53 protein-coding genes (2 of these 53 cut by a window edge) are annotated in these 57,671 nt (G+C 41.5%); 23 read left to right on the top strand and 30 right to left on the bottom strand.

From position 1 onward, the window contains the following. From DZC72_RS15690 to tamL, 11 genes are all read right to left on the bottom strand, one after another. Positions 1 to 364, bottom strand: partial view of a VPS10 domain-containing protein gene (locus tag DZC72_RS15690; protein WP_125223872.1) — the 5' end (the start) only. It extends 2,741 nt beyond the left edge of the window; only the first 364 of its 3,105 coding nucleotides appear in the window; its start codon is at positions 362 to 364; the stop codon falls past the left edge of the window. A 90-nt stretch (positions 365 to 454) separates the two neighbouring features. Further along, a complete protein-coding gene (locus DZC72_RS15685; protein ID WP_125223871.1) occupies positions 455 to 3,097 on the bottom strand; it encodes a c-type cytochrome in 2,643 nt (880 codons plus the stop codon). Positions 3,098 to 3,153: 56 nt separating this feature from the next. Next, positions 3,154 to 3,606, bottom strand: a complete 453-nt coding sequence (locus DZC72_RS15680; protein WP_125223870.1) for a tRNA (cytidine(34)-2'-O)-methyltransferase — start codon at positions 3,604 to 3,606, stop codon at positions 3,154 to 3,156. 2 nt (positions 3,607 to 3,608) lie between these two features. Beyond that, on the bottom strand, positions 3,609 to 3,821 hold the full coding sequence (locus tag DZC72_RS15675) for a VF530 family protein (RefSeq protein WP_125223869.1): 213 nt from the start codon (positions 3,819 to 3,821) through the stop codon (positions 3,609 to 3,611). Positions 3,822 to 3,826: 5 nt separating this feature from the next. After that, entirely contained in the window at positions 3,827 to 5,809 is a 1,983-nt protein-coding gene (pulA, locus tag DZC72_RS15670; protein WP_125223868.1) for a type I pullulanase, read from the bottom strand. A gap of 234 nt (positions 5,810 to 6,043) precedes the next feature. After that, positions 6,044 to 6,907: a sigma-70 family RNA polymerase sigma factor gene (locus DZC72_RS15665; RefSeq protein ID WP_073180565.1), complete on the bottom strand. Its 864-nt coding sequence runs from the start codon at positions 6,905 to 6,907 to the stop codon at positions 6,044 to 6,046. Between the two features lie 162 nt (positions 6,908 to 7,069). Next, a complete protein-coding gene (locus tag DZC72_RS15660; RefSeq protein ID WP_125223867.1) occupies positions 7,070 to 9,301 on the bottom strand; it encodes a polyribonucleotide nucleotidyltransferase in 2,232 nt (743 codons plus the stop codon). 197 nt (positions 9,302 to 9,498) lie between these two features. Further along, complete coding sequence (rpsO, locus tag DZC72_RS15655) at positions 9,499 to 9,768, bottom strand: 30S ribosomal protein S15 (RefSeq protein WP_094997796.1); 270 nt, start codon at positions 9,766 to 9,768, stop codon at positions 9,499 to 9,501. A gap of 100 nt (positions 9,769 to 9,868) precedes the next feature. Then, positions 9,869 to 10,738 carry an acetyl-CoA carboxylase, carboxyltransferase subunit beta gene (gene accD / locus DZC72_RS15650; RefSeq protein WP_125223866.1) on the bottom strand — a complete coding sequence of 290 codons (870 nt, stop codon included), beginning with the start codon at positions 10,736 to 10,738 and terminating at the stop codon, positions 9,869 to 9,871. 32 nt (positions 10,739 to 10,770) lie between these two features. Continuing rightward, on the bottom strand, positions 10,771 to 11,838 hold the full coding sequence (gene fbaA, locus DZC72_RS15645) for a class II fructose-bisphosphate aldolase (RefSeq protein WP_125223865.1): 1,068 nt from the start codon (positions 11,836 to 11,838) through the stop codon (positions 10,771 to 10,773). Positions 11,839 to 11,899: 61 nt separating this feature from the next. After that, positions 11,900 to 14,500, bottom strand: coding sequence for a translocation and assembly module lipoprotein TamL (tamL, locus tag DZC72_RS15640; protein WP_317127165.1), 2,601 nt, complete (start codon positions 14,498 to 14,500; stop codon positions 11,900 to 11,902). Positions 14,501 to 14,575: 75 nt separating this feature from the next. Here tamL and DZC72_RS15635 point away from each other — a divergent pair, with 75 nt between their 5' ends. Then, positions 14,576 to 15,301 carry a TrmH family RNA methyltransferase gene (locus tag DZC72_RS15635; RefSeq protein ID WP_125223863.1) on the top strand — a complete coding sequence of 242 codons (726 nt, stop codon included), beginning with the start codon at positions 14,576 to 14,578 and terminating at the stop codon, positions 15,299 to 15,301. Positions 15,302 to 15,313: 12 nt separating this feature from the next. Here the strand turns inward: DZC72_RS15635 and porT are convergent, their stop codons facing one another. Together porT and ubiE are read right to left on the bottom strand one after the other, a co-directional pair. Then, entirely contained in the window at positions 15,314 to 16,042 is a 729-nt protein-coding gene (gene porT, locus DZC72_RS15630) for a type IX secretion/gliding motility protein PorT/SprT (protein WP_125223862.1), read from the bottom strand. 23 nt (positions 16,043 to 16,065) lie between these two features. Further along, on the bottom strand, positions 16,066 to 16,800 hold the full coding sequence (gene ubiE / locus DZC72_RS15625; RefSeq protein ID WP_125223861.1) for a bifunctional demethylmenaquinone methyltransferase/2-methoxy-6-polyprenyl-1,4-benzoquinol methylase UbiE: 735 nt from the start codon (positions 16,798 to 16,800) through the stop codon (positions 16,066 to 16,068). 231 nt (positions 16,801 to 17,031) lie between these two features. Here ubiE and trkA point away from each other — a divergent pair, with 231 nt between their 5' ends. After that, entirely contained in the window at positions 17,032 to 18,381 is a 1,350-nt protein-coding gene (trkA, locus tag DZC72_RS15620; RefSeq protein WP_125223860.1) for a Trk system potassium transporter TrkA, read from the top strand. Between the two features lies 1 nt (position 18,382). Next, a complete protein-coding gene (locus DZC72_RS15615) occupies positions 18,383 to 19,876 on the top strand; it encodes a TrkH family potassium uptake protein (protein ID WP_125223859.1) in 1,494 nt (497 codons plus the stop codon). A 77-nt stretch (positions 19,877 to 19,953) separates the two neighbouring features. Here DZC72_RS15615 and DZC72_RS15610 read toward each other — a convergent pair whose 3' ends face one another. Both DZC72_RS15610 and DZC72_RS15605 read right to left on the bottom strand, forming a co-directional pair. Then, positions 19,954 to 21,144, bottom strand: coding sequence for a pyridoxal phosphate-dependent aminotransferase (locus tag DZC72_RS15610; protein WP_125223858.1), 1,191 nt, complete (start codon positions 21,142 to 21,144; stop codon positions 19,954 to 19,956). Between the two features lie 13 nt (positions 21,145 to 21,157). Further along, positions 21,158 to 22,258, bottom strand: a complete 1,101-nt coding sequence (locus DZC72_RS15605; protein WP_125223857.1) for a fatty acid desaturase family protein — start codon at positions 22,256 to 22,258, stop codon at positions 21,158 to 21,160. A 120-nt stretch (positions 22,259 to 22,378) separates the two neighbouring features. On the opposite strand from DZC72_RS15605, the gene rsmG reads away from it, so the two are divergent. Continuing rightward, positions 22,379 to 23,014: a 16S rRNA (guanine(527)-N(7))-methyltransferase RsmG gene (gene rsmG / locus DZC72_RS15600; RefSeq protein ID WP_125223856.1), complete on the top strand. Its 636-nt coding sequence runs from the start codon at positions 22,379 to 22,381 to the stop codon at positions 23,012 to 23,014. 275 nt (positions 23,015 to 23,289) lie between these two features. Here rsmG and DZC72_RS15595 read toward each other — a convergent pair whose 3' ends face one another. The 5 genes from DZC72_RS15595 to DZC72_RS15575 form a co-directional block, all read right to left on the bottom strand. Continuing rightward, complete coding sequence (locus DZC72_RS15595; protein WP_125223855.1) at positions 23,290 to 23,805, bottom strand: DinB family protein; 516 nt, start codon at positions 23,803 to 23,805, stop codon at positions 23,290 to 23,292. A 107-nt stretch (positions 23,806 to 23,912) separates the two neighbouring features. Beyond that, positions 23,913 to 25,541, bottom strand: coding sequence for an L-glutamate gamma-semialdehyde dehydrogenase (gene pruA, locus DZC72_RS15590; protein WP_125223854.1), 1,629 nt, complete (start codon positions 25,539 to 25,541; stop codon positions 23,913 to 23,915). Positions 25,542 to 25,627: 86 nt separating this feature from the next. Beyond that, positions 25,628 to 26,014, bottom strand: coding sequence for a Co2+/Mg2+ efflux protein ApaG (apaG, locus tag DZC72_RS15585; protein ID WP_125223853.1), 387 nt, complete (start codon positions 26,012 to 26,014; stop codon positions 25,628 to 25,630). 5 nt (positions 26,015 to 26,019) lie between these two features. After that, positions 26,020 to 27,150: a DUF3667 domain-containing protein gene (locus tag DZC72_RS15580; RefSeq protein ID WP_125223852.1), complete on the bottom strand. Its 1,131-nt coding sequence runs from the start codon at positions 27,148 to 27,150 to the stop codon at positions 26,020 to 26,022. Positions 27,151 to 27,180: 30 nt separating this feature from the next. Then, positions 27,181 to 28,428: a type IX secretion system plug protein gene (locus DZC72_RS15575; protein ID WP_125223851.1), complete on the bottom strand. Its 1,248-nt coding sequence runs from the start codon at positions 28,426 to 28,428 to the stop codon at positions 27,181 to 27,183. A gap of 151 nt (positions 28,429 to 28,579) precedes the next feature. Between DZC72_RS15575 and DZC72_RS15570 the strand changes: the two genes are divergently transcribed. From DZC72_RS15570 to DZC72_RS15535, 8 genes are all read left to right on the top strand, one after another. Continuing rightward, complete coding sequence (locus DZC72_RS15570) at positions 28,580 to 29,932, top strand: Na(+)-translocating NADH-quinone reductase subunit A (RefSeq protein WP_125223850.1); 1,353 nt, start codon at positions 28,580 to 28,582, stop codon at positions 29,930 to 29,932. A 3-nt stretch (positions 29,933 to 29,935) separates the two neighbouring features. Continuing rightward, positions 29,936 to 31,198 carry an NADH:ubiquinone reductase (Na(+)-transporting) subunit B gene (locus DZC72_RS15565; RefSeq protein ID WP_125223849.1) on the top strand — a complete coding sequence of 421 codons (1,263 nt, stop codon included), beginning with the start codon at positions 29,936 to 29,938 and terminating at the stop codon, positions 31,196 to 31,198. A 2-nt stretch (positions 31,199 to 31,200) separates the two neighbouring features. After that, positions 31,201 to 31,950 (top strand): Na(+)-translocating NADH-quinone reductase subunit C, encoded by a 750-nt coding sequence (locus DZC72_RS15560; protein ID WP_099545712.1) that lies wholly within the window; start codon positions 31,201 to 31,203, stop codon positions 31,948 to 31,950. Position 31,951: 1 nt separating this feature from the next. Continuing rightward, on the top strand, positions 31,952 to 32,599 hold the full coding sequence (locus DZC72_RS15555; protein ID WP_125223848.1) for an NADH:ubiquinone reductase (Na(+)-transporting) subunit D: 648 nt from the start codon (positions 31,952 to 31,954) through the stop codon (positions 32,597 to 32,599). Between the two features lie 21 nt (positions 32,600 to 32,620). Next, positions 32,621 to 33,382 carry an NADH:ubiquinone reductase (Na(+)-transporting) subunit E gene (nqrE, locus tag DZC72_RS15550; protein WP_125223847.1) on the top strand — a complete coding sequence of 254 codons (762 nt, stop codon included), beginning with the start codon at positions 32,621 to 32,623 and terminating at the stop codon, positions 33,380 to 33,382. Positions 33,383 to 33,387: 5 nt separating this feature from the next. Beyond that, entirely contained in the window at positions 33,388 to 34,695 is a 1,308-nt protein-coding gene (gene nqrF / locus DZC72_RS15545) for an NADH:ubiquinone reductase (Na(+)-transporting) subunit F (RefSeq protein ID WP_125223846.1), read from the top strand. A gap of 134 nt (positions 34,696 to 34,829) precedes the next feature. Further along, positions 34,830 to 35,195: a Na(+)-translocating NADH-quinone reductase subunit F gene (locus DZC72_RS15540; RefSeq protein WP_125223845.1), complete on the top strand. Its 366-nt coding sequence runs from the start codon at positions 34,830 to 34,832 to the stop codon at positions 35,193 to 35,195. Continuing rightward, the gene (locus tag DZC72_RS15535; RefSeq protein ID WP_125223844.1) at positions 35,195 to 36,193 is read left to right on the top strand and encodes an FAD:protein FMN transferase; all 999 of its coding nucleotides are present in this window, start codon (positions 35,195 to 35,197) and stop codon (positions 36,191 to 36,193) included. The genes DZC72_RS15540 and DZC72_RS15535 overlap by 1 nt, the downstream gene beginning before the upstream one ends. Here DZC72_RS15535 and DZC72_RS15530 read toward each other — a convergent pair whose 3' ends face one another. The 3 genes from DZC72_RS15530 to gpmI form a co-directional block, all read right to left on the bottom strand. After that, positions 36,194 to 36,958 (bottom strand): class I SAM-dependent methyltransferase, encoded by a 765-nt coding sequence (locus DZC72_RS15530; protein ID WP_125223843.1) that lies wholly within the window; start codon positions 36,956 to 36,958, stop codon positions 36,194 to 36,196. Positions 36,959 to 37,029: 71 nt separating this feature from the next. Continuing rightward, on the bottom strand, positions 37,030 to 37,848 hold the full coding sequence (map, locus tag DZC72_RS15525) for a type I methionyl aminopeptidase (protein ID WP_125223842.1): 819 nt from the start codon (positions 37,846 to 37,848) through the stop codon (positions 37,030 to 37,032). Positions 37,849 to 37,879: 31 nt separating this feature from the next. Then, positions 37,880 to 39,400, bottom strand: coding sequence for a 2,3-bisphosphoglycerate-independent phosphoglycerate mutase (gene gpmI / locus DZC72_RS15520; RefSeq protein WP_125223841.1), 1,521 nt, complete (start codon positions 39,398 to 39,400; stop codon positions 37,880 to 37,882). A 228-nt stretch (positions 39,401 to 39,628) separates the two neighbouring features. Here gpmI and DZC72_RS15515 point away from each other — a divergent pair, with 228 nt between their 5' ends. Together DZC72_RS15515 and DZC72_RS15510 are read left to right on the top strand one after the other, a co-directional pair. After that, on the top strand, positions 39,629 to 40,021 hold the full coding sequence (locus DZC72_RS15515; protein ID WP_125223840.1) for an ankyrin repeat domain-containing protein: 393 nt from the start codon (positions 39,629 to 39,631) through the stop codon (positions 40,019 to 40,021). A gap of 292 nt (positions 40,022 to 40,313) precedes the next feature. Further along, on the top strand, positions 40,314 to 40,700 hold the full coding sequence (locus DZC72_RS15510) for an ankyrin repeat domain-containing protein (RefSeq protein WP_125223839.1): 387 nt from the start codon (positions 40,314 to 40,316) through the stop codon (positions 40,698 to 40,700). A 103-nt stretch (positions 40,701 to 40,803) separates the two neighbouring features. Here DZC72_RS15510 and DZC72_RS17850 read toward each other — a convergent pair whose 3' ends face one another. The 5 genes from DZC72_RS17850 to DZC72_RS15490 form a co-directional block, all read right to left on the bottom strand. Beyond that, the gene (locus DZC72_RS17850) at positions 40,804 to 40,971 is read right to left on the bottom strand and encodes a DUF6747 family protein (protein WP_165776593.1); all 168 of its coding nucleotides are present in this window, start codon (positions 40,969 to 40,971) and stop codon (positions 40,804 to 40,806) included. A gap of 160 nt (positions 40,972 to 41,131) precedes the next feature. After that, positions 41,132 to 41,899 (bottom strand): M48 family metalloprotease, encoded by a 768-nt coding sequence (locus tag DZC72_RS15505; protein ID WP_125223838.1) that lies wholly within the window; start codon positions 41,897 to 41,899, stop codon positions 41,132 to 41,134. A gap of 40 nt (positions 41,900 to 41,939) precedes the next feature. Continuing rightward, positions 41,940 to 42,668, bottom strand: coding sequence for a M15 family metallopeptidase (locus tag DZC72_RS15500; RefSeq protein WP_125223837.1), 729 nt, complete (start codon positions 42,666 to 42,668; stop codon positions 41,940 to 41,942). Positions 42,669 to 42,831: 163 nt separating this feature from the next. Beyond that, a complete protein-coding gene (locus tag DZC72_RS15495) occupies positions 42,832 to 43,992 on the bottom strand; it encodes a gliding motility-associated C-terminal domain-containing protein (RefSeq protein ID WP_125223836.1) in 1,161 nt (386 codons plus the stop codon). 3 nt (positions 43,993 to 43,995) lie between these two features. Continuing rightward, complete coding sequence (locus tag DZC72_RS15490; protein ID WP_125223835.1) at positions 43,996 to 48,042, bottom strand: bZIP transcription factor; 4,047 nt, start codon at positions 48,040 to 48,042, stop codon at positions 43,996 to 43,998. Between the two features lie 291 nt (positions 48,043 to 48,333). Between DZC72_RS15490 and DZC72_RS15485 the strand changes: the two genes are divergently transcribed. From DZC72_RS15485 to DZC72_RS15460, 6 genes are all read left to right on the top strand, one after another. After that, positions 48,334 to 49,077 (top strand): carboxypeptidase-like regulatory domain-containing protein, encoded by a 744-nt coding sequence (locus tag DZC72_RS15485; protein WP_125223834.1) that lies wholly within the window; start codon positions 48,334 to 48,336, stop codon positions 49,075 to 49,077. Further along, complete coding sequence (locus tag DZC72_RS15480) at positions 49,067 to 49,840, top strand: hypothetical protein (RefSeq protein ID WP_125223833.1); 774 nt, start codon at positions 49,067 to 49,069, stop codon at positions 49,838 to 49,840. The genes DZC72_RS15485 and DZC72_RS15480 overlap by 11 nt, the downstream gene beginning before the upstream one ends. Before the next feature lie 47 nt (positions 49,841 to 49,887). Next, positions 49,888 to 50,394, top strand: coding sequence for a DUF6702 family protein (locus DZC72_RS15475; RefSeq protein ID WP_125223832.1), 507 nt, complete (start codon positions 49,888 to 49,890; stop codon positions 50,392 to 50,394). 60 nt (positions 50,395 to 50,454) lie between these two features. Next, positions 50,455 to 52,764: a M1 family metallopeptidase gene (locus tag DZC72_RS15470; RefSeq protein WP_125223831.1), complete on the top strand. Its 2,310-nt coding sequence runs from the start codon at positions 50,455 to 50,457 to the stop codon at positions 52,762 to 52,764. 78 nt (positions 52,765 to 52,842) lie between these two features. After that, positions 52,843 to 53,181: a Sec-independent protein translocase subunit TatA/TatB gene (locus DZC72_RS15465; protein WP_125223830.1), complete on the top strand. Its 339-nt coding sequence runs from the start codon at positions 52,843 to 52,845 to the stop codon at positions 53,179 to 53,181. Between the two features lie 12 nt (positions 53,182 to 53,193). Then, positions 53,194 to 53,766: a phosphatase PAP2 family protein gene (locus DZC72_RS15460; protein ID WP_125223829.1), complete on the top strand. Its 573-nt coding sequence runs from the start codon at positions 53,194 to 53,196 to the stop codon at positions 53,764 to 53,766. Here the strand turns inward: DZC72_RS15460 and DZC72_RS15455 are convergent. Beyond that, positions 53,732 to 54,373 (bottom strand): O-methyltransferase, encoded by a 642-nt coding sequence (locus tag DZC72_RS15455; RefSeq protein WP_125223828.1) that lies wholly within the window; start codon positions 54,371 to 54,373, stop codon positions 53,732 to 53,734. The genes DZC72_RS15460 and DZC72_RS15455 overlap by 35 nt on opposite strands. A 61-nt stretch (positions 54,374 to 54,434) precedes the next feature. Between DZC72_RS15455 and DZC72_RS15450 the strand changes: the two genes are divergently transcribed. The 3 genes from DZC72_RS15450 to DZC72_RS15440 all read left to right on the top strand — a co-directional run bounded on the left by DZC72_RS15450 (position 54,435) and on the right by DZC72_RS15440 (position 57,486). Continuing rightward, the gene (locus DZC72_RS15450) at positions 54,435 to 54,911 is read left to right on the top strand and encodes a GNAT family N-acetyltransferase (protein WP_125223827.1); all 477 of its coding nucleotides are present in this window, start codon (positions 54,435 to 54,437) and stop codon (positions 54,909 to 54,911) included. Between the two features lie 146 nt (positions 54,912 to 55,057). Further along, positions 55,058 to 56,329 carry a kynureninase gene (gene kynU / locus DZC72_RS15445; RefSeq protein ID WP_125223826.1) on the top strand — a complete coding sequence of 424 codons (1,272 nt, stop codon included), beginning with the start codon at positions 55,058 to 55,060 and terminating at the stop codon, positions 56,327 to 56,329. An 8-nt stretch (positions 56,330 to 56,337) separates the two neighbouring features. Continuing rightward, a complete protein-coding gene (locus DZC72_RS15440) occupies positions 56,338 to 57,486 on the top strand; it encodes an MFS transporter (protein ID WP_125223825.1) in 1,149 nt (382 codons plus the stop codon). Between the two features lie 26 nt (positions 57,487 to 57,512). Here the strand turns inward: DZC72_RS15440 and DZC72_RS15435 are convergent, their stop codons facing one another. Beyond that, positions 57,513 to 57,671 carry the 3' portion of a peptidase associated/transthyretin-like domain-containing protein gene (locus DZC72_RS15435; RefSeq protein ID WP_125223824.1) on the bottom strand. Its footprint extends 1,008 nt past the window's final position, so only the last 159 of its 1,167 coding nucleotides appear in the window; the start codon falls outside the window, past its right edge; the stop codon is at positions 57,513 to 57,515.

The following is a 57,671-nucleotide window of genomic DNA, read 5'->3' as shown; positions in this document are numbered from 1 at the left end:
TAATGCTACCCCGTAACTGTACCTCGCCCATACCGATATATACAATATCCGGATTGGTTTCGGCTACGGCTACGGCACCTACGGATGAACTGGTAACCTGCCCATCCGTAACGGGTTTCCATTCGTTGCCACCATCCGTCGTTTTCCATAAACCTCCCCCTGTGGCCCCAAAATAGTATTCATTGGGTCTGGATGGACTTCCCGAAGCACCCAAAGATCTACCACCACGTGATGGACCAATATTGCGCCATTCCAGTTTTTCGTAAAATGATGGATCAATGGGCAGTTCTTCCGTTTGAGAAAAAGCGGAGGTAATGCAAAAAATAAAAATAACGAGTAGTAGAGTTTTGTACTTCGGATTCATAAGGGTGTTGGTTTTAATTATTCTTGTAGCATTAAAATGAATGCGTTTCTATTAATTGTTTTTATAACTTGAAATTAAAGGAAAACTATTTTAATCCTCACTTTCGGTTTCATTATAGGATTCATGGTTTTTATCCCCTCCCGATTGTAAATATTTGAACAGGTCCTTAATTTCTTGCGGATTGAGTCGGTTCAATAAACCTCCCGGCATGGGTGAAATAGGGGAAGGTCCTCGCTGTACAATTTCATCTTTTTTGATAGAAACGGAATAGGTTTCATTGTAGGGATTGGGCATTAAAACAACTTCGTCCCCATTTTCCGATTTTATCCTACCCGCCAGATTTTTTCCGTCCGATAGCTCAAGTAAAGTATGGGCGTATTGATCCGATATTTCATCGTTGGGACTAACAACGGCATGGATGAGGTCATACGTGCCGAATTTCGTAAAGGCTTGGGTAAGGTCAGGTCCTGCGGCGCCTCCTTCGCCCCGTATTCTATGGCATAAAACACACATGGCCGCTTCAAAGGCTCGTTTTCCCGCTTCAAATTCACCCCCTTTCATTTCTTCACTCCATACAATATCCTGTATGTCTCCCGCAGTATAGGTGCCTCCAGGTCCCATGGGCTGGGGAAGATCTGCCACGGCATCCGTTGGGGAATATTCGCCCGAAATTTCCTTGAAATAATCTTTTTCAGATTCAGGTACATGTGACATGGCCCGTTGGCGGACATTTTCCATATAGGCTTTAAAGCTCATTCCACCCTTGCTTCCAAGGACGTCATAGAACCAAGAAAAATAGGTTTCCCTTAAATCTTTCGTCCATCCTTTTTCTGCATTGCTCAAAAGCATCCCGTAATAAATAGCTTCGCTAGGAGGCATTTGTGCAATTATCTCCCTAATGATTTCCCCATATTGTTCGCTCCTAAGGGTGGTTTCTTCATCTAAAAGCTCAACCCCTTCCGAAACCGTCTTTTCTTCCGTATGTTTTATCAATTGATTGACCAATCCCTCTGTAATGCCATCTGCCTCCAAATATAGAAGAATCTGACTCAATTCCTTGTTCACGCTGTTGTTGGCATTGGGAAAGTAGTTGTTCAGTTTTTTAACTATGGCATTTCCCATGGCATTCGCAGGTTTGCCCATCCGGATAAAGGATAGGGAATAGGCGCGCAGGAGGGCCAACTGATTTTCTTTCGTAAGTGTTTCCAGCTGAATGGGATTCAGTTTTTCATAAATCAGTTGTTGGTGCTGTGGATCATCCTTTCTGGCTATGGCGATGCTTGCATTGATAAGCTTCGTGGGGTCGGTTTCTGATGTAAATCTGTCTTTCCAAGCATCGAAATTTGCATGCTCCAAGACCATACGTGCAGCATATCGAATAAATCGGTCCTCATGAGCCAAATTTTCCCAAGCAAGGGAAAGACCTTTTTCCGTTGTGCTTTTTTGGAAGGATTCCAAGGTGTGCCTTAGGTCCCTCAATTTTTTGTTTTCCGCATTTTCGGTAATATCCGCTTCGGAAATAGCATCACCGGTATAGGTTAACCGATAGAAGTGCGAATCCAGATTTCGACCTCCGGTAGCAAAGTACAGGTTACCGTCCGAGCCGGAGATCATATCGGTCAACGGTAAGGGAGTCCCTGAAAAAAACTGTTCCCTATTGGCTTCGTAGCTACTAGCTTTTGGAACCAAATCAATAAAATATACCGTTCCAAAACTCCAATCCATGACCAAAAGTCCATTTTTAAATTTCGATGGAAAATTTAGGGAAGCGGCAGAAAGGACGGCCGTGGGCGACCCTTGCTCCAAATTATGAACTGCTGGTAAATTATCGGGATAATAGGCCGGCCATTTACCCGAACCGGTACGCCATCCATACTCACTTCCAGGGACTACATGGCAAATGCGCGTGGGCCTGTACCAAGGCATACCAATGTCCCATTCCATGTCTGAATCGTAGGTAAACAATTCTCCATCGTTGTTAAAGGCAATATCAAAAGGGTTTCTGTAACCGGCGGACAGCAATTCCCATTCCGTTCCTTCCGGATTAAATTTAGCGACCCAACCCCCTGGGGCCTTAATATCGTTGGCATGCCCTCTTGCATCCAAATAGGTAGGTATTAGGTTGTCCTCGTTCCAGTTGTTGGGCAATCTGCTATTGTTTTTTAGGACATCGGGAACTAAGGTATGGTTACCTGCAATGAAGTAAATTTCATTTCTATCGGGCGATAAGACCAAACTGTGCGGCCCATGTTCCCCGTCGCCCTGCAATTTTAAAAGCATTTTGCTCTGGTCCAAAACTCCATCACCATTGGTATCCTCAATTTTGTAAATCCCGCTTCCATATTCAGAATCGTCTTCCCATCTCTTGTTTACGGAAACATAAAGACCATTAAATGCCCAAAGTAGGCCATGTGCTTGCCCTATTTCAATATCCAGTGGGGTTACATCTTTTTTGGAAAGTTGTTCCCCTTTTTTGGGCGGGGTAAAAGAGTAAATTTTGCCGTACTGATCACATGAATAAATAGTGCCATTGGGCCCTTGGGCCAAGGCGACCCAAGATCCTTGCTCATTGGCACTGGGATGATAGATTTCTTCTAATGAAAATCCATCGGGAATATTGAATTTTATTTCAGAGGCTTGGTCGGTTGCCTCTTTCTTGGTTTCAGTCTTACAGGCATAGGTTATCACAACTAGTGTCAATATTGCGATGAACCGAAGAAAAAGATTTTTCATGGATAACAAGTTGGTCTTTTAGATAGCTAAAAGATACAAAACTTACGTTTAGGAATTTAATGTAATTGTCTTAGACCTTCATACACAGTAATGGCAACTGCATTTGCCAAATTTAGGCTCCTCACGTGGGTACTGTAAAGCGGAATTTTAAAGACATTACGGGTATTTCTTTCTAAAATATCATTGGAAAGCCCACTGGATTCCTTACCAAAAAGGAGAAAAGTATTTTCTGTATACACTGCATCCCAATGATTTTTTGAACCATGAGAGGAAAATAACAGCATTTTTTCCTCTTTATGGGATTCAAAAAATTCCTTCTGATTTTCGTACTCTCTAATATTTAGATGTTGCCAATAATCAAGGCCGGCTCTTTTCAATCGTTTATCCGTAATTTCAAACCCATAGGGTTTAACTAAGTGAAGGTTGCAGCCCGTAGCCAAGGCAAGCCTGCCTATATTCCCTGTATTGGTATGGATTTCTGGTTCAATAAGAACAATATGAAGCGCCATGTTTAACGTAAGGTTTTTAAATAGAGGTTTTCAACTTTTTTCCGGGCCCAAGGTGTTTTTCTAAGAAAGGTAAGGCTAGATTTTATGGATGGGTCGTTCTTAAAGCAATTGATATTTATTTCTTTCCATAATTCTTCCCAGGTGTAAATTTGTGTAAGGTGTTCTAGGATATCGACCAATTTTACACCATGTAGTGGGTTGTTTTTCTGTTCCATTGATTTTAATCTTTAAAGGCTACCAACATGGATATGGGAGGAACATCGATGTATTCCTGAATGGTTTTGGAGCCGCTGAAATCAAACGTATCCTTATATACTGCCAATTTATAGGCTTCTTCCAATGGATACCGAAAAGCTTCTTTTTTGGCATTGTAAATGACCAGAATCTCCTTCCAAGAGTCGCCGTTGGCCGAGTTCTCCAGAGTATATGAAATAAGGCCATCGGCTACCAATTGAAATTTTAAGTTTTCTTTGACCGCCTTGGCATTGGGCATGGAGAAGGCCGGATGCGACTTTCGTAAACGAATTAGATTTTGGTAATACGTAAAGACATCTTGGTGTATATTTTTCAAGTTCCAATCGATTTGATTGATACTATCCGGTAGGTTATAAGAGTTATGTTCGCTCTGTTTCGACCTTAAAAATTCAACACCTGCGTGTAAAAAGGGGGTGCCTTGCGACGTTAAAACAATGGCATTGGCCAGTTTGTGCAGGGCACTTAATTCCTCAAAGCTCGCCTTTGGATTTGAAATTTTTAGTTTGTCAAATAAGGTATGGTTATCGTGGCAGGAGGTATAGGAAATGGATTGCCAAGGGGCATTTGTCCACGGGGCCTTGGAGTAATTGACACCCTCATAATCGATTTGAGGATGTTGGATGCCGCCCACCAGTCCAAACTTTATGGATTCCTCTTTTTTGGTTCCTCCATTTACGAAACCGGTGTCCAAATCTTCAAAGACCGAACCCTTTAAACCGTCCCGAATATCGTCACTAAAGGCAGCAATGTCCGGGAGTTGTTGCATGTGTTTTTTTAGGACCCTCTTTTTTTCTGGAAGCGGAGATTCCTTGGCAGTCCAGCCTTCGCCATATAAGAGCATGTCTGGATTTACTTTTTTTAGGGCCGATGCGATTTCGTTCATGGTCTCAATATCATATATACCCATTAAATCGAACCGAAAACCATCGATATGGTATTCCTTTGTCCAATATAATAGGGATTCCAGCATAAATTTTCGCATCATGGTCCTTTCCGATGCAGTTTCATTGCCGCAGCCGGCCGCATCTGAATTGCTGCCATCTTCGTTGTGCCGATAATAATAACCGGGTACTTCCTGATTGAACAGCGATTCCTCGGTTTTGCCCGTGTGGTTGTAAACAACATCTAGAATCACGCCGATACCGTTATCGTGAAAGGATTTCACCATTTGTTTGAATTCCTTGATTCGGATCATTGCATCATAGGGATCCGTGGCATAGGAACCTTCCGGAACGTTATAGTTTTTAGGGTCGTAGCCCCAATTAAATTGAGGTGTCTCCAACCGAGTTTCGTCAATGGAGTAATGGTCAAAGGAAGGTAGTAAATGCACATGGGTGATGCCGAGTTCCTTCAGATGATCGATACCCGTTTTTATATTCCCTGGCCCCATTGTGCCCTGTTCCACCAACCCGAGAAATTTGCCTTTATATTGTGCTCCCGATTGTGGATGTAGGGTCATGTCCCGTACATGGAGTTCATAGATAATGGCTTTATTGGGCGATTCCAGATGAGGCCCGTGGTCTTTTTCCCATCCTTGCGGGTTCGTAGTTGCCAAATTAAGTATCATTGCCCTGTTTCCGTTGACACCAACCGCTTGGGCATATATACCGGGAGTTTCAGATAACCATCCCGTATCTGTTTTTACTTGAAAGGTATAATACGTGCCATTCATGTCCCCATTTACAACCTTTTTCCATACACCATTTTCAGATTCTTTCAAGGTAAAACTTTCCAATACTGGGGAGTCATTACCATTCTCATATAAATGGATTATTACTTCTTTGGCCGTTGGTGCCCATAGATTGAACTCGGTAGCATCTTTGGTATAGAGCGGCCAAAGGTTTTTATCAGTGGCAGTAGGGTAGGAGTCGTAGTTCTTTAAATCGATTTTTGTATTACAGGAAAAAATCAATACAGTTGAAATTAGAAGAATTGAAAATAACTTCATAAGTGTTGTACTTCATGTCAATATAAGAAAGTTATTCAAATCGCTAATACAATGAAATATCTGTTTTACTTAAATTTTTATGGAAAGTATAAAATGAAAAAACTCCGGTAATCAGCCGGAGTTTATTCATCAATCAAAAAACGAACAGTCATGATAAACTGTTTGTAACCTTAAAATTACAACTTATATGCCAAATTTCCAATTTAGGGAATCTTTAACGTGTAATTTATACTATTAACCCAGATATGTCTTTAATATCTTACTTCTAGAAGTGTGTTTTAACCTACGAATGGCCTTTTCTTTAATTTGTCTAACTCTTTCTCTGGTTAAATCAAATGTTTCACCTATTTCCTCCAAGGTCATAGAATGTTGGCCTGCAAGTCCAAAATAAAGCCTAATAACATCGGCTTCCCTGGGAGTCAAGGTTTCCAATGCGCGTTCAATTTCTGTACGAAGCGACTCGTGAAGTAATTCCTTGTCAGGGTTTGGAGATTCCCCACTACGCAATACATCGTAGAGGTTGGAATCCTCTCCATCGATCAAAGGAGCATCCATGGATACGTGACGACCCGAGTTTTTCAAGGATTGCTTTACATCTTCCACGGTCATGTCCAATTCCTTGGCAATTTCCTCTGCCGAAGGAACCCGCTCATGCGCTTGCTCCAAGAAAGCAAAGGTTTTGTTGATCTTGTTTATAGATCCAATTTTGTTCAGTGGCAAACGAACGATACGAGACTGTTCTGCCAATGCTTGTAATATAGATTGACGAATCCACCATACGGCGTAGGAGATAAACTTAAATCCCCGCGTTTCGTCAAAACGCTGTGCAGCTTTGATCAGACCAAGGTTGCCCTCGTTGATCAAATCCGGTAAAGTAAGCCCTTGGTTTTGGTACTGCTTTGCAACCGATACCACGAATCTAAGGTTGGCCTTTGTTAGTTTTTCAAGAGCGATCTGGTCGCCTGCCTTGATGCGTTGTGCCAACTCTACTTCTTCATCAGCGGTAATCAAGTCTACTTTTCCAATTTCTTGCAAGTACTTGTCCAAGGATGCGGTCTCTCTATTGGTGACCTGTTTTGTAATCTTAAGCTGTCTCATTAAAATAAATTAAGTTCAATTTGCATAGACTGCATATACTTATACGTAGATTTTTATAGAATGTTACAATTGGGTATAAAAAAGTTCAATTAATCGATAAAATGAATAAAAAAAGCCCCAAAAAATATTTGTTGGGGCTTTTTACATTTAAAAGAATGGGAATTAGTCCCTTCTTGGTTTTCTATCGCGATCGCGGTTTCTGTCGTTTCCACGACGATCGTCCCTACGTCTATTATCATTATTTTCACGTGGGGGTCTTTCCTTATAGCCTTCCGGTTTAGGTAAGAGTGCCTTGCGAGAAACCTTGTCCTTTTTAGTTCTAGGGTCGAGTCCAAAATATTTCACATCAAAGACATCTCCCATGTTCACTACATCGGACACATTCTCTGTACGTTCCCAAGCCAATTCGGATACGTGAAGAAGCACTTCGTTTCCAGGAGCATCCATATATTCAACAACGGCGCCAAAATCCAACATTTTAATTACCTTCACTTCATAAACGCTACCTACTTCAGGCTTGAACATCAGCGAATCGATTTTTGCCAAGACGGCATCGATTCCCGCTTGATCTGTTCCCAAGATTTCAACGATACCCTCTTCTGTAACAGGATCCTCATTGATAACAATGGTTGTTTTGGTTTCTTTTTGCAGTTCTTGAATGACTTTACCTCCCGGTCCGATCAAGGCCCCGATAAATTCGTTAGGAATGATACGGGTGACCATCTTAGGAGCATGCGGTTTCACATCCGCTCTTGGTGCCTCAATGGTCTCGACCAATTTTTCCAAAATATGTAAACGTCCGTCACGTGCTTGTTTTAAGGCTTTGACCAAGATTTCATAAGAAAGTCCCTTTACCTTGATATCCATTTGGCATGCTGTAATACCGTCTGCAGTACCAGTAACTTTAAAGTCCATATCGCCCAAGTGATCTTCATCTCCCAAAATATCCGAAAGCACGGCATATTTGCCAGATTCCGTATCGGTAATCAATCCCATAGCGATACCGGAAACCGGTTTTTTTAATTGAACACCGGCATCCATTAAGGCCATAGTACCGGAACATACGGTTGCCATGGAAGAGGAACCGTTAGACTCCAACACTTCAGATACGACCCTTACTGTGTAAGGACAGTCTTCAGGAACCATACCTTTTAAGGCTCTTTGGGCCAAGTTACCATGACCGACTTCCCTTCTGGATGTTCCACGAATAGGTCTGGCTTCCCCTGTTGAAAATGGAGGGAAGTTATAGTGAAGGTAGAAACGCTCTTCCCCTTCTTGAGAAGGCATATCTATTTGGTTGGCGTCTCTTGAAGTACCTAAGGTTACAGTAGCCAATGCCTGGGTTTCACCTCGTGTAAAGATAGCGGAACCATGTGTAGAAGGTAAATAATCCACCTCACACCAAATTGGACGAATATCAGTGGTCTTTCTACCATCCAAACGTAAGCCTTCGTTTAAGGTAAGGTCTCTTACTGCATTTTTTTCTGCCTTGTAGAAATATTTGGAGATCAATCCACCATATTCTTCTTGTTCCTCTTCGGAAAATGAAGCGATAACTTCTTCCTTTATGGCATCAAAGGCCGCACTTCTTTCGTGCTTTGCAGAACCGGCTTTGGCAATTTCATATACCTTATCGTAGGTAAGTGCGTGAACTTTTTTAGCTAAATCCTCATCTTCTCTTTCCGGCTCATATTCACGTACTTCTTTTTTTCCGAAGGCTTCGGCCAACCGTACTTGAGCGGCACATTGAACCTTGATGGCTTCATGTGCGAATTTGATGGCCTCTGTCATTTCCTCCTCGGAAATTTCATCCATTTCACCTTCAACCATCATCACGGAGTCTTCCGATGCACCGATGACCATATCGATATCGGATTCTTTCAGTTGCGCAAACGATGGGTTTATAACGAACTCACCGTTCACCCTTGCTACCCTTACTTCTGAAATGGGACATTCAAAAGGGAAGTCCGATAATTGGATGGCCGCTGATGCCGCCAAACCTGCCATTGCATCAGGCATCACGTCCTCATCATGGGACATCAATTGAATCATTACCTGGGTTTCTGAATGATAATCTTTTGGGAATAATGGTCGCAATACACGATCCACTAAACGCATGGTCAAAACTTCACCATCGCTGGGACGGGCTTCTCTTTTGAAAAAACCACCAGGGTAACGTCCTGCAGCGGCAAATTTTTCGCGGTAGTCTACTGTTAGTGGAAGAAAATCCACGTCACTTTGTTTGTAGTTGGAAACGACGGTACATAATAACATACATTTTCCAGATTGAACGACTACAGAACCATGGGCTTGTTTTGCCAATTTTCCGGTTTCGATAGAAATCTCCCTACCGTCACCAAGGTCAATGACCTCTCTAAATACTTTTGGAATCATAAAATTTGATTAAAACCTGATGCGTTCAGGTTTGTTAAACAATGGTCTTTCCGACATTTTTTATGGTCGGAGTTGTTGTGTTGTTGTGTGGACCAATGAAAAACTGTGTGTAGCTTTTTGTGTGTGCCTGTTTTTACTCCTTAGACTTGGAGCCTATTTTTGAAAAAAGGGGATGGTCAACCATCCCCTTTTCCAATTTATTTTCTAATACCAAGCTCTTTGATAAGCTCCCTGTATTTTACAATATCTTTCTTTTTAAGATAATCCAATAAACTTCTACGTTTACCTACCAATTTCACCAAAGATCTTTCTGTGTTATAATCTTTGTGATTTTGTTTAAGGTGACCGGTCAAATGGTTGATACGGTGTGTGAACAAAGCTATTTGTCCTTCGGTAGAACCTGTGTTCTCCGCTTTGCCGCCATGCTTTTTAAAAATGTCGGCTTTTATTTCCTTGGTTAAATACATTCCAATATTATTTTAAATGATTTTTATGTATCCGATTGATTTTCAATCAGGGCGCAAAGATATATCTTTTTTCGTTATCCTACGAAGATTTTTATTAAGCTTAGGCCTTTGCCTTCCGGATGGGTTGATTTTGAATTAAATCGATATAAAGGTTGATATTCTTTTTCAAGTCCTTTCGGTGCGATATAAAATCCAAAAAGCCATGTTCCAACACAAATTCGGCCGACTGGAAACCATCAGGTAAATCTTTCCCCGTGGTATCCTTTACCACCCTTGGTCCTGCAAAACCTATCAAGGCTCCGGGTTCCGCTATATTAATATCGCCCAACATTGCGTAGGAAGCCGTGGTGCCGCCCGTAGTTGGGTCTGTACATAAAGATATATAAGGCAAGCCTGCATCCGCCAATTGGGCCAATTTTGCAGAGGTTTTTGCCAACTGCATTAAGGATAATGCCGCTTCCATCATCCTTGCTCCCCCAGATTTAGAGATCATTACAAAAGGCACCTTTTTCTTAATGGCATGATCGATACCCCTAGCAATTTTTTCACCTACCACACTACCCATGGATCCGCCAATAAAGGCAAAATCCATACAACAGATTACAATATCCTTTCCCAATGATTTTCCAAAACCCGTACGTACCGCATCGGTAAGACCGGTTTTTTTCTGGGCGGCCTTTAAACGGTCCGCATATTTTTTGGTGTCCTCAAACTTTAAAGGGTCCTTCGAAGAAAGTTTGGCGTCAAGTTCCGTGAACTTATTGTCGTCAAACAGGATCTGGAAATACTCCTTGCTCCCTATTCGAACGTGGTAATCATCTTCCGGACTAACATAAAAGTTTTTGGCAAGGTCCTCTGATTCTACAATCTTACCTGTAGGGGATTTGTACCAAAGCCCTCTTGGAGTGTCCTTTTTCTGTTCCGTAGAAGTCTGGATTCCTTTTTCCTTTCTTTTAAACCAAGCCGTCATGTCTTCCATTTAAAACGTTATCGACAGAATTATTACAGTGTGTTCACATTATTGAGGTCCTCAAAGGCCTTCTTTAATCGCTCTACAAAGGTAGTTTCACCCTGTCTCAACCAAACCCTTGGGTCATAAAACTTTTTATTTGGTTCATCGGCTCCCTTAGGATTTCCGATCTGGGACTGTAAATAATCCTTGTTATCCTGTACATAGTCCCGTACACCCGCTAAAAAGGCATATTGTAAATCGGTATCGATATTCATCTTTATGACACCATAGCTGATACCTTCCCTAATCTCTTCAACCGAAGAACCGGATCCACCGTGGAATACAAAATCGATATGATTGTGCCCAACGCCGTATTTTTTAGAAATAAATTCCTGAGAATTTTTAAGGATTTTTGGTGTAAGTTTCACATTACCTGGTTTGTATACGCCATGAACATTTCCAAAAGCGGCGGCAATGGTAAATCTGTGGCTTACTTTGGAAAGCTCCTCATAGGCATAAGCGACTTCCTCAGGCTGGGTATATAATTTTGAATCGTCCACATCAGAATTGTCCACTCCATCTTCCTCTCCTCCTGTGATACCCAATTCTATCTCCAATGTCATACCCATTTTGCTCATGCGCTCAAGATATCCTTTACAAATTTCTATATTCTCCTCCAAAGGCTCTTCTGATAAATCGATCATGTGCGAGCTGAACAGGGATTTACCTGTTTCGGCATAATGCTTTTCACTGGCATCCAACAATCCATCTATCCAAGGAAGCAGTTTTTTGGCACAATGGTCCGTATGCAAGATTACCGTGGCACCGTAGGCCTCCGCCAACTGATGAACGTGTTTTGCACCTGCTACAGCACCTAAAATCGCGGCATTCTGTCCTTCATTGGAAAGTCCTTTTCCAGCATTGAACTGTGCACCTCCATTTGAGAATTGGATGATGACCGGTGCCTTTAAGCTTGCAGCGGTTTCGAGCACACCGTTAATGGTGTTGGAACCTATGACGTTTACCGCCGGCAATGCAAAACCTTTTTCTTTTGCGTACTTAAAAATTTCCTGTACCTGATCTCCGGTAGCTACTCCCGGTTTAATATTGTGGGCCATAATTTTTGTGGGTCTAATTAGTTTCTAATGTTGTGCAACAAAAGTAATAAAACAATTATACTTAAAAGGGATAGTTTATACCAATTTGCAGTACGGAATTCGCGAAATTGTAATCCCTGAACCATCTTTTGGAAGGAATTTCTGCTGGATTATAGGTTTTAAAACCAAGGTCCAACCGAAACAAAAAGTAGGTAAAATCATATCGCAGGCCAAAGCCCGATCCCAAGGCAATATCCTTTAAGGATTCAAGACCGTTGAAGGTAGCATCCCTGTTTTGTACATCATCAAAGACGTTCCAAATATTACCGGCATCGGCAAAAACGGCACCGTTCAAATCACCGAACAAAGGAAATCGGTACTCGAGGTTTAAGGCCAGTTTTAAATTTGCTTCATTAAAGTCGTTCAGGGCCGAAGTCCTTCCAGGACCCAGGGAATATGGAAACCAGGCCCTATTGTCGTTTGAACCTCCTGCAAAGTAACTGCGAACAAAAGGAATGTTATTGGAATTTCCATACGGAATGGCGATGCCAAAAAAGCTTCGTGCGGCCAACACATTGGATCTGGACAGGTCCCAATACTTGACATAATCAAACTCCGTTTTTATGTATTGGGAAAAGGGCACGTTAAAAACAAGGAGTTGTCCATCCTCATTTTCGTTAAAAGGTACAATGTTGGAAAAGCCAGAAAGAAGGTTTCCGGCACTTTCTATCTTGAATCTGAATTGATAAAAATTGTTGTCAAGGATACCGTTACGGTTGTTTTTATTGAAGGTATAATTGGTTGTAAAAATGAGGTTGTTCTCCGTTAGGCGCTGCCTGCGTTCCTCTATTCTGCTAACTTGCCTAAGTGTTTCGGTAGTAATTGGCGAAACGGTTCCGTTGAGAATGGCCTGTGTAAACCCGGTAGTTCCATCTGGGGTATCCGGATTGTCATCAGGAACCAACAGTCTTGGATTTTGTGAACCTTCCACGGTCTCAAATAACGGCTCCAGTTCTGGAAAAACCTGCGCGGAATCCGTTGGATCGTTTGGGTCCAGATAACCGTCGTAGTCATCCGCAAGGGCATCCAATTGGTCGTAAGTGGTTCTGTAGACGCTGAAAAATCTGTTTCTATTGACGTTTCTAACAAATTGAATATTCAATAACTCAACGGCGTGTTTTTTAAAATCGTTTGGGGACCAATTATAACCCAAAACGGTGTTGAAGGTCTGTTTGTCCAATCCAATGTTTTTTTGAAAACTGGTTCCAATGGCTACCCTTGTTTTTGGTAAGGTATAGTTGGGTATGATGTTGGACGTGTTTATGAAGGGAAACCAAATTCTTGGAAAATCAAGGGAGATATCCCCACCTATTTCCGAGAAAAAATCATCTGGGAAAATATCCGTACTTAAAAGGCCGAAGGTACCATCTGCAGAGATGCTCAAATTCTCCGCTCCCTTAAAAATATTACGAATTAAAAGGGATGCACCTATACCTACACCGATCCTACGTAAATTGGACCTACTTACCTCAAAATTCGTTCCTAGGGAATATTTGGATTTTGGGGCTAGGTATATGTTGGTGTTCACCAAGTTTGGGACGCTGTCCTCCTCAAAGATAATATTGGGGTACTTAAAAATGTTCAGGCTGTTCAGCTGCCTTGAAGTCCTGATCTTGTCCAGGTCCCTGTAAATACTATCCTTTTCAAAGAAAATGGCATCGGCCAAAGTCTTTGGTTTGATTTTAAATTTTCCCGAGTAGTAAATATTCAGGTCCTTGTATTGAACGGAATCCAGCGTAGCCAAGTCGGTATTTGATAAAAAATTGGTATACACATTAATTTTGTTGATTTTCTCGACCTTATAATCCGAAATAGTAACCTGATTTTCGCCCCGTCTTCTTAAATCCCCAATATTCAAATTAATATTCATTTTTTGGTCGTCCGAAGCCCTTACTGTATCCCTTTCGATATCAAATGTGATCGAACTCTCTTGAAAGTTGCGAATCCCACTGTTCCTGAAAATGGCAGTTAGCCTTTCCCTTTCCAATGTAAAATTGTTCAAATCGAATTGTTCCCCTTTTTTAACAAGGGAAGCATCGGCATGCAAAAAATAAAGAGAATCGATTGCCTTAGAGGAAATGTCGTTTGAAAGGGAATCAATATAATAAGGTCTGCCCAAGCTTATGCGGTAATCAATTGCAGCCTTTCTTTTTCTGTTGGTGGTATCAATGGTATATGTAGTCCTATTATTGAAATATCCTTTACTGTTATAAAAAGCACTTAACCTTTCCAGGCTTTTTCTGGTTTGTGTTGTGTCCAAAATAACGGGAGCTTCTCCCACATCCTTTAACCAAACGCTCAGACCTTTGACCAAAAAGGATTCTCCCAGCCTATCTACCTGTTTTTCCGAAAGAATTTTTTCGAGTCTTTCCTTTCTTTTGGGTTTTTTATTGAGCCATGCTTGGTATAAGGAATCTGGATTCTCCTTTGCCAAATTAAACAGATTGAGCCGCAAAGGATACCCTAAAATAGCGGTGTTGGTCTTTTGATAAATAAGACTTTGAAGGTCCTCGTTGTTCACCTTTACAGAATCGACCAAAATGGTATTTTTAACTATCAAATACTCATTTTCCTCAACTTTTTTTAGAGAATTGCAGGAGGTAATACCTATTGCCAGTAGCAAGATTAAGCTTATTTTAGCTATGTAGTTTTTATAGCATGCTACGGTCTTCATAGAAATCAAAAATACATCATTTGAATGGTTGTAAAAAGTGAATTGAAACTTATAAAAAACCTACAGCAAAAAAAATACCGAAATGAAAAAGGCCTCTTTGTTATGGAAGGCAAAAAGGCCGTGGAAGAATTGCTGGAGTCCGGGTTTGAAGTTTTTAAACTGTACTCCATGGACCAAAAATTGAGGGGTTCGTGGGCTTCACAGGTGCAAGCTATTTCCATGAAGGAACTAAAACAGGTCAGTAGCCTAAAAAATCCAAACGGTGTTCTGGGGGTTTTCTATAAAAAATCTATACCCAGTTTAGATATGGACGGCTGGACCCTTGTTCTAGATGATGTTCAAGATCCTGGAAATTTGGGCACTATCATTAGGTTGTGCGACTGGTTTGGGATTGAAAACATCATTTGTTCCAAGGAAACCGTAGATTGTTACAACCCAAAGGTCTTGCAGGCGACAATGGGCTCCATCGTCCGTGTCAACATTTTTTACATGGACCTGGCCGAATTTTTAAAATCAGCCGAAGTGCCTGTTTTTGGCACCTTTATGGAAGGGGAAAATATCCATAAAACAAAGCTGCCCGAAAAGGGCATTCTGATCATGGGGAATGAAGGTAACGGCATTTCTGAACCTATCCGAAGTCTTTGTAACCATGAAATAAGTATTCCCCAGTTTGGGAAAAAAACAACGGAAAGCTTGAACGTGGCCACTGCCACTGCCATATTTTTGAATGAAATCAAACGTAGGGGGTAAGCTTAGGTACGTCTATTCAAAGGTGAAATTGATAAATATGCCCCTGGATTTCATGGAGTCTATGTTCCCCGTCCATGGACTATTTGGATCGTTGTCCCTTATTAATTCATCGGTCAGGGCAAAAACCCCTCTAATGGACGGACTGAATTTAAAATATTCTAAATAGAAATCGATGCCAAAGCCCAATTCGTAGTTATAGACCCATTTCGTCATTCTAAAGGTGTTCGACAGATTATCGTCCAAGCTCGCTTCATTGCTTCCTAAATTCAACGACATGGAACCTCCGCCTATTAAAAAAGGTTTCCAGTTGCCCAGTCTCTTGGTACTTACCTTTAGTAACAAGGGGAAATTTATATAGGTGGATTTTACTTCCCTTAAAGCATCCCTATCCTCCTCCAATAAGGGAGAAGGAAAACCCAGGAGTCTTGATGTGTAATGAAGGCCGGGCTCCAACCGTACATCAAGGAATTCATTGATCCGCATTTCTCCGATCAAACCCACATTAAAACCTAAAGATTTGGCTACCTGTACCGTGGTCAAATCTTTGCCGTTGGGATCAAATCCCAAATCGTCCTTATATTCAAACTTGAAATCATACTGGTTTAGGCCCAAAAAATAACCCCAGTTAAGAAATTTTTTGTCCTCGTTCTCCTTATTTAAAACGGGGTTTTCGTTGAATTGACCAAATAGGGACGGGGTGAATAACAATACTCCCAAACATGTGAAAAACAAATTCTTCATTTACTAAAATGTCAGTCGTTGTGCTACCCTTGTTTTTTGGCTACGTAAATAGTGGATACGCCAAAAGTTTGAGGTTTGTTCGCTACATCTATAAACCCGATTTCCCGCAAAATATTGTTGAAGTTTTCGCCATGGGGAAACGCAGCGGCAGATTCGCTGAGGTAGCCGTACGCAGAATTGTCCTTTGAAAACAATTTTCCTATCAGGGGAAGCATGTATTTGGTGTAGATGCCGTATCCTTGTTTGTAAGGGGTTTTTGTGGGGACCGAAGTTTCTAGAATGACCAATGTCCCTCCAGGTCTTAAAACACGGAGTATCTCCTCTAGACCTTTTTCAAGATTTTCAAAGTTTCGAACACCAAAAGAAACTGTGACGGCATCAAAGGAATTGGATTCGAATTCAAGATTTTCACTATCACCAACAACCATTTCAATAATAGGGGACAGGTTTTTTTCTTTTATTTTTTTTTCGCCTACGGATAGCATTCCCGGGGAAATATCCAGACCTACAATTTTTTCTGCCCCTGTTTTTACCATGGCGATCGCCAAATCCCCAGTACCGGTTGCAATATCCAAAATAGTATTGGGCGATTCCTCCTTTAGGATGGTGACAACTTTTTTTCTCCATTTGATATCAATACCAAAGGATATAACGCGATTAAGGCCATCATAATCCGTAGAAATGGTATCGAACATTTTGGTGACCTGCTCCTTTTTTCCCAAGTTGGAGTCCTTATATGGGGTAACTCTTTTTGCCATCTGCAAAATTTTTGGCAAAGATACGATATAGAAGAAGGTTCCATGAAATTTTGGCACATTCATTAAACGATCAAATCCTTCTTAAAAGCTTGAAAATAAATTGAAAGCTCATAAAATTATGTAATTTTGTACCCATCAATTTACTTACTTGTAAAACATAGCTGCCGATCTAAGAAGGTTGGAATCTGGAACCAATTAATAGTTTCCGGTTAGGCTAGCTTAAGATTTTAAATGAAAATAATAATTGCCGGAGCTGGTGAAGTTGGATTTCATTTGGCGAAATTACTATCGTACGAATCCCAGAATATTACGTTAATCGATACCGATAAGGAAAGTCTGGCGTATGCGGACAACCACTTGGACATTAGGGTGCTAAGAGGGGATGCCACGTCTATTTCCATTTTAAAGGATGCTTCGGTTCAGGATTCCGAACTCGTTATTGGTGTAACTTCTTCCGAGACCACTAATTTGACCTTGTGTATGTTGGCAAAACAACTGGGGTGCAAACGGACTATCGCCAGAATCTCCAATACGGAATTTATAGATAATAAAGAATTGCTAAAATTTTCTGAACTCGGCATAGATGAACTAATTTCCCCCGAAGAACTTGCCGCTACGGAAATACAGCTATTACTGAACAAATCTGCATTTAACGATACATATGAATTTGAGGAAGGTGAGTTGATAATGGTAGGTGTTTCCCTACCAAAATCGGCCCCCTTCGTTGGGAAAATGGTAAAGGAGGCGGCCAAGGTATTCCCGGAGTTGCACTTTATGCCCATTGCGCTTCAACGATTGGGAACCCAGTATACCGTCATACCCCGTGGTGATACCTATTTCAAGGAAGGGGACCAGGTTTATTTTATCACTGTCAAGGAAGGGGTGGACGAGCTTTATAAACTCACAGGTAAGAAGAAGGAGGATATTAAAAACGTTATGATTCTTGGCGGGAGTAAAGTTGGTTATAAAACGGCCCGGGATCTATGCTCCAGACGTTTCAACGTAAAATTGATAGAGAAGAATAAGGAAAAGGCCTTTGATTTGGCCGATGATCTTCCCAATGCACTGGTCATTAACGGTGATGGTAGAAATGTAGAGTTGTTGGACGAGGAAAGTTTGGAATCCATGGATGCTTTTATAGCGGTTACCGGGAATTCAGAGACTAATATCATGTCCTGTTTGGTGGCTAAATCCAAACATATCAAGAAAACAATCGCCTTGGTGGAGAACATGGATTATTTTCAATTGTCCCATTCCATTGGAATTGATACATTGATTAACAAAAAACTTTTGGCGGCCAACAATATTTTCCGGCATATACGTAAGGGTGAAGTAGTGGCCTTAATGCGTTTGAATAATCTAAATGCTGAAATTTTGGAATTTATAGTAAAAAAGAATTCCAAGGTAACGGGATCTACCATTAGGGATTTGAACTTTCCAAAAAACGCGACCATTGGAGGTGTAGTAAGGGATGGTGAAGGAATCATAGCCTTGGGTGGTTTTATGATCAAGGAAGGGGATAGGGTAGTTGTTTGCTGTCATCCTGAACAGATTCCTAAAATAGAACGAATGTTCCTATAGCATGCGCTTGAATTCTAGAATCATTTTTCATCTAATGGGGCTGCTGCTTCTTTGTAACGGTGGCTTTATGCTATTGGCTGCCTTGGTAAGTGGCATTTATGAGGATGGTGCAACGCTAAGTATAACTTTAGCATCGGTAGCGACCATGTTTGCAGGTGTCTTTGCCATGTACTACACCAGGGGCCATAGAAAAGAGGTCAAACAAAAGGAAGGCTATATCATCGTTACCTTTGGATGGTTGGTCATGTCAATTTCAGGAACACTTCCCTATATTTTTTCCGGAGCTGTACCGGATATTACCAATGCCTTCTTTGAAACGGTTTCAGGATATACGACCACAGGTGCATCCATTATGGATGATATTGAATCCATGCCCGAGGGTATCCTTTTTTGGCGAAGCCTTACGCATTGGATAGGCGGGATGGGAATCATCGTTCTGGCCATAGCTATTTTACCTCTTCTGGGTATTGGTGGTATGCAATTGTTTTCAGCTGAAGCACCCGGACCCAGTGCGGACAAATTACACCCCCGTATTACGGATACAGCCAAGCGTTTATGGTTGATTTACTTGGGATATACCATAGCTGAAACCATTCTGTTAAAGTTGGCGGGAATGTCATTTTTTGATGCCATTAACCATGCCTTGGCTACCCTTTCCACCGGGGGTTTCTCCACAAAGAATGCCAGTATAGCCTATTGGAACGACCAGCCCTTAATACAGTATATAATCATCGTGTTTATGTTTTTGGCGGGAAGCAATTTTGTGATGAGCTATTTTGCCTTTAAGGGAAAGGTACAACGCATTTTGAAGGATGAGGAATGGAAATATTATTCCCTAGCCATTGTGATATTTTCCATTGTCGTGGCCGGGGTTATCTATTTTCAGGCCAATATTACCCAAGAAACACCAGGATATCCTATGGTCCTTGGGAAAGCTGAAAGTTCTTTTAGGCATGCCACCTTTCAGGTAATTTCTGTAATTACCACAACGGGATTTGTAAGTGCCGACTTTACCCAATGGACACCTTTTTTGACCATTTTCTTTTTTGGATTGTTTTTCATGGGGGGCTCGGCGGGTTCTACATCGGGCGGTATAAAGATCATGCGACACCTCTTGATAATCAAGAACGGACTTTTAGAGTTCAAAAGAACCTTACACAGTAACGCTATTATACCTGTACGCTATAACAATAAAACCGTGAAAGAGAAGATAGTTTATAATATTATAGGCTTCTTTGTGCTATACATGTTGCTCTTTATCATCGGGGCGCTCGTTCTGGGTATGCTTGGTCTCGATTTTGAGTCGGCCGTGGGTGGAGCGGCATCCTCATTAGGTAACGTTGGGCCTGCATTGGGCAGTTTAAATCCGGTGAGTAATTTCAATAGTTTACCTGCTTTGGCCAAGTGGTGGTGCGGGTTTTTGATGTTGGCCGGAAGGCTTGAACTGTTTACCGTTCTGATTTTATTGAATCCCTATTTTTGGAAAAGGACATAAACAGTTAACTAAATATTTTGAAAAGAAAAATCCCACAAAGTGAATTGTGGGATTTTTTGTAAATATCCTAAATCGATTTATAAAAGCGATTTCTTAATTCTGGCCATGGCTTGCTCGATTTCCTTGACCGAAGCCGCATAAGAAATCCTGATGCAGTTTCCATTGCCAAAGGCATCGCCTGTCACCGTGGCTACGTTGGCATGTTCCAACAAGTACATGGCAAAATCAGATGCATTGTTGATTTTTGTACCGTTCAAGGTTTTTCCAAAATACGCTGTGACATCGGGATATACATAAAAGGCACCTTGCGGTTCATTGCATTTAAATCCTGGGATATCGTTCAGCAAATCCAAAATCAGCTTTCTGCGCTTCTTGAATTCATCCACCATGTACTGGATACGGTCCGGGGACTCTTCTAAGGCCGTGATGACCGCTCGTTGTGCAATACAATTGGCACCGCTAGTTACTTGACCCTGTAATTTGTTACATGCCCTGGCAATGTAGGTAGGTGCGCCAATATAACCAATCCTCCATCCAGTCATGGCGAATGCCTTTGCTACTCCGTTTACGGTAACTGTTCGGTCGTACATATCCTCAAACTCGGCCATAGAGGCATGTTTGGTGACACCGTAATTAATGTGCTCGTAAATTTCGTCACTGACCACAATGATTTGTGGATACTTCTGAAGCACATCCGCCAATGCCCTTAATTCTTCCTTGCTATAAATAGAACCACTTGGGTTGCAGGGAGAACTATACCAAAGCATTTTTGTTTTTGGTGTAATGGCAGCTTCCAATTCTTGAGGAGTCATTTTAAAATCGTTCTCCAAGGTGGTGGGCACCTCTACTGGTACACCATCTGCCAGTTGGACAATATCCGCATAACTAACCCAATAGGGGCAGGGTAAAATAACTTCATCCCCTTCATTTATCATGGCCTGGGCAACGTTATAAAGTGATTGCTTGGCCCCCGTTGAGACTACAATTTGGGAGGGGTCATAGGTTAAATTGTTGTCCCTTTTGAATTTTGTGATGATGGCACTTTTTAACTCTGCGTACCCGTCGACCGGCGTATAGGCACTATAGTTGTCATTGATTGCCTGGATCGCCGCGTCTTTGATATAATCCGGGGTGTTGAAGTCCGGTTCGCCCAAACTTAAACCAATAATATCCTTACCCGCCGTTTTTAGCTCTCGGGCTTTTGCGGCCATTTCCAATGTTGCGGAAGGAGTAAGGCTGTTTATCCTGTCCGAAAGTTGATTGCTCATATGTATAAAATTACTAGTACTGTAAAGTAGGCTGTTTACCTAACTCCTTTAGGTGTTTGAAGTGCGAAATTATAGCTTTTCTAGTAGTTTTATATTCGTGATACGGTAAATTAAATTCTTTCGCAGTCTGTTTCACAATTTTTGAAATTTTTGTGTAATGGATGTGACTGATGTTTGGAAATATGTGATGTTCAACTTGATGGTTCAAACCTCCTGTAAACCAATTTACGATTCTATTCTTGGTACCAAAATTTACCGTGGTGAATAGTTGATGGATTGCCCAAGTATTTTTCATCGTTCCGCTTTCATCAGGAAGGGGTGTTTCTGCGTGGTCAACAATATGTGCCAATTGGAACACCACGCTCAGAATTACACCGGCAACATAATGCATCAAAAAGAATCCAATGAGGATTTTCCACCAAGCTATATCCAAAACCAACATGGGCAATACGATCCATATGGTAACATAAAGTATTTTGGTGATGATCAATGTACTCCAGTTTATGGTGGCACTTGGCAATTTACCATAGGCCAGTTTACGTTTCATGTACCTGTACATTTGTTGAAAATCCGTAGTAATGGCCCAATTAAATGTTAGCAATCCATAAAGGAATACGGAATAGAAATGCTGAAATTTGTGGTACTTTTTCCATTCGGCATGCTTTGAAAAACGCAGAATCCTGCCAGCTTCCATATCCTCATCATGCTCGTGGATGTTGGTGTAAGTATGGTGCAAAACATTGTGTTGTACCTGCCAGTTATAGACATTTCCGGCAAGAATGTAAATACTACTGCCCATGATTTTGTTTACCCATTTCTTATTGGAGTAGGAACCATGATTGCCGTCATGCATAACGTTCATGCCTACACCTGCCATGCCTATACCCATGATAATGGTAAGTAGAATATTGGCCCAGTTGGGAAGTCCCAAGGTCAAAATCAGAAAATAGGGAGCCAAAAACAGGGTAAACATGACTATCGTCTTTAAATGGAGTTTCCAGTTTCCTGTTTTCTTTATTTTATTTTTGTTAAAGTAATCGTTTACCCTTGCATTGAGGGTTTTAAAGAATTGTGTTGAATCCTTTCTGGGGAATCTAATGCTTTTGTTTTCCATAAATGGTAATCTTTGTTTCTAAAAATAACGCAAAGGATATCCTAATGGTTTGGTAGATTGATTAAAAAAGAAATCTTTGCACAAGTGAATATATAATTTTATTATAATACAAATATACGGATGACTGCCGAAACCATTTTCAAATATTTTCCCAATTTATCAGAAGTACAAAAGAATCAAATTATTCTTTTGGAAGAACTTTACAAGGATTGGAACCAAAAAATCAATGTAGTTTCCAGGAAGGACATCGATGAACTCTACTTGAGACACGTACTACATTCTTTGGGAATTGCCAAGGTTCAAGCTTTCAATAATGGAGCAGAGATTTTGGATGTTGGCACTGGTGGAGGTTTTCCGGGAGTTCCTCTCGCTATCCTCTATCCGAATGCGAAATTTACCCTTGTGGATTCCATAGGTAAAAAAATCAAGGTAGTGGATGAAGTAGTGGAAGGTCTAAAACTGGAAAATGTGCAAACGGTAAATTCTAGGGTGGAGCAAGTTCCAAAGCAATTTGATTTTATTGTCAGCAGAGCAGTGGCCGCTATGCCAACATTTGTGCATTGGGTAAAGGGAAAAATCAAAAAAGAGTCCCTGCATGAAAGAAGAAATGGTATTTTGTATTTGAAAGGTGGCGATTTAATGGACGAGTTGGAGGCTTATAGAAATGTAGAAACCTTTGAACTTGCAGACTATTTTGAAGACGAATTCTTTGAAACGAAGAAGGTGGTTTATCTCCCGCTCAAATTTAAGGGTTAATAGTTACAAACTGAGTAGACCATAGTAGCTTAGTCGATATTTCTTCGCATATTTTTTCAGTCGGTTCCAAAAATGGATTCGAATGCAGCAAAAATAGAGCTTAGTAATTTGATATGTTTTAGATAAAGTATTCATACTCAATTGTAAAATTCGAAATAAAACATTTAGTTTACAATTAATTAACGTTAAATTTACATTTAAATTATCCGTAAGATTGATTTTACGTATAAAAAAAGCGCCGAATTGGCGCTTTTTATTTATAGTTCTATAAAGAATTATTCGCTCCATGGCGGAACAACTCCATTGGAACGGGCATAGGCTATTAACTGTCCTTTATGTTCCCCGTTATGCTCCATTATGATCAAAAGACCTCCTAATTTGTTCATTTTCATAAAGCCAAAATCAACTTCGCTTCCCAATTCACTGCTTTCTACCTCACCTACTTTGTCCAATACCCAGGCATTGGATTTTTTTAGGGCGGCAATAATATTTGACTTTCCTGTTATTTTTGTCAATCCCATTACATCGACCTCTTCTGGTGGGGCAAATCCCATTTTTGATCCAATAAAATAGTTAGACCCCGCAACATGAAGGAGTGCTTCGGCAACTGAATTAACGCCCTCCATCGGTCTCCAGTCATACTGTTCCTCGGAGAAGGCCTCGGCAAGTTGAATAACCTGATCTTGATTGCCTTTAAGTAGCCCTTGGATGGTATTCTGTGTTAAATTTTCTTGTGCATGGGTAAAACCAATTGCCATGAACATGCAGATGAGCGAAACTAATTTTTTCATTATAGTGTTTTTTAAGGTTGAAGGTGTTTCCAGATTTTCCAAAAACACCTCTTAAATGTAATCAAAATCTTTGTTAATTGGACCTTAGTTTATTAAAATTCAAATACTTAACCTAAAAAGGGGTATCTGTAATCTTCTGGTGTTATAAACGTCTCCTTTATCAATCTTGGGGAGACCCATCTTAATAGATTTTGTGCCGACCCTGCCTTATCGTTGGTTCCAGAAGCTCTAGCACCACCAAAAGGTTGTTGGCCTACTACGGCTCCGGTTGGTTTATCGTTTATGTAAAAGTTTCCCGCACAATTTTGCAATGTCTTGGTGGCCTCATCTATTGCATACCTGTCTTGAGAAAGTACGGCTCCGGTTAATGCATATTCCGAAGTACTATCTACCAACTCCAATGTTTTGGACCATTCTGTGTCTTCGTAAACATATACAGTTACCACTGGGCCAAAAAGCTCTGTTTCCATGGTGGTATAATGCGGGTTTGTAGTTAAAATAACTGTAGGTTCTATGAAATATCCTTTTGATTTATCATATCCTCCGCCAACAATGATTTCTGCTTCCTTATCATTTTTTGCTTGATCGATATATTTTGCTAGTTTATCAAAAGAACCTTCATGAATGACGGCGGTGATAAAATTGCCCATATTTTCAGGAGAACCTGGTTTGTTAAACGATTCCACATCTTTTTTAACCTGATCAAGAATCTCCTTAGAAGTCGATTTTGGTAGATATACCCTTGAAGCGGCACTACATTTCTGTCCTTGGAATTCAAAAGCCCCCCGAGTGATTGCCGTAGCAACTTGCTTTGGTTTTGCCGTAGGATGCGCAATTATAAAATCCTTACCCCCAGTTTCCCCTACGATCCTTGGATAGGTTTTGTATATGTGGATATTATTGCCAATTTGTTTCCAAAGTTCCTTGAATACATGTGTTGATCCTGTAAAATGAATACCAGAAAAATCAGGACTGGCCAATATTGTTTCGGTTATCATTACCGGATCCCCATACACCACATTGATAACACCATCCGGCAAACCGGCTTCTTTAAATATGTCCACAATTACTTTCGCTGAGAATATTTGGCTGTCACTAGGTTTCCATACCACTACGTTCCCCATCATGGCGGCACTAGCCGGCAGATTTCCGGCAATGGCCGTAAAGTTGAACGGTGTTATGGCATAAACGAAGCCTTCTAGAGGCCTATATTCCACGCGGTTCCAGATGCCTTCGGAGGAATAGGGTTGCTCCTCATAAATTTGGGACATATATTCCACATTGAATCTAAGAAAGTCGATAAGTTCACAGGCGGAATCAATCTCCGCTTGATGGATGGTTTTTGACTGCGCCAACATGGTGGCAGCGTTGATTTTTGCCCTGTATGGTCCGGCAATAAGTTCGGCCGCTTTTAGAAAAACTGCAGCCCGTTGCTCCCAGGTCAGGTTTGCCCAAGCATTCCTGGATTCCAAACAATTGGAAATGGCATCTTCAATATGCTTTTTTTCGGCTACATGATAATGGCCCAGAATGTGTTGATGGTCGTGAGGGGGGGACATTGGCTTGGTATTACCCGTCCTTACCTCATTACGTCCAATATACATTGGTACATCAATTGTACTATTGTAATAGGATTTATATTGTTTTAAGACTTCGTCGCGCTCAGGTGTGCCTGGCGCATAGCTTTTGATTGGCTCATTAATGGCGGCCGGTACTTGAAAAAATCCTTTGCCCATGGTCAATTTTTATTTTTAAAATTAGTAGTTGACCAAAAGTACTAAAAGGGTATTGCACTAAAAACTAATTTGAGGTTAAAAGCTATTTAGTTTAAGGCAAAAGGCGCACTGAATTTGAATGTTGGGATGTAAACCCTAAAATTTTCTGTCGTAGAGAAATTAATCATGTTGTAATGACCTTTCATGGCTCCGATGGGAGAAGTTAAGAGACACCCAGAATTATAAGTGTGGGACTCCCCAGGCTTTATTACAGGTTTTTTTCCGATTACGCCTTCGCCATCCAAAGTTTCAACATCGTTCAAGGAGTCATAGATTCTCCAATGGCGAGAGGTAAGTTGAACGGAATCCTTACTTTGGTTCTCAATCGTTATGGTATATCCAAAAGCATAATGCATTTTGTAATTTTTGAAGAAGGTGCCTTCAAAATTCGTTTTAACCGAAATCTTAATGCCTTTGGTAACTTGTGTTGTCATAATTCTTAATAGGTGAACATACTACCTGCAAACAATAGTGCAGCTCCTACAAAAGCTAAAATAACGAAAATAGTATTTAGGAAAATATATTTAACAATAGTTTTAAACCTACCTTGATCATAAAAATTTCGCATGGCCTTATACAGGTAAACTGCAAAAATCAAGATAAAAATACCATTGGTGGCTATCCCAAAAACACTATCAATCAAATAGCTAATAATGAGCAAGATAAAGAACAAAGATTGATTGTGGAAACTAAAGATCAAATGATCGGTATAAGTATGTTTTTTTCTGATATAGGCCAACCAAATGAAAATTGAGAACACCGGTAAAAAGAAAAATGTGGTAAATGGCAACTTTGAAAAAACGGAACTCAAATAGGCCCCTGGCTGTCTTTTTACCCGGATTAAACTTTGCGCCATATTGAAGGATACATTGTTGTGCCAATTGCCTTCAAGTGAATACTTTTCCCTAGCATCATCAAAGACGTATAAGGTGTCCTTTTGAATCAAGGTTGAAAATATTTCACGTTTGCGAAACAAAGAACCTAAAAGGGATTTTTCAGAAGCAGCCTCAATTTGTTTTTTTGGGTCGGCAAGGATAATGGAATCCTTAATCCGCATTTGTTCGGAAATGAGCTCTTTGAGTTCCAAGGAGTCCAATTGGGCCAACATTTGTTCCGTGTCCTTCTCTGCTTCCCCAAAATCAAACTCTTCCATAAGAGTGCTTCCAAAATTGATAGGGAGTTGATTGGACTCAGAGCCAAATCGATTTAATCGTTCAAAATTGCTGGAAAAACCAACCAAAAGAAAGTAAATGATGGCCAAGCTCAGAAGAAACCTAAAGGGGTTTGTATAGGAAACACGTCGCCCAGAGATATATGCTTTGGTAATCCTACCAGGGCGCAATAGGAGTGACCCAAGGGTTCTGAACAATTTGGAATCGTAGGAAATAATATTGGAAAAAAATTCCTCGAAAAAATCCTTTAGTGTCAGCTTTTTGGTACTGTTGGCCTGTGAACAATTTGGGCAGTACTTGTCACTAATATCCAATGGGTGACCACAGTTCAGGCATTCTACCCCCCTATATCGCAGTTGATATCGGCCTTTAGTATTAACACTTGGTTTGGTCTCCATGGGTTGTTGGCTTATTGGGGACCCTTGAAATCAGTTGCTGATGGTTCTGGAATTTGTTGAGCCCACTCCTATAATACTATCGTAAAGGTCTCCAAAATTTCTGTAATATACCAAGATCAAATAATTGTTTTCCGTAAAATGGAAATTACCGCCCACAATATTCAAATTTATTTCCCCGGCATCGTTTTTGGTAACGTATTTATAATTGTAAAATCCTTGTTTTAGTACCAAGGTGGCCTCCATCATTCCTGTCTCCGGATTATATAACATTTTGTTTTCTTCGGATAGGTCATAGTTGTTGAATTTCCCAAAAATATAGACATCATCAAGTCCCAGGACTTCCGTGTACGGGAGGCTAAAATGGACTTTGGTGTATTCTGCTTCCCTAGAGGCATCATCACCTTGCAAGGTCCTAATGACAAAGTCGCCATTAATATCAGGAAAATAGGTGTAGGGCTCATTGGCCCTAAAATCATCACTAAAAAGGTAATGATTGTAAAGATCTCCCATTTCTATTCTTGCAATTTGTGAACTGGGTGCGCGCAAATCACTGGTGTCGAACAATAAATACTCATTACCTCCAAAGAATGCGGTTTCTTGGTCATATCTATAGACCAATTCCGATCCCAAAGTAAATTGTGGTTTTATATCATAGATGGCATTGTCCCAATGATTGTTCTGAATTAAGGCCACTTTCACCTCTTGTTTGGGATTTACCAATTGAAAATTACCCGGATTGATTCTAAAGTGAACCACTTGCTTTTCGTTCAGAAAATTAAAATCCCGCGAACGCTTCACCTCTGCACCTACTTTTACAATATCCTTATATACGATAAACCTTCTTGAGAATTGGAGTTCGTAACTGTTGTTATAAATTTCAATTAGAAAGTTACCGGTTACCTTGAGGCGCACATTTTCGTTCGGGATGGTGAGCTGGTAATTGGAATAGGTCTCCAAAGTAGTGTAACTATTCTCGTAATTAATGATACGTTGGTTATCTATACCATCCAAGTATTGGGATTTTAGCAGGTCCGAAGGAGTCCAGTCATAATCACAGTGAATAATCTTATAATAGTAATCCTGTTCATTTGCCAAGAGGTCGTCAAATTCCAGCTTAATGGTTTCACCAATCTGTACCACTGGGAATTGATCGTCCGTAGGCCCCCTGAATACGATGGACTTAATATGGTCGGGCGGGTTTTTTTCTTTTTGGACCTGGCCAATCATACTTTGTAGGCAAAGTATACTTAACGATATTTGTTTAAGGAATAATCGCATTTAACAATAATATTTGGCTTAAAGGTAAACAAAAAGGATGCCTAAAAAATTTACCTCGATGGAATGCCTAAATTATGGTTAATTATTATGAAAACTTTTCATTTAGTAGTAAATTCGCAGCAAATTTTGTTAACCTAAGGTCTACAATAATATGTCAAAGGACATTCGAATTAAAAAAGGACTGGATATCAATTTGGTAGGAGCTGCCGAATTGTCTACTTCAAAAGCGGTCCTGAGCAATGTTTACACAATCAATCTTAATGATTTTCACGGAATAACTCCAAAGATGTTATTGAAGGAAGGGGCCGAGGTAAAAGCTGGGGAACCCTTGTTCTACAATAAAGGTAATGAGGAGATGCTGTTCGTTTCCCCTGTTAGTGGGGAATTGGTTGAAATAGAAAGGGGCGCACGAAGAAGAATCCTCAAGGTAAAGATTCTGGCCGATAAGAACCAAGAGGTGGTCGAGCACAAAAAGATGGATTTGGAAAAGGCATCAGGGCAGGATATCAAGGCCGCTCTTTTGAAATCTGGATGCTGGCCTTTCGTTAAGCAACGTCCCTATGACGTAATTGCCGATCCCAAGACAACGCCCAAGGCAATTTTTATTTCAGGCTATGCAACAGCTCCCTTGGCGGCCGATTTTGATTATGTGTTAAAGGGAAAGGAAGAAGAATTGCAGGCGGCCATATCCGCTTTGGCCAAACTTACCCCAGGAAAAATTCATGTTTCCGTGGGTGCTTCGGGGAACTCTCCATTGGCCGGTCTAAAAGGTATCGAGCTGCACAAGGTTTCTGGTCCACATCCTGCGGGATTGGTCGGAACACAGATAAATAAAATTGACCCTATCAATAAAGGTGAGTTGGTATGGACCGTATCCCCTCATGATTTGGTCATCATCGGGGAATATTTCTTGACTGGAAAGTTCAATGCTGAAAGAATCGTGGCCTTGGCTGGTTCATCCGTTAAATCCCCTAAATACTACACTACCAAAATAGGTGCTGAAATTTCTACTTTTTTATATGCCAGCGGTGTAAACGAAGAAAACTTCAGGGTCATTAACGGCGATGTTCTTACGGGATTAAAAAGCGGGCCTGACGGGCATTTGGGATTCTATAACAATGCTGTAACGGTTATCCCGGAAGGGGATGATTATGAATTATTTGGATGGAACAAACCCATTTTCAATAAAGTTTCAACAACTAGAGCATTGACTTTTTCATGGTTGCAACCCAAGAAGAAGTACGACTTGACCACGAACACCAATGGCGAACACAGGGCATTTGTGGTAACTGGGCAGTATGAGGAGGTTTTTCCAATGGATATTTACCCATTACAGCTTTTAAAGGCCTGTATGGTTCAGGACTTGGATGAAATGGAACAATTAGGACTTTATGAAGTGGCACCTGAGGATTTTTCTTTAACTGAATTTATTTGTATTTCCAAACAACCCCATCAAAAAATCATTCGTGAAGGATTGGATTTATTGCAAAAAGAAATAGGATAAGATATGAGCTTAAAAAGTAAAATGCATGAGTTAAAACTGAAGTATCAGGGTAAAAAGATGGCGCCTGCCTTCAATGCCTTCCATACATTCTTGTTTACTCCTAATGAAACCACACATGGCGGCACGCACGTAAAGGCGGCCGATGATTTGAAGAGAACCATGAACACGGTCATCATGGCACTTGTACCCGTGCTTATTTTTTCCATGTTCAATGCGGGATACCAACACTTTGCCGCCATTGATGCGGCAAATGGAACACCTCGCAGTTTGTCTTTGTTCGAAAACTTTTTGACATGGGATAATTTTTGGATTGGTATACTTAAGGTCTTACCCTTGGTAATCGTATCCTATGGTGTGGGCCTTATTGTTGAGTTTATATTTGCTGTTATAAAAGGCCATGAAGTAGAAGAGGGATACTTGGTAACGGGAATGTTGGTTCCTTTGATCGTTCCTGTGGATACCCCACTATGGATGTTGGCCGTTGCCGTTGTTTTTGGGGTGGTAATCGGTAAGGAAGTATTTGGCGGTACAGGGATGAATATTTTGAATCCAGCACTTACAATACGGGCCTTTCTATTTTTTGCCTACCCTACATGGATGAGTGGTGACAAGGTCTGGGTACACGGTGCCGTGGAAAGGGCCGGTGGCCCCGATGCCATATCCGGCGAGACCATTCTGGGGTCTTTGGCCCAAAATGCGGATATAAGTTATTCCGTCTCGGACATGTTCTTTGGTTTTATTCCTGGTTCAGTGGGAGAAACTTCTACGCTTTTGATTTTGATCGGAGGACTCTTTTTGGTTTTTAGTAAGATTGCCAGTTGGAGGATAATGTTGAGTGCCATAATCGGTTCCTTGGTCATGGGATTCATTTTTAACCAAGTTGTAGAATTTGGTTGGATAACCGAGACCAGTAAATTTTATGGCTTGATGAGTTTTGATTTTTGGAAACACCTAATTGTTGGTGGTTTGGCATTTGGTATTGTCTATATGGCGACCGATCCCGTAACGGGTTCGCAGACCAATAGGGGAAAATGGATTTACGGCTTCTTTATCGGTTTTATTTCGGTAATGATAAGGGTTTTCAATCCCGCTTATCCAGAGGGAGTTTTCTTGGCGATACTTTTGATGAACGTATTCGCTCCTACCATTGATCATTATGTGGTGAAAGCCAACATAAATAGGAGAATGAAAAGATTTAAGAACGCCGTTGTGCTCCCAAAGGATACGGACGGTAAGGCTGAAGAACTAAAAGTAGAAACGGTTTAATTATGGCAATCAATACAGATAAAAATGTATACACCGTGGTTTTTGCCTCGGTTATGGTAATCGTGGTAGGGTCCATACTCGCTTTTTTGGCCACTGGATTAAGTGGTAGAATCAACGAAAATATGCGTTTTGAGAAACAGCAAAACATCCTCTATGCTATGGGAATCAACGATAATGTGGATGAAGGAAGCGTAAATTTTGTCCCTACGGATATTGTGGAAGATAAGTTTTCCCAATATATAACCGAGCAAATTATAATTAAAGGGGACCAGATTGTAGATAATGACGAGGCGTATCTGATCGATATGAAAAAGCAATTGGCCTTGGCAAAAAAAGGTGAAACACCTGAATTGCCTTTGTTCATTGGTGAAAAGGACGGAAAGAAGTTTTACGTCATTCCAATGTACGGGAAGGGATTATGGGACGATATCTGGGGATACATTGCTTTAGATGATAAAATGATCGTTCAAGGGGTATTTTTTGATCATAAGGGTGAAACCCCTGGTCTGGGAGCCAATATTAACCAGCGATATTTCATGGATGATTTCACTGGGGAAAGTATCATGGCTGGTACCAGATATGCAGGAATCAATGTGGCAAAAGGGAATAACGATCCCCTGAACAATGATAAAGAGGATAATGAAGTGGATGCCTTGGCCGGAGCCACCATCACAGGAAATGGAGTATCTGCAATGATTAAGGAGACTTTGAATCTTTACAAAGATTATTTAAAAACTATTAGAACAAATTAATATGGGACTTTTATCAAAAAAGGATGCAAATCTAATTAAGGATCCATTAGCGGATAATAACCCTATTACCATTCAGGTATTGGGAATCTGTTCCGCATTGGCCATTACCGCTGAACTTAAGGCTTCCGTTGTTATGGCAATTGCGGTGATGTTCGTCTTAGGTCTAGGAAACGTGGTTATTTCTGCGATGAGGAATATCATCCCATCGAAAATCAGAATTATCGTTCAGTTAATCGTTGTGGCAACTCTAGTAATTGTAGTGGATCAAGTACTCAAAGCTTTTGCTTATCCATTAAGTAAAACGCTTTCCGTATTCGTAGGATTGATTATTACCAATTGCATCATCATGGGACGTTTTGAGGCTTTTGCTTTAGGGAATGGACTTTGGAGATCCTTTTTGGATGGAATTGGTAACTCATTAGGGTATGGCATTATTTTGGTTATTGTAGGTTTTTTTAGGGAGCTATTGGGATCAGGAACTCTTTTTGGATACCCGGTTTTTGGTGACCCTATAGAGAAAACCGGTCTGTATTCCTTTGGTTATGAGAATAACGGGTTCATGATTATACCACCTGCGGCCTTGATTGTTGTTGGAATCATAATTTGGGTACAGCGATCCAGAAATCCTGCTTTGATAGAAGAGAATTAATAACATACTTATAAATACATTATGTTAGAACATATAGAATTGTTTTTTAGGTCCATTTTTATTGACAATATGGTATTCGCCGTGTTCTTAGGAATGTGTTCCTATTTGGCGGTATCCAAAAAAGTGGCAACGGCCGTTGGTCTTGGTGCAGCAGTAATATTTGTACTCGCGGTAACCGTTCCCTTGAATTGGTTATTGGATAGATACCTTCTACAAGAAGGTGCATTGTCGTGGTTAGGCCCGGAATACGCGGATTACAATCTAAGTTTCCTTTCTTTCATCTTGTTCATTGCAACCATAGCTACTATGGTTCAATTGGTGGAGATAGTTGTAGAAAAATTTTCTCCATCGTTGTATAACTCCTTGGGTATCTTCCTGCCTTTGATTGCAGTGAACTGTGCTATTCTCGGTGGTTCTCTTTTTATGCAATCTAGACAAATCGAAACTTTCGGACTAGCCTTTAATTATGGTCTTAGTTCGGGTATAGGCTGGTTTTTGGCGATTTTGGCTATAGCGGCCATCCGTGAAAAAATAAGATATTCCAATGTTCCTGCGCCATTAAGGGGCTTGGGAATTACTTTTATTATAACCGGTTTAATGGGGATAGGGTTCCAAAGCTTTGGAGGTATGTTGACAGGTGGTGATGAGGCAGCAGAAGATGCCCAGGAAACCGTACAAATTGAAGCACCCAAAGAGGAAAAGATAGAAACACCAACAAAAGAGGTAACTGAAAATAATTCTGAGATTGACGAGAAGGAAATCTCCTATAACGACGTAAAATAAAAGGCATGATTTTAGCTGCAAGTACAGGTGGAACAATATTGATCACGGTAGTCGCTTTCTTAATCCTACTGATGATATTAGTGGCTTTGTTATTGTTCACAAAGGAAAAACTTTCACCATCCGGACCCGTAACTATCACTATAAATGGTGAGAAAAAAATAGAAGTAGGCTCTGGTAGTTCCTTGCTTTCCACGTTGGGAAACCAAAAAATATTTTTGCCTTCTGCTTGCGGTGGTGGAGGTACCTGCATTCAATGTGAGTGCCATGTATTATCCGGTGGTGGTGAGGCTTTGCCTACGGAAACACCTCATTTCTCTAAAAAGGAATTGAACCATGGTGCCCGTTTGGCTTGTCAAGTGAAGGTAAAGCAGGATATGGAGATTACCATCCCCGAAGAGGTTTTCGGGATAAAGAAATGGAATGCCAAGGTCGTAAGGAATTATAACGTTGCTTCTTTCATTAAGGAATTTGTAGTGGAAATCCCTGAAGATATGAACTATAAGGCTGGTGGCTATATTCAAATAGAAATACCGGAATGTGAGATAAAATATTCTGATATAGATATCACAGCGCATCCAGAGGAGCACGATACGCCCGATAAATTTCAGGCGGAATGGGATAAATTCAATCTGTGGCCTTTGGTAATGAAAAATCCTGAAACGGTTGAAAGGGCATACTCCATGGCCTCGTATCCAGCGGAAGGGCGTGAAATTATGCTCAATGTGCGTATTGCGACGCCACCGTGGGATAGGTCCAAAAATGGGTGGATGGACGTAAACCCAGGAATTGCATCTTCCTACATATTCAGCTTAAAACCCGGGGATGATTGTATCATATCCGGACCTTACGGTGAATTTTTTATTAATGAGTCAGATGCTGAAATGTTATATGTGGGTGGTGGAGCCGGAATGGCCCCTATGCGTTCCCATTTGTATCATCTCTTTAAGACACTGAAAACAAAAAGAAAAGTTACTTATTGGTATGGTGGTAGGTCCAAGAGGGAACTGTTTTATTTAGATCACTTCTATCAACTTGAAAAGGAGTTTCCTAACTTCAAGTTTTATCTGGCCCTTTCAGAGCCTTTGGAGGAAGACAATTGGAAAGTGAAGGAAGATATCGATGCGCCAGGGGATGGCTTCGTAGGGTTTATACATAACTGTGTAATCGACAATTATTTGAGTAAACATGAATCACCCGAAGATATTGAATTATACTTTTGTGGACCTCCTCTTATGAACAAGGCAGTTCAGAAAATGGGGGAGGATTTTGGTATTCCCGATGAAAATATTCGATTCGACGATTTCGGAGGTTAAGCATAAGAAAAACAAAAACAGGAAAAACCGATATGCCAACATATCGGTTTTTTTTGGAAAAGAATTTATAGGATTCACTGAATTCGATGTTTTTCCAGTTTTTTTCCTAAGAGTGGCACTAAAAGTTTGAAACAATGAAACCATTAACAGAACAGGAACTTCATAATTTGGCCATGAATTTGGTAGGAAAGCAACTGGAGGGTGATGGGTACGAATTCTTGGCAGTTAATAGCGAACTTCGAAAAAATCCGCAATTCGTTTGTATCAAGGAAAAGAAGATGAGTTTTGTTGTGGTAAAGGCGATCGAATACCCCGGTGACCCCTTGGATTTGGATTTTTTTAGGGCTGATTTATATAAAATGAGGGATCATGCATTAAAATTTGAGGCTAAAGTCTTTTATGCGCCCGTGGGTTTGGTGAATGCAAAGGATTACAATTTGCCGGTATACCTTAACGAAGAGTATATTGTGGATTATGAAGGATTAATAGAAATTGAATAATGAGGAAATGGATTTGTTTGGCAGGAGTACTTTTTGTTTTTTCCTGTAATAAAGGGATTGTACGAAATCAAACAAGGGGTGAGGCACTTGGTACGAGTTTCAATATTATATATCTAGCAAGCGAGGAGTTGGATTTAGGAAAAAATATTGATTCTGTTTTTACCGCTGTAAATCGATCTTTATCGACCTATATTCATGATTCAGATATTTCAAAAATAAATCGGGGCGATAGTCTTGTCGTTGTGGATAATATGTTCCGGGAAGTTTTTGAGCTTTCAAGAAAGGTCTATAAGGAAACAAGGGGGTATTTTGACCCAACCGTAGGCACACTGGTCAATGCATGGGGCTTCGGTCCCGGGGAACAAATCGCTATGGACAGCTTGGCGGTGGATAGTTTGTTGGGTTATGTAGGGTTCAATAAGGTCTCGCTTACTCCGCAGAATAGAATCGTTAAGGATAATCCCAATATCTATTTTGATTTTAATGCCATAGCCAAAGGATATGCCATAGATAGGTTGGCGGTTATGCTTGATCAGAAAGGCATTCAAAATTATCTGGTGGAAGTAGGCGGTGAAGTGGTTGCAAAGGGAATAAATTTGGAAAAGGAAAAGCCTTGGGTCGTGGGTATTGACGATCCACAAGCAGAAGAAGGTAGACAATTGAAGCTATTGATAAACATGTCCGATAAGGCCCTGGCCTCCTCAGGGAACTATAGAAAATATAGGGTGGATAGTACTACAGGCAATAAATATGTACATACTATTGATCCTATTACAGGTTATACTAAGAACTCCAATACGTTAGGGGTCACTATTTTAGCCAATAATTGTGCCACGGCCGATGCCTATGCCACTGCATTTATGGCCATGGATTTACACGAAGCTTTTAAGGTTATAAACTATAACAAGGACCTTGAAGCTTATATTATTTATTTGGATGAAAAAGGAGTTACCCAAGAATTTCTTACCAAAGGATTTAAGGAACTTTTGGTAGAATAGTTATTTTTTAACCAAAGGAATAATTTCTCCTTTAGCCAATCTATATTTTTCAATTTCCTCCATGGGCATATAAGAGGTCATATCGATTTCAAATACCTGAAAACCTACGGATCGTAACTTTCCAAAATAATCCTTTCCATAAATTCTTACATGGTCGTATTGACCGAATAATCTGGCCCTTTCTTTTCTGTCCGTTATGGAATTGTCTTCAAAGGTAATTTCTCTATTTAAATCCTGCGGTATTTGAAAAACACCCCAACCACCTGGTTTTAAAACCCTATAGAGTTCCTCCATGGCCTTGGTATCGTTTGGAATGTGCTCCAAAACATGATTGCATAAAATGACATCAAATTTATTACTTTCGAAAGGTAGATTACAAATGTCGGCTTTTACATCGGCCAAGGGGGAATTTAGGTCGGTAGTAATGTAATCCAGGTTTTTAAGTTCTCTAAATCTTTTATAAAAAGCCTGTTCTGGGGCAAAGTGCAATACCTTTAGGTTATCTTGAAAAAAATTGGTTTCGTTTTTCAAAAAAAGCCACAAAAGTCTATGTCTTTCCAAAGAAAGGGTAGAGGGGGAAAGCACATTTTCCCTGGGGTTTTCATAACCATAAGGCAAGAAACTACGGAATTTTTTGCCGTCGATGGGATCTTGGTAGTTATTCCCTGAGTAGTAAAATGACAATATAGGTCGAACCAAATAGCTTATCTTAATAAGAAGGGGCCTTGGTATAATGTTTAGAAAAAATTTAAAAATTTTCTTCATCTATCGGAAAAACGATGGTTGATATATTCAGATAGAAATCGGTTATCCTCTAAATTACTTTTTGACAATAATTAGGATTGAAGTTTTGTCTGTCTAAACTCATCCTCCTCATCAGATACGATACCTAATGCATCATAAATATATTGGAAGGTGGAGAGCAGCTCCGGTTTTCCATTTACGATGGCTACATTGTGTTCAAAATGAGCACTTGGTTTTCCATCTGCCGTGAGAATGGTCCAGCCATCCTTGAGTTGTTTTATATTTTTTGTTCCCATGTTGATCATAGGTTCAATGGCCACCGTCATACCTTCGACGAACTTTTTTCCACGTCCTCTTTTTCCGTAATTGGGCATTTCCGGACTTTCATGAAGTTTCTTGCCCAGTCCGTGGCCTACAAGTTCACGTACCACACCATAGCCATGGCTTTCACAATAATTTTGAATGGCAAAACCTACGTCGCCAACCCTATTGCCAGCTTTGAATTCGCGTATTCCTATGTACAGTGATTCTTTTGTAACCTTCAGTAATTGCCTTACCTCAGGAGCCACTTCTCCAACTTCAAAAGTATAGGCATGATCTCCATAAAATCCATTTTTCAAGGCGCCACAATCCACGGAAATGATATCGCCCTCCTTTAGTGGCTCAGCATTTGGAATACCATGTACCACTTGGGCGTTTGGACTCATGTTCAAGGTATTGGGAAAATCATACATACCTAAAAATCCAGGTTCCGCACCATGGTCCCGTATAAAGGTTTCCGCCAATTGGTCCAGGTAAAGGGCATTGACACCGGGCTTTATTTCAGAAGCTAACATGCCCAAGGTTTTTGACACAATCAGGGCGCTTTCACGCATGAGTTCTATTTCTTCCGCCGATTTTATTTTTACCATAACTGCAAAAGTACGCTTATTTTGGAATTGGCTAATCCACCAATGATTTTTGGGTCATATAAGGGGATTTTGCCACACCCATGAGTTTTAAAATGGTTGGGGCTATATCACCCAGTACTCCGTCCCTAATGTTTTTAATGTCCTTGTCCACTAGAATAAGCGGAACAGGATTTGTGGTATGTGCCGTATTTGGAGATCCATCCGGGTTTACCATGGTTTCACAGTTTCCATGGTCCGCTATGACCAGCACGGAATAGTCATTTTCTATAGCGGCGGTGATGACATCCTTTGCACAAGTATCCACGGTTTCACAAGCTTTTATAGCGGCTTCCATAACCCCTGTATGTCCAACCATATCCGGATTCGCAAAATTTAGGCATACAAAATCTACCTCACCTTTTTTCAGTTCGGGAACAATGGCATCCCTAATATCATAGGCACTCATTTCTGGCTGAAGGTCATAGGTAGCCACTTTCGGTGAGGGACATAAAAGCCTTTTTTCACCCTCAAAGGGTACTTCCCGTCCACCGCTAAAGAAAAACGTCACATGGGGATATTTCTCCGTCTCCGCAATCCGTATCTGTTTCTTTCCTGCATTAGCAAGAACTTCTCCCAACGTTTCCTTTATATTTTCCTTGTCGTATACTACATGGACGCCTTTGAAGGAATCGTCATAGTTCGTCATGGTTACGTAGTAAAGATCTAGTTTGTGCATATTTTGTTCATGCATATCTTCCTGACTGAGCACCTGGGTAAGTTCGCGGCCCCTGTCCGTTCTAAAATTGAAGAATATGACCACATCGCCATCCTTGATCTGACCTATAGGATTGCCCAAGTCATCTACCATTACGATGGGTTCCACAAATTCATCTGTAATGTTATTGTCATAACTATCCTGTATACTTTGAACAATATTTGTGGATTTTTCACCTTCGGCATTGATCATTACGTCATAGGCTTTTTTTACGCGTTCCCAACGTTTGTCACGGTCCATGGCAAAATACCTTCCTACTACAGTTGCCAATTGCGCATTAGTTCCAGGACAAAATGAAACCAAATCTTCTAAAAATCCTTTGCCACTTTTGGGATCTACATCCCTGCCATCCGTAAAGGCATGGATGTACATATTTTTTACTCCAGATTCAAATCCTGCGGTTATCAGCCCCTTCAAATGATCTATATGGCTATGTACCCCGCCATCACTCAAGAGACCTAGATAATGAACAGGTTTGTTATTATGGTTCGCGTAGGCAAATGCATCCTTCAGTGCCGGTTCATCCTTAAGGGAATTCTCCTTTACTGCCAAATTGATTTTTGCAAGGTCTTGATAGACAATCCTACCGGCCCCCAAGTTCATGTGCCCTACCTCGCTGTTGCCCATTTGTCCTTCTGGAAGCCCTACGTTCATGCCGTCCGTAAGTAAATTGGCATTGGGGTATTTCTTGTACAAACTGTCAATAAAAGGCGTGTTGGCCTTGTCAACTGCAGAAACGTTGGGATCTGGGGATTTTCCCCATCCGTCCAATATCATTAATATAACTTTCTTGTTCATCCTTGGGTCGTAAAATAGTGTTCGTCAAAAATAATAGGATTCCCTAAGTATAACTAATACATCTAGACTCTTTTTAAACCATAATATGAATTTGTCAAAAGTCTCCAATCTAAATTATGGCTATTGTTAAAATTTAGTTATATAAGTGTTAATCCTGTAACATATGCTCATAAGGCCCGTCTATAATTATATAAGAACAATCTATTCATCAATTAAAATTCATTCATCATGAAAAAAACAATCCTAACGTTGTCCATGGCGGCTTTGTTCATGGGCACGGGTCTTATGGCCAACGAAACATCCATCAAAAATCACAGCGTCTTGGAGAGCGGCAAAACGAGCTATGATATTAGTTCTTTTTGCAAGGCTGTCATGCAGGGCGATATTGAAACGGTAGCGCGAATGATAGAATTAGGGGAAGACATCAACAAAAAATCCTTGGGTATGACACCTGCCATGTTTGCGGCGCGCTATAATAGGGCTGAAGTGCTCCAATTGCTCATTGACCATGGTGCAGACTTGAAAATTAAGAGTAAACAAGGTTTTTCGGTAAGTAAATATGCCGAACTCTCAAATGCCTCCGATGCACTCGCTGTTTTGGAAAGCGCTATGGGCAGTTAAGATTTTAGAAACCATCAATCAAAAGACGAAAGGCCCATTCCGGATTTTGAAGGAGTAGGCCTTTTTTTAGGTTGTTTGATGTTGGATAGTCCTTCAGGCCGGTCCAATGGAAATTAGGAGGACTTACAGCAACATTTTCCTGGTTGGGAATTCTGAGCGGGAAAGCACTGTTAAGGAAAAGCGGGTCTTTGTTAATCTTTTATTATTGTTTTCTTAAAATATAAAATTCCTAATATAGGATACTTAATTTTACGGATATAATAAAATTGTATAATAATTTAATAGTCTAATTATGAAAAAAATAATATTACTAACTGTTTCTCTAGGGGTTTTGAGTTTTTCAAGCTCCTATGCAAACGTCAATTTAGAAGCCATTACCAATCATGAAATCGTAGCGCCTATGAACGATAATATCAATTCACTATGCAAAGCGGCCATGCAAGGGGACGTGGACAAAGTTAGAAGTTTGCTCGCCACTGGTGAAAGTGTAAACGAAAAGTCCTTGGGAATGACTCCTGCTATGTATGCGGCAAGGTACAACAAGGCCGAAGTTTTAAAAGTATTATTACTGAATCAGGCCAATTTGAACATCAAGAGCGACCAAGGCTATACGGTAAAGGAGTATGCTGAAATGTCCAAGGCCACTGAAGTTTTGAAAGTCTTGGATTCCAATTCTTAATTTTTTAGGGTGTTTATTTGAATTAGAAAAAAAGCCCATCGATTTCGATGGGCTTTTTTATTTAAAATGTACGCTCTATAGTGTTCAAGTAAAAGAGCAACCATTAAAATTCAAAACCGTTCAATGCCCTATGCATGAAAGCATATACGGCCATAAATAACATCAAGGCGCAAAACACGGAGTAGACCTTTAAGATCACCACCAATATTTCCGGTTTGCAATTTTCAAATGCGCCAACATAAAGATTCTTAAAGTGTGTCAGTGTTCCCATTATAGTGTCTTGTTTAGATACCAAAAACCTTTGGCATACATTACTAAATCAAAGCTATAAGGGTCAAATTTTAGTAGTTAAAGCGATTCGGGAGTCATAAATATAGTAAAAAGGATAGGGCAATGAGTATATAAATCCGATTATACGCAAAATTTAACGTTTAACCTTCGTTCCTATATTTTTCAATGGCTTCCCTAATTTTTTCTATCCTATTTTCTGGGTCTGGATGCGTGCTTTGAAATTCCGGAACGCGGTTTGGACCGGCGGCCGCCTTCAGTATTTCCATGACCTTGATCATTTCATTGGGGTCATAACCTGATTGTATCATAAATAATACGCCCAGTTCGTCACTTTCCAATTCATCATCCCTTCCATTGGTAAGCAGGGTATTTTGCCCTATGCTGCCCACAATATCGCCCATATCAGCACCAACGGAAGCACCCATGGTGACGGTTTGCCAGAAGGTACTTTCCGCTATTCTTTCCGCGGAATGTCTGCCAATGACATGCCCTATTTCATGGCCCAAGACCCCGGCAAGCTGGGCCTCGTTCAATTGGGAAAAAAGGGCGTAGGTAATGAAACACTGTCCACCCGGCAAGGCGAAGGCGTTTATGGTCCGGTCATCGGCCAATAGGTGAAAGTCGTATTTATAAGGGGTTTCCTTGGCAATGCTGCTGCTTACCAACCGGTTGCCAACGGCATCCACAAAGGCCTGTAATTTTTCATCGGGGTAGAGCCCACCGTGCTGTTGGGCCATCTCGGGCGCACTTTGCAATCCAATGGCGATTTCCTGCTCCGGGGACATGTTGATGGTTTGGGAACGCCCTGTATATGGGTTTTCCTCCTTATTGTTGCATTTTTGTATAAATGCAAAGGCCACTATGGCCAAACCGATAAAGATTCGGATTTTCCAACTTCCTCTTCTCATGATGTTAGTGTTCTATAGTAGAACCTAAGATACAAAAGAGTTACAGAAGTGCCCTATTTATGTCTAAAATATTGTTTTGGATGTAACTACGTAGGAAGGCCCGTGTAAAATTTTCGGCGCCAAAAAAATCCTCTTTTTCTAGTAGGGCCACTATGTTGATTCCTCTATAAGCTTCCAACATGGGAATGGACAAGGGGGCATAGCTATAATGCCATGGTTCGTATTTGAATCCCCTTCTTTTTGGGTCGTCCGTATAGACCAAGTAATAACCGTAGGTTTCTGAATGCTCGTCCATCCATAACTTAAAGTCCTCATAAGGACCGCCGTTACCATATTTTTCCGGATCGAGCACATCGCCGTCCACCTTTCTATAGCCGTCTATAATATCGGCATCCGTGCCCCAATGATGCCTGCTGGTTCCTGGAATGGTGGAATATTCGATTATTTTTTCAACCGCAGCCATGGGTTCCATACCTTCATCGGTGTAGGTAATGTACTTGCGTTCAAAAATGCCTTCCTGTCTGCTGAAATCCCGGAAACTGGAAACAATTTTAAGGTCGATACCATCTGAATAGGCCGCCTTTTTCATTTCCAAAAATGCGTCGTGCGCTTCTTTTCGAAGGTTGATGTCCTTACCAAAAAGTTCGATATTCGCCTTTCCCATCAATTCCGCTGTGGAATAGCCCATGTCCTGCATGATAAGGTTTGGAAGCAAGGAAAGCCCCAAGGCCGCTCCGCTACTTTTTTGGATAAAGGATCTTCTCTTCATTTTTTGTTTTTTTCCGATGGGTTAAGGATACCCACTAAAATTACTTAAAAATAGTGTGCGGACCGATTTTCATCGAACAACGCAATAAATACATAACGTTCTATAACCCCGAAATATTACCCATTATCAGAATCTAATTGTGCGCCAGGTAATGGGATAAAACCTATCTAGCCAGGTAAAGAAAACCTTGGTACTTTAAACCAAGGTCCAACATGTCTATCGTATAAAAATAGACACCTACAGGTAGACCATCTTCCCGACCGAAGACTATGTTGCCAACATTGGAAAAACCGTCAAATTCATCCACGTAGTTCGCCTGTTCGAAAACTTTTAGCCCAAAACGGTCGTAGATCCGCACCATGTTGTTGGGCGATTCCGCCAACTCCTCCACAAAAAAGCGGTCGTTGATACCGTCACCGTTGGGCGAAACAAAAAAGTTGTCCAAGGTAAGCACCTCTTTTTCCAAAGGTTCAAAAGGTATTTGGGACACCCCTAGGGTGACGATTTCATAATCGTTGGGAACAAAGGTGGCCGAAGTTGTAAACCCCTGTTCCAAATCGCCCGTAACAAAAGTGGCCTCCAAGTTGATCCACCTTTGGGACACTTTGCTCCACCCCACGGGAATGATGGTGGTGGCATCATCGGTTAGGTTGGCCATGTTGCTGTCCCTGTTCCATGAAATGGATATGGTGGAGGGAACACTGCCCTCCAAGCGCCAAAATTCCATATTGGAAACGGCGGCAATGTCTACGTCCAAGGTCTCAATGTTGAAGTTGCCCGGTATGACCGACTGTGTACCCGGGTTCTGGAAAAAATAAGCACACTTGGCAAAGGGATTTACGCTTTCAGAATTCAAGGTCAGGGGCCGCAAGGCGTCGTTGCTCCCCACGGGAAACATAAAATCCTGTTTGTTGGTGATGGCCGCATAGCCGTTTATTTTTTGAAGGTTGCCCTCCCCGTTGTAAAAGGCATCGGCCAAAAAGTTATAGTACACGGCCGGGTTCGTCTTTGGGGTAAACACATCCCCGAAAATGAAATTGGTGTTGTTGCCAGTATCCAAACCCAAAGTGAGAATAAGGTCATTTTCTACCGCTACCTCCACATCAAAGAACAGCGGCACCACAGTGCCAAAGACCGAGACGTTATCCCCGTAAAAACCCACAAGTCCGCGGTTTTCATCAAAGGGAGCCTCATTGATGAGGTCTGTATGAAAACCCAGATTGCCCCCGTCATGGATGCGGAGGTTCCCGATATTGTACAGGGCGGTTTGGGCAGAAAGTCCTCCCAACCCAAAAAGTACCGATATGAAAACAAGGATTCTCATGGGTTATTCTTTTTTGGAGAGCATTTTTTTGATGGCCTCCACTTGGATTTTTAACGCTTCCAATTCCTTGGAAAGTGCTTGGTTTTCCTCCTGTAAGGTTTCAATTTTCTTTTCTTGTTCTATGGTATGGAGGAAGAGTTCTTCTATTTTTTCAAGGTTTTGAAGGTTGGAAGTTCCCAAATCCCAAATACCATCCTTTCTAACTTCTTCTGCCGATTTAATACCTGGCAAGTGATGATTCTTCCTTAAAAATTCTTCAATTTCATTTAAGGTAATGAAATTATAAGATGGATCAATTATTGAAAAACCTTTAAAATATTTTTCAAATACATAATCTGGATGCTGATCAACTGCTCCTTTGAAAAAAGAACCAGCCCCTGCAGCCACAAAATTACCAGCTCCGGTTGTTTGAATGTTACTAGTTGTAGTTATTATATTTCCTCCAAAATCAGGATTGATTTTCGAACCATCTATGGCTGCACCAGGAGCTATATCTTCATTTATTATGGTTCCATTTAAAATCTTAGCAGTTTCGACGGAGTCATCAGCTAAATCATCCGCGTTAATACTAGAATCAATTATTCTTGCGGAATTTATAGAATTGTTTGCGATGCTCAATGGTGTGCCAGTCTGTCCATCTCCATCGAGTGTGGCATCTGAGATTACCGCACCTGCGGTCGGTGCCGCCCATGTGGCGACTCCACCTGCTGTGGTCAATACCTCCCCGTCTGCACCGGGAGCGATTTTGGCCTCTGTGACATTGGCGTCCAGAATGTTGGCTGTTTCAATGGCGTTTGCTGCGATGTCAGCGTTTGCGATAGTGCCATCTAGAATTTGGCCCGTTGTGATTCCTCCTATTGGCACTGAAAGGTCGGTTGCGTTGCCGTCCCCGGTAATCGTGGTTCCGTCCGTGGACACGGCACCTGCCGTTGGTGCGGCCCAAGTGGCGACACCCCCTACCGTGGTAAGTACATCCCCGTCCGCGCCGGGAGCGATTTTGGCCTCGGTGACATTGGCGTCAAGGATATTGGCCGTTTCGATGGCGTTCGCTGCGATATCGGCGTTGGCGATTGTCCCATCCACTATTCTTGCCGAGGTTATGGAGTTGTCGGCAATGCTCAAGGGTGTGCCGGTCTGTCCATTTCCATCGAGTGTGGCATCTGAGATTACTACACCTGCGGTCGGTGCCGCCCATGTAGCGACTCCACCTGCTGTCGTCAATACCTCCCCGTCGTCCCCTGGCGCAATCTTGCCCTCGGTAACGTTTGAGTCAAGGATATTGGCCGTTTCAATGGCATTCGCTGCGATGTCTGCGTTTATGATTGTCCCGTCGACTATTCTTGCCGAGGTTATTGAATTGTTTGCGATGCTCAATGGTGTGCCAGTCTGTCCATCTCCATCGAGTGTGGCATCTGAGATTACCGCACCTGCGGTCGGTGCCGCCCATGTGGCGACTCCACCTGCTGTGGTCAATACCTCCCCGTCTGCACCGGGAGCGATTTTGGCCTCTGTGACATTGGCGTCCAGAATGTTGGCTGTTTCAATGGCGTTTGCAGCGATATCTTCGTTGGCGATTGTGCCATCCGCTATCCTTGCAGAATTTATTGAATTGTCCGCGATACTAAGAGGCGTTCCAGTTTGCCCATCGCCTGTAAGCGTAGCGTCAGTATTTACGGTTCCTCCAGTGGGAGCATCAATCCAGTCCGTTTGTGTACCTGTTGAAGATAATATTTGGCCCGGCGTTCCGGCATCACCATCTTTATCCAAAAGCAGGTTGTCCAAGGTTAGACTTTGAAATATAGTAACGTTCGTATTGCCTCCATCTTCCTCCATTCTTAATGCTTCAACTCCACCAACAGCAAAACCAATTTCATCAGCTGCGGGTCTGTAAAGTCCAGTATCATTATTAGTGTCCCCGGAAAATGTGTAGGCTGGATTAGCAAGTGTACCATCGGCTGAGTTAACTCCTTCAACTCTTATTTCTCCAGCAACGTGAAATTTGTTTTGAGGAGGATTGGCACCATTTCCAATCCCAACATTTCCTAGCCCGGTAAAGATCAAATTTTGACTATTAAGATCGTATGTTCTGTCTTCAGCAGCTTGCGTTAGATTTGAGTTGCCTAAATTGTTACCGTTTTGTATAGTTGAAATCTGGTTGTCTACATAAGTCTTTACGGCTTGTTCAGTTGGAAATTCTATATCTGAATTATCAGACAGAGTACCATCAGTTGATTTATTTGCGGCGTCCTCCTTACCCAATAGACTAGTGTTTATTGTTGCAATAGCTGCTGTATTTGCCGTTAGAGCTGTAGTTATTGGAGTATCATTATACACAGCACCCCCATCCAAACCTGTTGTGATGGCATTAGGTGTATCAGTACTTACAATATTAATCGATGCTAATTCTGTTTCTGTAACAAAATTTGCATCAAGGTCTAAACTACCATTGAAGCCACCATTTGAACCTGTTACATCAAATCCTATAGCAGTGGGCGTTATTGCCGTAACAACTCCGTCAGCACCTCCGGCTCCTAGAATGGTGGCTATTCTTGTCTCAACGTAATTTTGGGTTGCCGCATCTTGAGGGTCAGTGGGGTCCAATAAATCATTTATTTGATTATTTCCTGCACTCGTTCCATTTCCCAATACATCTGCCAAATCTTGGGCGCCTCCTAAATTCGCATCCACATAGCCTCTGGTAGCTGCTGAGGTAGGATCGGTGGAATTATCCAAACCGATTATGGCGTTTCCACCTGCATTATTTCCTTGAGTTAAGACTTGTGCCAAATTTTGTTCGTCAAGATCCGTTTTTATGTATCCTAAAGCTGTTATATCGGCATCGGTCAATTGGGTATTTGTATCTATATCGGTCAAGGGAACTGCTAGTGTTCCTGCAATATCAGATATTCGTAACTCCCCCCCTGCGACTTCAAAAGTCAAGTTTTGCTCATTTATAGGGTCGCTTCCTCCGGAAGTAACTATATCCGCAATTTCGGTATCTACATACACTTTGACCGCATTTTGAGTTGGATATAAAGTGGTGGAATTTCCAAGTGTAGTTTCATTGGATTTATTCGATACATCTTCTTTTAAGGCTAAACCTGTACTTAAGCTAACATCGGTAGCAAAATCACTAAGGTCAGCTGTAGTAGGGTTTCCATTTTCAATGTTAATTGTCAATTCTTCATTTAGTAATGTGGCTGTGCCTAAATCCTGCTCATCCGTTCCGCTATTGCTTAAATTACTAAGATTGACAGTTTCTGTTCCTCCATCTTCCAATGTAAGCGTTATAATATTATTGACAGGATCAAAACTAAACACTTCAATTTCCTGATCATCTGACCCCACCAGAGCTTCCAAATTGATACTGTTGCTCCCTAAGCCCGTCCCAGGCACAATGGCCAAGGTATTGGTATCCTTGTCAAAACTAAGCTCATAAACGTCGTTCTGGTCCTGCCACAATACCACCCCGTTAATATCGGTAGCGAGCACGTGATTGGGAACGCTGGAAGCAATGTCCCTTGGTAAAATGGTACGATCTATGATGGCATCAGAATCCACGGATTCCGTGGCCAGTTCATCCGGGCCAACAGCCGCATCCCCCAGTTTGTTCCTTCCAATGGAGTTATCCTGTATGTCTACACCGTTGATGCCGCCATCCGCAATTTGTTCCGTACGTATACTATTGGTGGCTACTTCCAGATTGTAGTTGCCTTGGGTTTGGGTAATGGCGATGGTGCTTCTAAGGTTTTCAATGGGATCGTTCGTAAGGGTAAAGCTTACGGCATCGCAGAGATTTACCCATTGGGCACCATCAAAATAGTGGATACATTCCGTATCCGTATTGTACACTATACCCCCGCGCTGTGGGGCAATGGCCTCCATTTGTTCAGTAGACACCTTGGAAATGACCAATACCCTAGAATTGCTTTCCAGTTCCAACAAGGAGCCTGGGTCAATGTTCTGGGGATTGTCACCAATTTTAATCTGTGCAAAGGCTGCCATGGTTGCCATGCACAAAACAAAGGAGAGTATTAAGAGACGTTTCATATAGTGCTATTTGACTTGAAAATAGTGGGAAAACAAAAATAGGATTATCTATAGGCCAAACCTTTTTTTAGCGTTAAAATGATAGCTCTTTAGGACAAAATGTATGTTAAATCGGTTGAAATGAGTGTAGTAAACTCTTAGAGTGCACCATCTTGAATACGTGTTTTGAAGTACGTACAAGAAATTAACAAAAGTTTATTTGTCGGATTTTTTTTAAAATCGGTACATGTACGTACTTTATCTTCACTAAATAGGACTTGCCTATCTTTGTCAAGTTCATACAAATACATTATGGCCAAGAACTTACTAGCATCGGTTTTGTTTCTTTTCACCTTTTTTTTGTACGCCCAGGATGATGGGAGAAGACTTATTTACGGACATGTTTTGTATAAAAACGTGGATGTTCCCAACGAATATGTGATCAACTCTACCAGCGAAGAGGCCACGGAGACGGATGAGGACGGCGAGTTTGCCATTCGCGTAAAGGAAGGGGACGAGCTTGTATTTACGGCCGTGAACTACCAATACCAGATAGTGAAAATTACGCCAGAAATCCTGGAGAAAAACAGGATAATCGTATCGGTAAACGAGAAGATTACAGAATTGGACGAAGTGGTCGTCACCCCCGAAAACGAGGAGCGCTTTTTGCAATTGCGGAACGAGGAGTTCAAAGAGGTGGAATATGAAATTGACAGGGGCACGGAAGTTGAAAATATCGCCCTTTCCCAAACGGACCGTGGCATGCAGGACGGACTTAACTTTGTGAACATCTTTAAGGCCATCTTCAAGGCCAAGGCAGATGCCCCGGACGAAGGTCCGCAGGTAGCGGTAAGCGATGTCCTTAGAAGGGTTTATGACAATCGTTTTTTTATAGAGGACCTTCAATTGCAACAAAGCCAGATAGAACCTTTTTTGACCTATTGCGACCAAAAATTACCGGCAAGGTCCCTGTTACGTAAAGAGAATGAATTTCAATTGATCGATTCCCTGGTGAATCTGAGTAAATCTTTCCGAGAAACCTTGAATGAGGAGTAAATTCCTTTTATGCTTCATTTTTCCCGTTTTGGTTTTTTCGCAAACCGGGAAAACCAAAAATTTAGAAGGTAGGGTCACAAGCAAGGACGGTGACGTGGCGGCTACCCATGTGTTGAACATCACCACACAAAAGGCCGGTATTACGGATATCAATGGCTTTTTTAGTATTCCGGTGCACTTGAACGATACCCTGATTTTTTCGGCCGTGCAGTTCAAGAAAAAGCACATTGTGGTCACGCCCGCCATTTTTGCAAGCTCAACCATTGAAGTGCCCTTGGACGAGGCCTTGGAAGAATTGGACGAGGTGGTCGTCACCCCGTATAACCTATCCGGGGATATTTCCAAGGACCTGAAAATTTTAAATACGGAGCCCGTAGTAACCGCTTCCACCTTGGGACTGCCAAACGCTTACGTAAAGGTTCCTACCAAGGCGGAGCGGGAATTGTACGAGGCCACCTCGGGAAGCATTGGTATACCTTTGAACCCCATTTTGAATGGAATATCCGGAAGGACCAAAATGCTGAAAAAGCGGGTAGCGCGCGATAATTTGTATGACCGGACAGGACGAGTCCGTGAATTTTATGCGGATTCGCTCTACCAAACGGAACTGAAAATTCCCAAGGAAAGGACCGATGACTTTTTCTATTTTTGTGAGGTGGATTCCGCCTTTCAAGCGGTGGTGGATACCCATGACCTGATTCGGATTTGGGAATATCTTGAGCGGAGAAGTTTGGTTTATAGAAAGAACAATGGATTGGACTAGCAGGATTATTGGCATATCGTTTGTACAGGAATGACTAAATAAAAAAAATGAAACATCTAAAAAAGGGGCTGTTCCTGGTACTGTTGCTCTTGTTCGCCTTTACGGCGGCTCATAAATTTTATATTAGCGTCACCAACGTTGGTTATTCGGAAAAGGAGGATGCCCTACAAATCATAACCCGTGTTTTTTTGGACGATATGAACGCAGTTTTGAAAGAGCGATACGGGATTGCTTCAAAATTGGGTACTAAATCGGAGTCCGAATTGGACCTAGAGTATTTGGAAAAATATCTGCGTTCCAAATTTATCGTTGAAATAGATGGCAAAAAGGTAGATTATACCTTTTTGGGCAAGAAGTATGATACGGATATGGTCATCTGTTATATAGAGGTCCCCAAAATCAACCTCCCGGAAGTTTCCAGCATTGCTATTACCAATGAGGTGCTAACGGATTTGTTCGATGATCAACAAAACGTGGTCCACTTTAAGATCAAAGGCCAAAAAAAGAGTTTTGTCCTCGTGAAATCCGATACTAAAGGAATGTTAAATTTGTAACGTACGTTAAGAAATTCTTTAAAAAACTTTAATTTCCCGCGCACTAAAATGAACATTAAAATGAGAATATTCAAGCACACTTTTGCCTCGCTTTTATTTTTTGTGGGTGCTATATCCTTTGCACAGGAGGAAGCACAACAGAAAAGGGAGCCAGGCCACTACAATCAGAGCAAATTCAAGCAATTGTATGAGGAATTTGCGACCCCTAATACCTATCGCTCGGCATCGGGTGCACCTGGTCCGGATTATTATCAGCAACAGGCGGATTATGTAATGGATATTACCTTGGACGATAAGAATGCCAAGATTTTTGGCGAGGAAACTATCACCTATACCAATAACTCTCCGGATGATTTGGAGTATTTATGGTTGCAGTTGGACCAGAATGTACGTGCCAAGGATTCAAAGGCACCTTTGAGAAACGGTGGGGGCGTACCCTTGGCAGAGCAACCGGATGGTTTTGCCTCGAAATATATGGGAGAGCCTTTTGACGGTGGTTTCAATATCGATTATGTGAAGGATGCTTCTGGAAAAGCATTGCCATATACCATCAATTTTACAATGATGCGCGTGGATATTCCAACACCATTAAAAAGTGGAGAGCAATATACCTTTTCCGTTAAGTGGAACTACAACATTCCAGACCATACCGTTAACCGTGCTCGTTCAGGCTATGAATATTTTCCAAAGGATGGTAATCGTGCCTATGTAATTGCCCAGTTTTTTCCAAGAATGGCCGTATATAGTGATGTGGAGGGATGGCAGAACCATCAGTTCTGGGGTAGTGGCGAATTCGCCCTTACCTTTGGGAATTATGAGGTAGATATTACCGTACCCGCAGATCATATTCTGGACGGTACCGGAGTACTCCAGAATCGAAAGGAGGTCTATTCCAAAGAAATGATGCAGCGTTATGAGAAGGCAACAAAATCCTATGATAAGCCCGTAATCATTGTAACACAGGAAGAGGTGGAAGCCGCAGAAAAGGGCTTTTCAAATAAGACTAAGACATGGAAGCTTAAGGCTGAAAACGTTCGTGACTTCGCTTTTGCAACTTCCCGAAAGTTCATTTTGGATATGCAAGCTGTCAAAATAGGAAATAGGGACGTGATGGCGGTTTCCATGTATCCAAAGGAGGGAAACCCGTTATGGGAGGATTATTCCACCAAGGTGGTTGCCCATACGTTGAGGTCTTATTCCGCACACACGTTTGATTATCCCTATCCCAAGGCCATCTCCGTTCATGCTAAGAATCAAGGAATGGAGTATCCCATGATTTGCTGGAACTACGGTAGGCCCAATGAGGACGGTACCTATTCGGATAGGGTGAAATACGGGATGATGAGCGTAATTATCCATGAGGTAGGACATAACTTTTTCCCCATGATCGTGAACTCCGATGAGCGTCAGTGGGGCTGGATGGACGAAGGTCTTGATACATTTATGCAGTACATGGCAGAACAGGAATTTGGGGAAGCGTTTCCTGAAGCCATCGCTCCCAACGATAAATACCCTTCTAGAAGGGGCGACCCGGCGAAGATAGTTCCTTATATGAGTGGGGACCAAAGTACCATTTCGCCCATCATGTCCAATCCGGAGAACGTATACCAGTTAGGTCCAAATGCCTATGCAAAACCAGCTACAGCGTTGAATATCCTGAGGGAAACCGTGATGGGAAGGGAATTGTTCGACCATGCTTTCAAGACCTACGCCCAAAGATGGATGTTCAAGCACCCAACCCCAGAGGATTTCTTCAGGACGATGGAAGATGCCTCCGCCGTGGACTTGGATTATTTTTGGAGAGGATGGTTTTATACCACGGATTATGTGGACATTGGTGTAAAAGGTATCAAGAAATACTACGTGACGGACAAACCCACCAAGAAAATGCAGGAATATATGGCCGCCCGCAACATCACGGAGGCAGATTTGCCACCCATGGTTTATCTGGCCGAAGAAGACAGCGAGGACTTTGACCCTAATCTGAAAGGAAAATCGCCCTCCGAAAGTTCGCAAACACTCAAGGAATTTATGATGGACAATATGACCGCTGAAGAAAGGGCGGCCGTGAAAGAGCCAAAATATTTTTATGAGATTACCTATGATAAGCCAGGAGGCATCCCCATGCCCTTGATCGTGGAGTATACCTATGCCGATGGTACTACACAAAACATCACCTATCCTGCGGAAATCTGGAGAAAGAACGATGACGAGGTGAGCATTGTAGTTTCTTCTTCTACAGAGTTAACTGGTATCGTTGTGGATCCAAAAATGGAAACAGCGGATATAGACACTACCAACAATTCTTGGCCTAAAAAAGAGGAACAAAACGACTTTGACAAGTTCAAGGAAAACATCAAAGGAAAATAATCAAGATTTATTTTGAAAAAGCCCTGTTAAAGAACAGGGCTTTTTTATTGCGCATCCAAACTTGATTATATTTGTAGTATGATTTCAATACATTTTTTATTCATAAGTGGTGCCGAAATATTCTTCATCCTATTTATAGTGGTGATGGTTTTTGGGGCAGATAAAATTCCTGGTATCGCCAAGGGATTGGGTAAGGGCATGAGACAATTGAGAGATGCCACGGATGATATCAAAAGGGAAATACAGCGCAGTGCCGATAAGCAGGGAATAGACACCAGTGTCATCACGGATATTCAAAAGGATATCGATGATGTAAAGAGTAGTATAGATTCCGGTATCACCAAAGACATTAAAAAGGAGTTTGGTGAGGTTGGCAAGAAAATAGGGGATATATCCGGTACCATTAAAAGAAAGTAAGGAAACCTAATTATGTGGGACCTACTTTTGGAATGGGACCAGAAAATTTTGATATTCTTCAATAATCTGGGTGCGGACCCATACGATACTTTCTGGCAAACCGTCACGAAATATCCACCTTGGATTCCTCTTTTCTTACTCTTTTTAACTTTGATCCTTAAATCAAGACCTTGGAGGGAAGCACTAGGATTGTTATTCGTTCTTGGCATCATGGTTTTGTTCGTGGAGACCTTTTCCAACCTGACCAAATTGTTTTTTGAACGGTTACGGCCCAATAATGATGAAGCAATCAAATCCCTCATACGGGTTTTGGCAAACCCTTCGAGCTATAGTTTTTTTTCTGGACATGCGGCTATGTCCTTTTCGGTGACAACTTTCCTTTATTTTTCTTTGAGGCAACGTTTCCGGTGGATTTGGATATGCTACATATGGCCACTCTTTTTTATTGCAAGCCGTATCTATTTGGGGGTACACTATCCCTCAGATATCCTCGTGGGGGCCTTGTTTGGACTACTTTCGGCTTGGATATTCCAGGCATTACATTCAAACCTTATTTTACCCTACTTAAAGTCAAACCGTCCCTAATGGGCAATAATACGGTATCCAGTTTAGGGTGGTTACTCAATTTTTTGTTGTAATCCAATAAAACTTTAGTGGCTTTGTCATTTTTATCCAAGGGCTCCACGACCTTGCCGGACCACAACACATTATCAGATAGAATAACACTTCCAGCCCTTGTTTTGGGAAGCACTGCCTCCAAATAGTTGTCGTACTGTTTTTTCTCGGCATCGATGAATACCAGATCGAACGTAAAATCCAGATGGGGAATAATGTCAAGGGCATCCCCAACATGCTGGTGTATATGTTCCCCATAGCCACTTTTATCGAAATAAGTACGCTGCATATCCTGTAATTCCGGATTGATGTCAATGGTATGCAACGCGCCGTCGGCCCGCAGTCCTTCGGCCAGACATATTGCGGAATATCCCGTGTAGGTACCTATTTCTAGAATAAATTTGGGATTTATAATTTTAGATAGAACGCTTAGTACCCTTCCCTGAAAACGGCCCGTCAACATTCTTGGCTGAATAACTTTGAGGTGGGTTTCCCGGGTAAGTTCCTTTAGAACTTCAGGTTCTTCTTGGGAGTGTTCGGTCAAGTAATCTTCCAGTACCTGCGATAAAAAATGCATGAAAATCTTTTTACAAAAATAGCTTTTTAAGCATTATTTTTAAATGATGGAAAATGGTAACATGGATAACGGAATTGAAATTCGGGAAGCGGTAATCGAGGACCTGCCCATACTTTTAAAATTTGAACAGGAAATCATTTTGGCGGAACGTCCCATGGATCCAACCATTCGAAAGGGCAAAGTCAACTATTACGATCTTGCGGGGTTGATAACTTCCGATAATGCCCAAGTGCTCGTCGTCTGTTCCGGAACACAGGTAGTTGCCAGTGGATACGCCCTTATCAAAGAGGCCCGCCATTACTTGGACCATACGCATTATGGTTATTTGGGTTTTATGTACACCCTTCCCGAATTTAGGGGCAAGGGTGTCAACGGGAAAATTATCGAGGGGCTTAAAAGTTGGGTATTGTCCAAGGGACTTACCGAAATTAGGTTAACCGTCTACGACGATAATGAACCGGCCTTATCGGCCTATGAAAAAGTGGGTTTCAAAAAGCATATCGTGGAAATGCGGTTAGCGAATGATCCTAAGTCTTAAATCTGATCGTGCCCATGGTTTTCCTTTGTTCGTATATAACTACTTTTACAAGATGGAAACGATTTACAATCTTGGGTTTCCACCTTTTCTTGCAAATCCAATTACACCCAATTTAAGGAAGGGTTTATTATTATAAAAATTGAAGTATGGAGTTTAGAAACACCTTGGAATTTTCCCAAGAAATGGATAAAAATGATGCGTTGGCCAAGTATCGGGAAGAGTTTGTCTATCCAAAAGTAAATGGCCAAGAGGTCATTTATTTTACGGGAAATTCCCTAGGGCTCCAGCCAAAAAGGGCAAAAGCTTTTGTGGATAATATCATGACGGACTGGGCCGAGTTGGGCGTAGAGGGCCATTTTTATGCCGATAAGCCTTGGTGGGACTATCACGAACGTTTAATTCCCCCGTTGGCAAAAGTTGTAGGCGCAAAACCCGAAGAGGTTACTGTTATGAACACCTTGAGCGTAAACCTACACTTTCTCATGGTATCGTTCTATACCCCAACAAAAAATAGATATAAAATACTCTGCGAGGAAAAGGCTTTCCCCAGCGATCAATACATGCTTCAAAGTCAGGTGCGCTTTCACGGTTTTGATGTAGAAGATGCCATTGTTGAGGTAAAAAAGCGGGATGGCGAGCATTTTTGGCGGACCGAGGATATTCTGGCCAAAATCGATGAAGTAGGGGACGAGCTCGCCTTGGTGCTCATTGGAGGGGTCAATTATTACAACGGTCAGGTGATGGACATGGAGGCGATTACCAAGGCCGGAAAAAAAGTAGGTGCCAATGTTGGCTGGGATTTGGCGCATGCCGTAGGAAATGTGGAACTCAAACTGCATGATTGGAATGCCGATTTTGCCGCATGGTGTAGTTATAAGTATATGAACAGCGGTCCGGGAAATGCATCGGGGATATTTATTCACGAAAGATATTTGGACAAGAAAGATATTCCCAGGTTCGAGGGTTGGTGGGGAACCAAAAAGGCGGAGCGGTTTTTAATGAAGCCCCACTTTGAACCCATGCCAAACGCGGATGCTTGGCAGGTTAGTAATCCTGCGGTATTGTCCATGGCGCCTTACCTTGCGTCATTGGAGCTTTTTGAGGAGGTGGGTATGCCCGCCCTGATCGAAAAACAGAAGTCGCTCACGGGATATTTGGAATTTGTGCTGAGGGAAATTGACAAGGAGGTGGATAGTAGTTTTGAAATCATTACCCCAAAGGATAGGGGTTGCCAACTTTCCGTTTTCTTGCACGGTCAAGGCAGGGCCTTGTTTGACTTCCTCATGGAAAATGGGGTGATTGTGGATTGGCGCGAGCCCAATGTGATCCGTTTGGCACCGGCGCCATTTTATTGTTCGTATGAGGATATGTACAGATTTGGACAGATACTCAAGGAGGGCATATTAAAAAACACTTGACAAGTTAGATGAAATCGCTCGGATTGATTTTTTCCAATGCCCGTTACTTTGGACCCTCATGGGTATTTGCAAGTATCAATATCCTTTTTGGGACCTGGGCCATTTATATTCCAACCGTAAAGGAAAACTTGGGTATTGACAAATCCCAGTTGGGAATCGCCATATTTTGCCTATCCTTAGGAGTATTTATAGTATTTCCTTTTGCATCGTCCATTATTAATCGGATTGGGGTAGGAAAGGCCACTTGGTACGGTGTGCTGATCAGTTGTTGCACCGCTATCCTACCGATTTTGAGCCCAAGTTACTATGCGTTGATGGGCAGTCTTTTCTTATTCGGTGCTTCCAACGGGTTTACTGATATATCCATGAATACCCTAGTGACCGAACTGGAGAAAAAGGACAACGCCAAATTCATGTCGGCCTCCCACGGTTTTTTTAGTCTGGGCGGTGTTTTGGCGGGATTGGGAAGTTTTTTGATAGGTCCCTTGGACAATCCTGTTTTACATATGGGCTTGGCTATCGCCCTTGTTTTCATCGTTAATTTGATGTTTTATAAAAATTTTATGAACGAAGTTGCGGCGAACATAGAGAAGGAAACCTTTAGCCTTAAACTTTTTAAACCCTTGCTATTGTTGGGGCTTATTTCCTTTATAGCCATGGGAAGCGAGGGCGCTATTGTGGATTGGAGCGGGCTTTATTTAAAGGAAATAAGTTTGGCCCCTGAAGCCTTGTGGGGCGCCGGATTTTTAGGCTTTCAGGTTACGATGACTTTGGGTCGGTTTTTGGGGGACGGGGTAAGCGCTAGTATGGGTTCTGTAAAAATGGTGGCCCTGGGTACGGTGTTAAGTATTATCGGCTATGCATTGGTATTGACTACTTCCACCTATTTGGCGATTGTGGGATTTGCCATTTGTGGTCTTGGTTTTTCCGCTATGGTCCCGGAGCTATTTCGAATCGGCGGAAACGTAAAGGGTGTGGATTCTTCCAAGGGCGTTTCGTTTATCGCCGGGGCCGGCTATTCCGGGTTTCTATGTGCACCGCCTATTTTGGGTTTTTTGGCCGATAATTATTCCCTCAAAACAAGTTTTATAGTACTGTTGGCAGTGGCTTTGTTTATTCTTGGGGCGACGGCAATCCTTAAAAAGAGGAGGGGGTAGGGGAGAATTTGGGTGGTCCAATAGCCTTAGTTCATGTTGCCTTTCGTCTTTAGCCCAGAAGTTCCCTTACCAATAGTCTGTATAAACTCCTTGATTTCTTCCGTTACTGGAAGCCAGGATTGTTCTTGCCAATAGGCTTCATTATACGGATGTTTCAGCATAAAAATATCCTTATGCTCATTGAC

The organism is Maribacter algicola (assembly GCF_003933245.1).
Classification (GTDB): domain Bacteria; phylum Bacteroidota; class Bacteroidia; order Flavobacteriales; family Flavobacteriaceae; genus Maribacter; species Maribacter algicola.
This window is presented reverse-complemented; position numbering and strand designations above follow the sequence as displayed.

Excerpts from the sequence above, each read along its gene's own strand:
- DZC72_RS15685 (WP_125223871.1), bottom strand. The coding sequence starts at position 3,097 with ATGAAAAATCTTTTTCTTCGGTTCATCGCAATATTGACACTAGTTGTG.
- DZC72_RS15460 (WP_125223829.1), top strand. The coding sequence starts at position 53,194 with ATGTGGGACCTACTTTTGGAATGGGACCAGAAAATTTTGATATTCTTC.
- DZC72_RS15540 (WP_125223845.1), top strand. The coding sequence starts at position 34,830 with ATGAAACCATTAACAGAACAGGAACTTCATAATTTGGCCATGAATTTG.
- DZC72_RS15530 (WP_125223843.1), bottom strand. The coding sequence starts at position 36,958 with ATGAAGAAAATTTTTAAATTTTTTCTAAACATTATACCAAGGCCCCTT.
- rpsO (WP_094997796.1), bottom strand. The coding sequence starts at position 9,768 with ATGTATTTAACCAAGGAAATAAAAGCCGACATTTTTAAAAAGCATGGC.
- rsmG (WP_125223856.1), top strand. The coding sequence starts at position 22,379 with ATGACTGCCGAAACCATTTTCAAATATTTTCCCAATTTATCAGAAGTA.
- DZC72_RS15535 (WP_125223844.1), top strand. The coding sequence starts at position 35,195 with ATGAGGAAATGGATTTGTTTGGCAGGAGTACTTTTTGTTTTTTCCTGT.
- DZC72_RS15485 (WP_125223834.1), top strand. The coding sequence starts at position 48,334 with ATGGCCAAGAACTTACTAGCATCGGTTTTGTTTCTTTTCACCTTTTTT.
- DZC72_RS15495 (WP_125223836.1), bottom strand. The coding sequence starts at position 43,992 with ATGAGAATCCTTGTTTTCATATCGGTACTTTTTGGGTTGGGAGGACTT.
- DZC72_RS15560 (WP_099545712.1), top strand. The coding sequence starts at position 31,201 with ATGGCAATCAATACAGATAAAAATGTATACACCGTGGTTTTTGCCTCG.
- map (WP_125223842.1), bottom strand. The coding sequence starts at position 37,848 with ATGGTAAAAATAAAATCGGCGGAAGAAATAGAACTCATGCGTGAAAGC.
- DZC72_RS15595 (WP_125223855.1), bottom strand. The coding sequence starts at position 23,805 with ATGAAAAAATTAGTTTCGCTCATCTGCATGTTCATGGCAATTGGTTTT.
- DZC72_RS15635 (WP_125223863.1), top strand. The coding sequence starts at position 14,576 with ATGGTTGTAAAAAGTGAATTGAAACTTATAAAAAACCTACAGCAAAAA.
- DZC72_RS15580 (WP_125223852.1), bottom strand. The coding sequence starts at position 27,150 with ATGGAGACCAAACCAAGTGTTAATACTAAAGGCCGATATCAACTGCGA.
- DZC72_RS15675 (WP_125223869.1), bottom strand. The coding sequence starts at position 3,821 with ATGGAACAGAAAAACAACCCACTACATGGTGTAAAATTGGTCGATATC.
- DZC72_RS15660 (WP_125223867.1), bottom strand. The coding sequence starts at position 9,301 with ATGATTCCAAAAGTATTTAGAGAGGTCATTGACCTTGGTGACGGTAGG.
- kynU (WP_125223826.1), top strand. The coding sequence starts at position 55,058 with ATGGAGTTTAGAAACACCTTGGAATTTTCCCAAGAAATGGATAAAAAT.
- DZC72_RS15570 (WP_125223850.1), top strand. The coding sequence starts at position 28,580 with ATGTCAAAGGACATTCGAATTAAAAAAGGACTGGATATCAATTTGGTA.
- DZC72_RS15440 (WP_125223825.1), top strand. The coding sequence starts at position 56,338 with ATGAAATCGCTCGGATTGATTTTTTCCAATGCCCGTTACTTTGGACCC.
- apaG (WP_125223853.1), bottom strand. The coding sequence starts at position 26,014 with ATGACAACACAAGTTACCAAAGGCATTAAGATTTCGGTTAAAACGAAT.
- nqrF (WP_125223846.1), top strand. The coding sequence starts at position 33,388 with ATGATTTTAGCTGCAAGTACAGGTGGAACAATATTGATCACGGTAGTC.
- porT (WP_125223862.1), bottom strand. The coding sequence starts at position 16,042 with ATGAAGAATTTGTTTTTCACATGTTTGGGAGTATTGTTATTCACCCCG.
- DZC72_RS15605 (WP_125223857.1), bottom strand. The coding sequence starts at position 22,258 with ATGGAAAACAAAAGCATTAGATTCCCCAGAAAGGATTCAACACAATTC.
- DZC72_RS15475 (WP_125223832.1), top strand. The coding sequence starts at position 49,888 with ATGAAACATCTAAAAAAGGGGCTGTTCCTGGTACTGTTGCTCTTGTTC.
- DZC72_RS15465 (WP_125223830.1), top strand. The coding sequence starts at position 52,843 with ATGATTTCAATACATTTTTTATTCATAAGTGGTGCCGAAATATTCTTC.
- DZC72_RS15500 (WP_125223837.1), bottom strand. The coding sequence starts at position 42,668 with ATGAAGAGAAGATCCTTTATCCAAAAAAGTAGCGGAGCGGCCTTGGGG.
- DZC72_RS15610 (WP_125223858.1), bottom strand. The coding sequence starts at position 21,144 with ATGAGCAATCAACTTTCGGACAGGATAAACAGCCTTACTCCTTCCGCA.
- DZC72_RS15505 (WP_125223838.1), bottom strand. The coding sequence starts at position 41,899 with ATGAGAAGAGGAAGTTGGAAAATCCGAATCTTTATCGGTTTGGCCATA.
- DZC72_RS15510 (WP_125223839.1), top strand. The coding sequence starts at position 40,314 with ATGAAAAAAATAATATTACTAACTGTTTCTCTAGGGGTTTTGAGTTTT.
- DZC72_RS15515 (WP_125223840.1), top strand. The coding sequence starts at position 39,629 with ATGAAAAAAACAATCCTAACGTTGTCCATGGCGGCTTTGTTCATGGGC.
- gpmI (WP_125223841.1), bottom strand. The coding sequence starts at position 39,400 with ATGAACAAGAAAGTTATATTAATGATATTGGACGGATGGGGAAAATCC.
- trkA (WP_125223860.1), top strand. The coding sequence starts at position 17,032 with ATGAAAATAATAATTGCCGGAGCTGGTGAAGTTGGATTTCATTTGGCG.
- DZC72_RS15575 (WP_125223851.1), bottom strand. The coding sequence starts at position 28,428 with ATGCGATTATTCCTTAAACAAATATCGTTAAGTATACTTTGCCTACAA.
- DZC72_RS15665 (WP_073180565.1), bottom strand. The coding sequence starts at position 6,907 with ATGAGACAGCTTAAGATTACAAAACAGGTCACCAATAGAGAGACCGCA.
- DZC72_RS15555 (WP_125223848.1), top strand. The coding sequence starts at position 31,952 with ATGGGACTTTTATCAAAAAAGGATGCAAATCTAATTAAGGATCCATTA.
- DZC72_RS17850 (WP_165776593.1), bottom strand. The coding sequence starts at position 40,971 with ATGGGAACACTGACACACTTTAAGAATCTTTATGTTGGCGCATTTGAA.
- DZC72_RS15680 (WP_125223870.1), bottom strand. The coding sequence starts at position 3,606 with ATGGCGCTTCATATTGTTCTTATTGAACCAGAAATCCATACCAATACA.
- ubiE (WP_125223861.1), bottom strand. The coding sequence starts at position 16,800 with ATGGCAAAAAGAGTTACCCCATATAAGGACTCCAACTTGGGAAAAAAG.
- DZC72_RS15470 (WP_125223831.1), top strand. The coding sequence starts at position 50,455 with ATGAGAATATTCAAGCACACTTTTGCCTCGCTTTTATTTTTTGTGGGT.
- DZC72_RS15615 (WP_125223859.1), top strand. The coding sequence starts at position 18,383 with ATGCGCTTGAATTCTAGAATCATTTTTCATCTAATGGGGCTGCTGCTT.
- DZC72_RS15480 (WP_125223833.1), top strand. The coding sequence starts at position 49,067 with ATGAGGAGTAAATTCCTTTTATGCTTCATTTTTCCCGTTTTGGTTTTT.
- pruA (WP_125223854.1), bottom strand. The coding sequence starts at position 25,541 with ATGGGCAAAGGATTTTTTCAAGTACCGGCCGCCATTAATGAGCCAATC.
- fbaA (WP_125223865.1), bottom strand. The coding sequence starts at position 11,838 with ATGGCCCACAATATTAAACCGGGAGTAGCTACCGGAGATCAGGTACAG.
- nqrE (WP_125223847.1), top strand. The coding sequence starts at position 32,621 with ATGTTAGAACATATAGAATTGTTTTTTAGGTCCATTTTTATTGACAAT.
- DZC72_RS15450 (WP_125223827.1), top strand. The coding sequence starts at position 54,435 with ATGGATAACGGAATTGAAATTCGGGAAGCGGTAATCGAGGACCTGCCC.
- pulA (WP_125223868.1), bottom strand. The coding sequence starts at position 5,809 with ATGAAGTTATTTTCAATTCTTCTAATTTCAACTGTATTGATTTTTTCC.
- DZC72_RS15565 (WP_125223849.1), top strand. The coding sequence starts at position 29,936 with ATGAGCTTAAAAAGTAAAATGCATGAGTTAAAACTGAAGTATCAGGGT.
- DZC72_RS15490 (WP_125223835.1), bottom strand. The coding sequence starts at position 48,042 with ATGAAACGTCTCTTAATACTCTCCTTTGTTTTGTGCATGGCAACCATG.
- accD (WP_125223866.1), bottom strand. The coding sequence starts at position 10,738 with ATGACGGCTTGGTTTAAAAGAAAGGAAAAAGGAATCCAGACTTCTACG.
- DZC72_RS15455 (WP_125223828.1), bottom strand. The coding sequence starts at position 54,373 with ATGCATTTTTTATCGCAGGTACTGGAAGATTACTTGACCGAACACTCC.